General features: G+C 63.0%; 59 protein-coding genes (2 of these 59 running past the window's edge). 23 read left to right on the top strand and 36 right to left on the bottom strand.

Going from position 1 to position 54,990, the window contains the following annotated elements; translation table 11 throughout:
* The 3 genes from BN1143_RS12190 to BN1143_RS12180 all read right to left on the bottom strand — a co-directional run.
* Positions 1-255 carry the 5' portion of a DUF4354 family protein gene (locus tag BN1143_RS12190; RefSeq protein WP_042050821.1) on the bottom strand. 126 nt of this gene lie to the left of the window's left edge, so the window shows 255 of its 381 coding nt (coding positions 1-255); the start codon lies at positions 253-255; its stop codon lies beyond the left edge, outside the window.
* A 371-nt stretch (positions 256-626) separates the two neighbouring features.
* Positions 627-1,085 (bottom strand): GNAT family N-acetyltransferase, encoded by a 459-nt coding sequence (locus BN1143_RS12185; protein ID WP_026141311.1) that lies wholly within the window; start codon positions 1,083-1,085, stop codon positions 627-629.
* A 215-nt stretch (positions 1,086-1,300) separates the two neighbouring features.
* The gene (locus BN1143_RS12180; RefSeq protein ID WP_017766005.1) at positions 1,301-1,951 is read right to left on the bottom strand and encodes a tellurite resistance TerB family protein; all 651 of its coding nucleotides are present in this window, start codon (positions 1,949-1,951) and stop codon (positions 1,301-1,303) included.
* Between the two features lie 62 nt (positions 1,952-2,013).
* On the opposite strand from BN1143_RS12180, the gene BN1143_RS12175 reads away from it, so the two are divergent.
* From BN1143_RS12175 to BN1143_RS12155, 6 genes are all read left to right on the top strand, one after another.
* Positions 2,014-2,865: an EamA family transporter gene (locus BN1143_RS12175; RefSeq protein ID WP_042050820.1), complete on the top strand. Its 852-nt coding sequence runs from the start codon at positions 2,014-2,016 to the stop codon at positions 2,863-2,865.
* Positions 2,862-3,161 carry a hypothetical protein gene (locus BN1143_RS12170; protein WP_010634401.1) on the top strand — a complete coding sequence of 100 codons (300 nt, stop codon included), beginning with the start codon at positions 2,862-2,864 and terminating at the stop codon, positions 3,159-3,161. The genes BN1143_RS12175 and BN1143_RS12170 overlap by 4 nt, the downstream gene beginning before the upstream one ends.
* A 20-nt stretch (positions 3,162-3,181) precedes the next feature.
* Entirely contained in the window at positions 3,182-3,652 is a 471-nt protein-coding gene (locus tag BN1143_RS12165) for an acyl-CoA thioesterase (RefSeq protein ID WP_005299506.1), read from the top strand.
* Positions 3,653-3,734: 82 nt separating this feature from the next.
* Positions 3,735-3,890 (top strand): pleiotropic regulatory protein RsmS, encoded by a 156-nt coding sequence (gene rsmS / locus BN1143_RS22000; RefSeq protein ID WP_005299504.1) that lies wholly within the window; start codon positions 3,735-3,737, stop codon positions 3,888-3,890.
* A 39-nt stretch (positions 3,891-3,929) separates the two neighbouring features.
* A complete protein-coding gene (locus BN1143_RS12160; protein ID WP_042050819.1) occupies positions 3,930-4,397 on the top strand; it encodes a GyrI-like domain-containing protein in 468 nt (155 codons plus the stop codon).
* Positions 4,398-4,506: 109 nt separating this feature from the next.
* Positions 4,507-5,706, top strand: a complete 1,200-nt coding sequence (locus tag BN1143_RS12155; RefSeq protein ID WP_042050818.1) for an MFS transporter — start codon at positions 4,507-4,509, stop codon at positions 5,704-5,706.
* Positions 5,707-5,728: 22 nt separating this feature from the next.
* Here BN1143_RS12155 and BN1143_RS12150 read toward each other — a convergent pair whose 3' ends face one another.
* Positions 5,729-6,577 carry a LysR family transcriptional regulator gene (locus BN1143_RS12150; protein WP_042050817.1) on the bottom strand — a complete coding sequence of 283 codons (849 nt, stop codon included), beginning with the start codon at positions 6,575-6,577 and terminating at the stop codon, positions 5,729-5,731.
* Between the two features lie 110 nt (positions 6,578-6,687).
* On the opposite strand from BN1143_RS12150, the gene BN1143_RS12145 reads away from it, so the two are divergent.
* The 3 genes from BN1143_RS12145 to BN1143_RS12135 all read left to right on the top strand — a co-directional run bounded on the left by BN1143_RS12145 (position 6,688) and on the right by BN1143_RS12135 (position 10,629).
* The gene (locus BN1143_RS12145; RefSeq protein WP_042050816.1) at positions 6,688-7,191 is read left to right on the top strand and encodes a nucleoside deaminase; all 504 of its coding nucleotides are present in this window, start codon (positions 6,688-6,690) and stop codon (positions 7,189-7,191) included.
* Complete coding sequence (locus tag BN1143_RS12140; protein ID WP_042050985.1) at positions 7,184-8,404, top strand: cyanate transporter; 1,221 nt, start codon at positions 7,184-7,186, stop codon at positions 8,402-8,404. Before BN1143_RS12145 ends, BN1143_RS12140 begins: the two co-directional genes overlap by 8 nt.
* Positions 8,405-8,748: 344 nt before the next feature.
* Entirely contained in the window at positions 8,749-10,629 is a 1,881-nt protein-coding gene (locus BN1143_RS12135) for an exotoxin A binding domain-containing protein (protein ID WP_042050815.1), read from the top strand.
* Between the two features lie 76 nt (positions 10,630-10,705).
* Here BN1143_RS12135 and rluF read toward each other — a convergent pair whose 3' ends face one another.
* Complete coding sequence (gene rluF / locus BN1143_RS12130; RefSeq protein WP_042050814.1) at positions 10,706-11,740, bottom strand: 23S rRNA pseudouridine(2604) synthase RluF; 1,035 nt, start codon at positions 11,738-11,740, stop codon at positions 10,706-10,708.
* A gap of 470 nt (positions 11,741-12,210) precedes the next feature.
* Between rluF and BN1143_RS12125 the strand changes: the two genes are divergently transcribed.
* Positions 12,211-13,794, top strand: coding sequence for an alpha/beta hydrolase (locus tag BN1143_RS12125; RefSeq protein WP_042050813.1), 1,584 nt, complete (start codon positions 12,211-12,213; stop codon positions 13,792-13,794).
* Positions 13,795-13,907: 113 nt separating this feature from the next.
* Here BN1143_RS12125 and BN1143_RS12120 read toward each other — a convergent pair whose 3' ends face one another.
* Both BN1143_RS12120 and BN1143_RS12115 read right to left on the bottom strand, forming a co-directional pair.
* A complete protein-coding gene (locus BN1143_RS12120) occupies positions 13,908-14,276 on the bottom strand; it encodes a VOC family protein (RefSeq protein WP_010634411.1) in 369 nt (122 codons plus the stop codon).
* A 153-nt stretch (positions 14,277-14,429) separates the two neighbouring features.
* Positions 14,430-14,897: a hypothetical protein gene (locus tag BN1143_RS12115; RefSeq protein WP_017781761.1), complete on the bottom strand. Its 468-nt coding sequence runs from the start codon at positions 14,895-14,897 to the stop codon at positions 14,430-14,432.
* A gap of 257 nt (positions 14,898-15,154) precedes the next feature.
* On the opposite strand from BN1143_RS12115, the gene BN1143_RS12110 reads away from it, so the two are divergent.
* Positions 15,155-15,832 carry an HNH endonuclease gene (locus BN1143_RS12110; RefSeq protein ID WP_042050812.1) on the top strand — a complete coding sequence of 226 codons (678 nt, stop codon included), beginning with the start codon at positions 15,155-15,157 and terminating at the stop codon, positions 15,830-15,832.
* Between the two features lie 58 nt (positions 15,833-15,890).
* On the opposite strand, the gene BN1143_RS12105 is transcribed toward BN1143_RS12110, so the two are convergent.
* From BN1143_RS12105 to BN1143_RS12090, 4 genes are all read right to left on the bottom strand, one after another.
* Positions 15,891-16,478, bottom strand: coding sequence for a histidine phosphatase family protein (locus BN1143_RS12105; protein ID WP_042050811.1), 588 nt, complete (start codon positions 16,476-16,478; stop codon positions 15,891-15,893).
* A 142-nt stretch (positions 16,479-16,620) separates the two neighbouring features.
* Positions 16,621-17,274: a helix-turn-helix transcriptional regulator gene (locus BN1143_RS12100; protein ID WP_005299461.1), complete on the bottom strand. Its 654-nt coding sequence runs from the start codon at positions 17,272-17,274 to the stop codon at positions 16,621-16,623.
* Between the two features lie 58 nt (positions 17,275-17,332).
* Positions 17,333-18,622, bottom strand: a complete 1,290-nt coding sequence (locus BN1143_RS12095; protein WP_005299458.1) for an L-cysteine desulfidase family protein — start codon at positions 18,620-18,622, stop codon at positions 17,333-17,335.
* A 22-nt stretch (positions 18,623-18,644) separates the two neighbouring features.
* Entirely contained in the window at positions 18,645-19,028 is a 384-nt protein-coding gene (locus tag BN1143_RS12090; protein WP_005299455.1) for a Rid family detoxifying hydrolase, read from the bottom strand.
* A gap of 256 nt (positions 19,029-19,284) precedes the next feature.
* On the opposite strand from BN1143_RS12090, the gene BN1143_RS12085 reads away from it, so the two are divergent.
* The 3 genes from BN1143_RS12085 to BN1143_RS12075 all read left to right on the top strand — a co-directional run bounded on the left by BN1143_RS12085 (position 19,285) and on the right by BN1143_RS12075 (position 23,349).
* A complete protein-coding gene (locus BN1143_RS12085; protein WP_042050810.1) occupies positions 19,285-20,580 on the top strand; it encodes an SLC5/6 family protein in 1,296 nt (431 codons plus the stop codon).
* A gap of 193 nt (positions 20,581-20,773) precedes the next feature.
* Positions 20,774-22,780, top strand: coding sequence for a methyl-accepting chemotaxis protein (locus tag BN1143_RS12080; protein WP_042050809.1), 2,007 nt, complete (start codon positions 20,774-20,776; stop codon positions 22,778-22,780).
* Positions 22,781-23,058: 278 nt separating this feature from the next.
* Complete coding sequence (locus BN1143_RS12075; RefSeq protein WP_042050808.1) at positions 23,059-23,349, top strand: hypothetical protein; 291 nt, start codon at positions 23,059-23,061, stop codon at positions 23,347-23,349.
* A 64-nt stretch (positions 23,350-23,413) separates the two neighbouring features.
* Here the strand turns inward: BN1143_RS12075 and BN1143_RS12070 are convergent, their stop codons facing one another.
* On the bottom strand, positions 23,414-23,602 hold the full coding sequence (locus BN1143_RS12070) for a hypothetical protein (protein WP_010634417.1): 189 nt from the start codon (positions 23,600-23,602) through the stop codon (positions 23,414-23,416).
* A gap of 313 nt (positions 23,603-23,915) precedes the next feature.
* On the opposite strand from BN1143_RS12070, the gene BN1143_RS12065 reads away from it, so the two are divergent.
* The 3 genes from BN1143_RS12065 (at position 23,916) to BN1143_RS12055 (ending at position 27,590) form a co-directional block, all read left to right on the top strand.
* A complete protein-coding gene (locus BN1143_RS12065) occupies positions 23,916-24,824 on the top strand; it encodes a LysR substrate-binding domain-containing protein (RefSeq protein WP_042050807.1) in 909 nt (302 codons plus the stop codon).
* A 268-nt stretch (positions 24,825-25,092) separates the two neighbouring features.
* Positions 25,093-27,075, top strand: a complete 1,983-nt coding sequence (locus BN1143_RS12060) for an alkyl/aryl-sulfatase (protein WP_042050806.1) — start codon at positions 25,093-25,095, stop codon at positions 27,073-27,075.
* Positions 27,072-27,590 (top strand): hypothetical protein, encoded by a 519-nt coding sequence (locus BN1143_RS12055; protein WP_042050804.1) that lies wholly within the window; start codon positions 27,072-27,074, stop codon positions 27,588-27,590. The genes BN1143_RS12060 and BN1143_RS12055 overlap by 4 nt, the downstream gene beginning before the upstream one ends.
* A gap of 78 nt (positions 27,591-27,668) precedes the next feature.
* On the opposite strand, the gene speA is transcribed toward BN1143_RS12055, so the two are convergent.
* The gene (speA, locus tag BN1143_RS12050) at positions 27,669-29,570 is read right to left on the bottom strand and encodes a biosynthetic arginine decarboxylase (protein ID WP_017766029.1); all 1,902 of its coding nucleotides are present in this window, start codon (positions 29,568-29,570) and stop codon (positions 27,669-27,671) included.
* A gap of 735 nt (positions 29,571-30,305) precedes the next feature.
* The gene (locus BN1143_RS12040; protein ID WP_042050802.1) at positions 30,306-30,605 is read right to left on the bottom strand and encodes a hypothetical protein; all 300 of its coding nucleotides are present in this window, start codon (positions 30,603-30,605) and stop codon (positions 30,306-30,308) included.
* Between the two features lie 33 nt (positions 30,606-30,638).
* Here BN1143_RS12040 and pepT point away from each other — a divergent pair, with 33 nt between their 5' ends.
* Both pepT and olsF read left to right on the top strand, forming a co-directional pair.
* A complete protein-coding gene (gene pepT / locus BN1143_RS12035; RefSeq protein ID WP_042050801.1) occupies positions 30,639-31,862 on the top strand; it encodes a peptidase T in 1,224 nt (407 codons plus the stop codon).
* 152 nt (positions 31,863-32,014) lie between these two features.
* Positions 32,015-33,739, top strand: coding sequence for a bifunctional ornithine lipid synthase OlsF (gene olsF, locus BN1143_RS12030; protein ID WP_042050799.1), 1,725 nt, complete (start codon positions 32,015-32,017; stop codon positions 33,737-33,739).
* Positions 33,740-33,801: 62 nt separating this feature from the next.
* Here the strand turns inward: olsF and BN1143_RS12025 are convergent, their stop codons facing one another.
* From BN1143_RS12025 to BN1143_RS12010, 4 genes are all read right to left on the bottom strand, one after another.
* Positions 33,802-34,113 (bottom strand): Rdx family protein, encoded by a 312-nt coding sequence (locus tag BN1143_RS12025; protein ID WP_017781774.1) that lies wholly within the window; start codon positions 34,111-34,113, stop codon positions 33,802-33,804.
* 37 nt (positions 34,114-34,150) lie between these two features.
* A complete protein-coding gene (locus tag BN1143_RS12020) occupies positions 34,151-35,272 on the bottom strand; it encodes an adenosylhomocysteinase (protein WP_042050797.1) in 1,122 nt (373 codons plus the stop codon).
* A gap of 186 nt (positions 35,273-35,458) precedes the next feature.
* Positions 35,459-36,196: a hypothetical protein gene (locus tag BN1143_RS12015; protein WP_042050795.1), complete on the bottom strand. Its 738-nt coding sequence runs from the start codon at positions 36,194-36,196 to the stop codon at positions 35,459-35,461.
* Positions 36,196-36,756, bottom strand: a complete 561-nt coding sequence (locus BN1143_RS12010) for a YceI family protein (RefSeq protein WP_042050794.1) — start codon at positions 36,754-36,756, stop codon at positions 36,196-36,198. The genes BN1143_RS12015 and BN1143_RS12010 overlap by 1 nt, the downstream gene beginning before the upstream one ends.
* A gap of 111 nt (positions 36,757-36,867) precedes the next feature.
* On the opposite strand from BN1143_RS12010, the gene BN1143_RS12005 reads away from it, so the two are divergent.
* Entirely contained in the window at positions 36,868-37,770 is a 903-nt protein-coding gene (locus BN1143_RS12005) for a LysR family transcriptional regulator (RefSeq protein ID WP_017766036.1), read from the top strand.
* Between the two features lie 25 nt (positions 37,771-37,795).
* Here the strand turns inward: BN1143_RS12005 and BN1143_RS12000 are convergent, their stop codons facing one another.
* Positions 37,796-38,212: a hypothetical protein gene (locus BN1143_RS12000; protein ID WP_017779236.1), complete on the bottom strand. Its 417-nt coding sequence runs from the start codon at positions 38,210-38,212 to the stop codon at positions 37,796-37,798.
* A 66-nt stretch (positions 38,213-38,278) separates the two neighbouring features.
* Here BN1143_RS12000 and BN1143_RS11995 point away from each other — a divergent pair, with 66 nt between their 5' ends.
* Positions 38,279-40,009, top strand: a complete 1,731-nt coding sequence (locus BN1143_RS11995; RefSeq protein ID WP_042050793.1) for a formate--tetrahydrofolate ligase — start codon at positions 38,279-38,281, stop codon at positions 40,007-40,009.
* Positions 40,010-40,245: 236 nt separating this feature from the next.
* On the opposite strand, the gene BN1143_RS11990 is transcribed toward BN1143_RS11995, so the two are convergent.
* Both BN1143_RS11990 and folE read right to left on the bottom strand, forming a co-directional pair.
* On the bottom strand, positions 40,246-41,901 hold the full coding sequence (locus BN1143_RS11990) for a methyl-accepting chemotaxis protein (protein WP_042050790.1): 1,656 nt from the start codon (positions 41,899-41,901) through the stop codon (positions 40,246-40,248).
* Positions 41,902-42,295: 394 nt separating this feature from the next.
* Positions 42,296-42,952: a GTP cyclohydrolase I FolE gene (gene folE, locus BN1143_RS11985; RefSeq protein ID WP_005299391.1), complete on the bottom strand. Its 657-nt coding sequence runs from the start codon at positions 42,950-42,952 to the stop codon at positions 42,296-42,298.
* 304 nt (positions 42,953-43,256) lie between these two features.
* Between folE and moeA the strand changes: the two genes are divergently transcribed.
* Positions 43,257-44,483: a molybdopterin molybdotransferase MoeA gene (gene moeA / locus BN1143_RS11980; protein ID WP_042050789.1), complete on the top strand. Its 1,227-nt coding sequence runs from the start codon at positions 43,257-43,259 to the stop codon at positions 44,481-44,483.
* Positions 44,480-45,235 carry a molybdopterin-synthase adenylyltransferase MoeB gene (gene moeB, locus BN1143_RS11975; protein WP_042050788.1) on the top strand — a complete coding sequence of 252 codons (756 nt, stop codon included), beginning with the start codon at positions 44,480-44,482 and terminating at the stop codon, positions 45,233-45,235. The genes moeA and moeB overlap by 4 nt, the downstream gene beginning before the upstream one ends.
* A gap of 77 nt (positions 45,236-45,312) precedes the next feature.
* Here moeB and BN1143_RS11970 read toward each other — a convergent pair whose 3' ends face one another.
* The 15 genes from BN1143_RS11970 to napH all read right to left on the bottom strand — a co-directional run.
* On the bottom strand, positions 45,313-45,603 hold the full coding sequence (locus BN1143_RS11970) for a Bor family protein (protein WP_005299381.1): 291 nt from the start codon (positions 45,601-45,603) through the stop codon (positions 45,313-45,315).
* Positions 45,604-45,776: 173 nt separating this feature from the next.
* Positions 45,777-46,052: a Bor family protein gene (locus BN1143_RS11965; RefSeq protein ID WP_231570621.1), complete on the bottom strand. Its 276-nt coding sequence runs from the start codon at positions 46,050-46,052 to the stop codon at positions 45,777-45,779.
* Between the two features lie 51 nt (positions 46,053-46,103).
* Positions 46,104-46,922 carry a hypothetical protein gene (locus tag BN1143_RS11960; RefSeq protein WP_231570590.1) on the bottom strand — a complete coding sequence of 273 codons (819 nt, stop codon included), beginning with the start codon at positions 46,920-46,922 and terminating at the stop codon, positions 46,104-46,106.
* Entirely contained in the window at positions 46,915-47,940 is a 1,026-nt protein-coding gene (parM, locus tag BN1143_RS11955; RefSeq protein ID WP_017410447.1) for a plasmid segregation protein ParM domain-containing protein, read from the bottom strand. Before parM ends, BN1143_RS11960 begins: the two co-directional genes overlap by 8 nt.
* 121 nt (positions 47,941-48,061) lie before the next feature.
* Positions 48,062-48,838, bottom strand: coding sequence for an alpha/beta fold hydrolase (locus BN1143_RS11950; protein ID WP_017781785.1), 777 nt, complete (start codon positions 48,836-48,838; stop codon positions 48,062-48,064).
* A 64-nt stretch (positions 48,839-48,902) separates the two neighbouring features.
* A complete protein-coding gene (gene modC, locus BN1143_RS11945; RefSeq protein ID WP_042050782.1) occupies positions 48,903-49,979 on the bottom strand; it encodes a molybdenum ABC transporter ATP-binding protein in 1,077 nt (358 codons plus the stop codon).
* A complete protein-coding gene (modB, locus tag BN1143_RS11940) occupies positions 49,976-50,656 on the bottom strand; it encodes a molybdate ABC transporter permease subunit (protein WP_026140934.1) in 681 nt (226 codons plus the stop codon). The genes modC and modB overlap by 4 nt, the downstream gene beginning before the upstream one ends.
* A gap of 147 nt (positions 50,657-50,803) precedes the next feature.
* On the bottom strand, positions 50,804-51,532 hold the full coding sequence (gene modA / locus BN1143_RS11935) for a molybdate ABC transporter substrate-binding protein (RefSeq protein ID WP_042050781.1): 729 nt from the start codon (positions 51,530-51,532) through the stop codon (positions 50,804-50,806).
* Positions 51,533-51,635: 103 nt separating this feature from the next.
* Positions 51,636-52,109, bottom strand: a complete 474-nt coding sequence (gene moaE, locus BN1143_RS11930; protein ID WP_024942809.1) for a molybdopterin synthase catalytic subunit MoaE — start codon at positions 52,107-52,109, stop codon at positions 51,636-51,638.
* 2 nt (positions 52,110-52,111) lie between these two features.
* A complete protein-coding gene (moaD, locus tag BN1143_RS11925; protein ID WP_042050779.1) occupies positions 52,112-52,357 on the bottom strand; it encodes a molybdopterin synthase sulfur carrier subunit in 246 nt (81 codons plus the stop codon).
* Positions 52,354-52,878 (bottom strand): cyclic pyranopterin monophosphate synthase MoaC, encoded by a 525-nt coding sequence (gene moaC, locus BN1143_RS11920; RefSeq protein WP_010634440.1) that lies wholly within the window; start codon positions 52,876-52,878, stop codon positions 52,354-52,356. The genes moaD and moaC overlap by 4 nt, the downstream gene beginning before the upstream one ends.
* Before the next feature lie 9 nt (positions 52,879-52,887).
* Positions 52,888-53,394, bottom strand: a complete 507-nt coding sequence (moaB, locus tag BN1143_RS11915; protein WP_005299347.1) for a molybdenum cofactor biosynthesis protein B — start codon at positions 53,392-53,394, stop codon at positions 52,888-52,890.
* Between the two features lie 268 nt (positions 53,395-53,662).
* Positions 53,663-54,253, bottom strand: coding sequence for a cytochrome c3 family protein (locus tag BN1143_RS11910; RefSeq protein WP_005299345.1), 591 nt, complete (start codon positions 54,251-54,253; stop codon positions 53,663-53,665).
* A gap of 11 nt (positions 54,254-54,264) precedes the next feature.
* A complete protein-coding gene (locus BN1143_RS11905) occupies positions 54,265-54,720 on the bottom strand; it encodes a nitrate reductase cytochrome c-type subunit (RefSeq protein WP_005299342.1) in 456 nt (151 codons plus the stop codon).
* Positions 54,720-54,990, bottom strand: partial view of a quinol dehydrogenase ferredoxin subunit NapH gene (napH, locus tag BN1143_RS11900; protein WP_042050776.1) — the 3' end only. It continues 605 nt past the right edge of the window; 271 of the gene's 876 nt are visible here — the last part of the coding sequence; its start codon lies beyond the right edge, outside the window; its stop codon occupies positions 54,720-54,722. The genes BN1143_RS11905 and napH overlap by 1 nt, the downstream gene beginning before the upstream one ends.

Here is a 54,990-nt window from a genome sequence, read left to right as displayed (position 1 = left end):
AACCGTGTCAGCGTTGAACACCTGATTATTTCTGCCGTATGCTTTCAAACACATCTTTGATAAATCAATATCACCACCTGATAGTTTGGCCAAGGCAATATCAAAGGTTTTTGTGTAGGCGTTATTGGTTCCTATCGATATCGAACCGTGCGATTTTTCTGTGGCATACACGGCGATATCCCCAACCGTTGCTGCATTGGCGGCGAAACCGGAACCAGCCAGTACCAGAGCGGCCGCAACAATAGAGTTTCTCATCTCAATCTCCTGATAAAAAATGCAAATAGACCCGCCTTATAAAAAACAGAAAGGTCATCAGTAAATATTACTTGGCACCATGATTGACTTTATTAAATCGTGAACATGTCGGGTTAAGTACATTTTCAAAATATGATCTTCACCCACCCTGAGTAAAGGGTGTAATTACATTTACTTACAATTGCACAAGTTGTTGCGAAATATGACAAGCCTGACTTGCAACGTCATTTTCTATCAATGACAACGCAGCAAAATAATATTGTTTCACTCAATATTGGCAACCGATGGCCAAAGAGCGACAGAAAATAATGCGGCGCCAAGAGCAAACAACAGAGGCCCGTAACGGGCCTCTGTTTGGGAGATAACCTGGCTTATCTGGCCATGGTCTGTGACAGTATCTTGAACCCCAACCTCTCGTAGAGCGCCTTGGCGCGCTCGTTGAATGCCATCACCTCCAGCCGCAACTGGCTGGCGCCCTGCGCCTTGCCCCACTCATCGCAATGGGCGATCAGCGCCTTGCCGATCCCCCGGGAGCGCTGCCCCTCATCGACCACCAGGGTGCCGATGCGGCAGATGGGCTCCTTGCTCAGAAACGGGATGGTCTCGTTGATGTCGATGCGGGCGGTCAGAAAGCCCGCCACGGCTCCATCCTGCTCGGCTACGCAAAACAGGCGCCCTTCGGCGGCGATGGCTGCCAGCAAAAAGGCCCGCTCCTCGGGGGATGGCGGGCAGAATACCTGCGGCGCCTGCGCGAAGTGGATCTCCCCTATCTGCCGGTTCAGCTCGAGGATGGCGTCGATGTCCTGCTCACGTGCCTTGCGTATTTCCAATGAATGCTCCTTGCCTCAGTGTCCTGACGATGATGTGTCCTGGCGATGAGACGGTCTCATCTGCTCCCTTTGACCTGGGTTCCATCATAGTGGCTGCCGAGCCAGACAAGCCAGACAAGCCAGACAAGAAGTGCCGCAACAGCCTTTGGCAGGCATCTGAAAACAACAAGGCCCCGTCACGGGGCCTTATCGACAATCCATGTACTGAGCGGGGGTCAGGCGGGGGCATCCAGCTGGGCCACCTGGCGCTCAATGCTGCCTTTGAGGTTTTCATCGAGCTTAAGGGCGCGCGCCAGCTCGTCCAGATAACCGCGCTCCATGAAGTGATCCACGTCGATGGCAAGCAGGGAGGCGAGATAGACCTCGGTGGCCAGCTCCATGTCGGTCACTTCCCGCGCCAGAGCGTGGGGATCCAGGGGGCGGGCCAGCTCGGCATCAATCCAGCGGGCTGCATCGCTCTGGCCCTGCTCGGTCAGGTACTGCTGGATCTTCTGACGCTCGTCGTTGTCGATATGGCCGTCGGCCCGGGCCGCCGCCACCATGGCGCGCACCAGAAGCGCGGCTCTGGCATCCAGCGCATTGCCCTGCAGGGTATCGAGGGGTTGGGTCGGCTGGGCCGGGGCAGACTGCTGAGCCTGCCAGTCCTGATAGAGCTTGTAGGCCAGGCCGCCGAGGGCCGCCGCACCGCCCACCGCCGCCACCTTGCCGCCATATTTGCGCACCTTCTTGTTGCCAAGCAGCAGGGCCATGGCACCGGCGGCGAGGCCCCCTTGCGCCATCCCCTTCATCTGCGCCTTGCGGCTGTCGCCACCTTCGTTGAGCCAGCCCTTGCCAGCTCCCATCAATTGCTCCAGCATTTGTTTCATGGGACCTCCTCGTTGGATGGTGAACCATGCTGAACCTGCCCCACTGAACTCAAGGTGAATGGATGCCACTGCCCCGCCTGCTGTCGCTGACCCTGCTGACCCTGATGGCGTTCGCTGCCAACTCGGTGCTCTGCCGGCTCGCCCTGTTCGAAGAGCGGATGGATCCCGCCCTCTTCACCCTGCTGCGTCTGACCAGCGGCGCCCTGGTGCTGGTGTTGCTGTGCGGCGCGCGCCAAAAATCCCCCTGCCAGGGGGACTGGGGCGGCGCCCTGGCTCTCATCACCTATGGCGCGGCGTTCTCGTTCTCCTACCTCACCCTGACCGCGGGCACCGGCGCCCTGCTGCTGTTTGCCGCCGTCCAGCTCAGCATGCTGGCGCCGCCCCTGTTGCGCGGGGAGGCTCAGCCCCGCCGCCAGTGGCTCGGCCTGCTGCTCGCCATAGCTGGCCTGGTGGTGTTGCTGCTGCCCGGCCTCAGTGCGCCGGATCCGCTGGGGGCGGCCCTGATGATAGTGGCCGGCATCGCCTGGGCCGGCTATACCCTACGGGCCTCGCGCTTTGCCGACCCGGTCGCCGCCAACGCCGGCCACTTTCTGCGCGCCAGCCTGCCGGCCGCCCTGCTCTATCTGCTATTCGGGCAGCTGCAGACCAGCCCCGCCGCCATCGGCTATGCCCTGGCCTCGGGGGCGCTGGCCTCCGGCCTTGGCTATGCGCTCTGGTATCTGGTGCTGCCCCACCTTGGCCGCACCCTGGCCGCCAGCGTCCAGCTGCTGGTGCCCCTGCTCGCCGCCCTGGCCGGGCTCATCTGGTTGGATGAGTCCTGGTCGTTGCGCTTGGTATTGTCGACCCTGGGCATCCTGGGGGGGATTGCCCTGGTCATCGCCGGACGCCCCCCATCAGGAGAAAAATCATCATGAAGATGCTCGTATTGCTGCTCGGTTGTGCCCTCTCGCTCCCCCTGCTGGCCGCAGTGGAGGACAGAGATGCCAAACAGGCCAAGCTGGATGCCGCCTGCCAGCAGGCCCAGCAACAGCTGGTCGAACAGGGCAAGCAACAGCGGATCGACGCCTGCATCAAGGCGGGCGGCAAGGCCGCCAAGTGCCAGCAGGAGTTCGCCAGCTTCGGCCAGCGCGAGGGCAACAAACGGCCCGATCTCAACAACCTGCCCCCCTGCCAACAGGCTGACGCCTATCGCAAAAGCTACCGGCAATGACCCTCAATCAAGGAGACCCCATGACCCCACCCCGCGAGCTGACCCTGCAATTTCTGGCCGAGCCCGCCGATGTGAATTTCGGCGGCAAGGTGCACGGCGGCATGGTGATGAAATGGATCGATCAGGCGGGTTACGCCTGCGCCGCCGGCTGGTGCGGCGGCTACGCGGTGACCGTCTATGTGGGGGGGATCCGCTTTCTGCGCCCCATCCAGATAGGCCAGCTGGTGGAGGTGCACGCTCAGGTGATCCACACCGGCACCACCAGCATGCACCTGGCGGTGGATGTCTACAGCCGCCACCCGACCCAGCGGGAGCGTCACAAGACCACCCACTGCATCATCATCTTCGTGGCCATGGACGAGCACGGCAAACCGACCCCGGTGCCCCAGTGGCAACCGCAAAACGAGAGCGATCGGCAGCTGCAGCAGTACGCCCTCAAATTGATGGCCCTGCGCGAGCAGATCGATCAGGAGATGCGCCAGCACCTATAAGCCGGGTCGCCCGCGACAGCAGACAGGTCCCCATCCGGGAGCGGCCCTGTATAATGGCGTTTTCCCCGTTACGGAGTCTGTCATGTCATTGGAAACTGCCCCGCCCGAGGTCCAGCTCGCGGTGGATCTCATCGAACTGCTGGAGACCAACCGGATTGAGCCGGCCCTCGCCCTAGCGGCGCTGGCCATCGTCTCCGCGGACTATCAGCGCAAGCTCAACGAAGGCAAGGAGTGCTGAGCAAGGTTGCCTTGCCATCCATCGCGTACAGGAGGTGTCATGGCTGACCCCATCCGTTTTGAAACCGGCCGTCCCATGCAGCTTGCCGGCCTGCGCCGTCACCATGCCTTCGCCCACGCCGACTTCGGCGGCCAATGGCGCGATTTCAGCGCCCTGAGTCCGTTGCCGGGCCAGCTGGGCGAGCATGCCTACGGCGTCATCTGCGGCGTGACCGCCACCGAGTGCGAATACATGTGTGCGGTAGAGGTCGCCGCGCTGGAGGTGCTGCCCAAGACGCTGGGGCGGATGCGCATCGAGCCCCAGACCTATGCCGTCTTCCTGCATCAGGGGCATGTCTCGACCATGCCGCACACCTGGCAGCTGGCGCTGGAGTGGCTGGCGCAGTCCGCTTACCAGTCGGCCCACCAGCCCGATTTCGAGCGCTATGGCGCCGCCTTTGACCCGGACATCGGCAGCGGCGAGGTCGAACTCTGGCTCGCCGTGCTGCCGCGCCAGGCCATCGCCTGAGCATCCCGCGCTCTGCCCTGGTAAACCGGCCAGGTTTAACCCAGACGAGGGGCTGACTCGGTGCACGGGCGGTGCAAGGATATGGCTCCCCTACTGCCCGAGAGTTGTTATGGATAACCAGGAATGTCTCGACCAGGCTGGTCTTTGGAGTCGCTCCGCCCGCATCATGACGCTGGCCTGCCTCATCGTCTTCATGGCCCAGATGGCCACCACCGTTTACCTCCCCTCCCTGCCCGTGGTGATGACGGATCTCGCCATGACCCGGCAAGGGGCCGAAATCTCCATCTCGCTGTTCGTCATCGGCGCCGCCCTGCCGGTGCTGTTCTGGGGCGCCGCCGCCGATCGCTACGGTCGCCGGCTGCCCCTCGCCCTGTCACTCTTGCTGTTTGTCGGCCTCAGCCTGCTGCTGGCCACCACCAGCCAGGGGCCGCTGCTCTTGATCCTGCGCACCCTGCAAGGGGTGGCGGCCGGCGGGGCGGCCATCATCGCCCGCATCCTGGTACGGGATCACTGGCACGGCGATGAGCTGGCGCGCCGCCTCTCGGTGCTCTCCATCGCCTTCATCACCGCCCTTGGCGGCGGTCAATGGATAGGTGGCCTCATCAGCCGTTATGCCCATTGGCAGCTGGGATTCGTGCTGATGGCCGGGGTTGGCGTGCTGGCGCTGCTCTTGATGAGCAGCCTGCCGCTGCAGGGGCCCAATCCGGCGGCGGCGAGCGGCGGCATGTGGGCCCGTTACGCCAGCCTGCTGCGCCGCCCCGGCTTTTTCTGGCCGGCCTGCGCCGGTGGCATCGGCTTTGCCATCACGGTGACTCTGCAGGAGGTGAGCCCCTTCGTGCTGCAGCAGGGGTTTGCCCTCGAGGTCACCACCTTCGGCAGCCTGGGGTTGCTGATCGGGGTCGCCTACTTCGCCGGCGCCATGATGGTCAACTGGCGGGTCGCCCGGGTGGGAGGCCGCCAGCTGATGCGCCAGGGGGCCGCGCTCATTCTGCTGGCGGCCGGCGGCATGCTGCTGCTCTGGGCACTGGGCGCCCTGCAGGGCAGCGGTGGACTGGTGGCCATGATGACCTGCTACTGCCTCATCATCTTCGGGCAGGCGGTGCTCTTTCCCAACAGCATGGCGCTGGCGGTGAGCGATGGCCGCGAGCACGGCGCCTACGCCATGGCTCTGTGCGGCTTCCTGCAGCAGGGGGTGGCCGGGGTGGCCGCCGCCGGCGCCACTCTGGTGAGCCATCACGGCGCCTGGGCTCCGCTCGTCTTCACCCTGGCGCTCGTCACCCTGCTCATCGTGCGCACCAGGGTGCGCTAAGCAGGCACCTGCCTGCGTCCCCTCACCGCTCAGCGGGCCCCATCACCCGATCACACAGGCTGATGAGGGCCTCGCTAAGGCGCGTGAGCGGCTCGCCGCGCTCCGCCCCCAGGTGCAGCGCCAGCTCCACCGGCGCCACCGCCGGCCAGTGGGTCAGCTCCTGCTGATCCGGCTGCAGCAGGCGCCGGGGCAGCAGGCTGACCCCGATCCCGGCGCTCACCGCCCCCTGCAGGCTGGCCAGACTGGCGCTGACGTAGGCGATGCGCCAGCGCCGCCCCAGAGCGTCGAGTACCTCGGTCAGCTGCCGCCGATAGAGCCCTTCGCTCGGGAACACCACCAGCGGCAGGGGATCCCGCTCGCTGGCGGGCCAGGCACGGCTGTCGACCCAGGCCAGCGGTTCGCGCCAGCAGGCGCGCGGCATCCCCTGTCCCCGCGCCTGTTTGACCAGCGCCAAATCAAGCTCGCCGGCCTCGAAGCGCTGCCAGATCTCGTGGCTGAGGCCGCTGTGCACCTCCAGCCGCACCTGCGGGTAATCGCGGGCAAAGGCCGCCAGCACAGGGGCGATGGCGCCGGCGGCAAAATCCTCCGGTACCCCCAGACTCAGCTGCAGGCTGGCCTCGGCCACCTGCTCCTCGGCCCGGGCCAGCAGGGCCAGGATGCTGCGGGCCAGCCCCAGCAGCTTCTCCCCCTCTGCCGTGGTCACCACCTGGCGACCGGAGCGATCCAGCAGCGGGCAGCCGAGCTGTTGTTCGAGGCGCCGCATCTGCTGGCTGATGGTGGATTGGGTTAGGTGCACCCGCTCACCGGCGCGGGTAAAACTGCCGCTGTCGACGATGGCGACAAAGCTGCGCAGCAAGAGGGGATCCAGCATGGTGACTCCATTTACAAAACCACTGGATATCATTCTATCATTTAATTTCCCCATGGCTGGCTTCCCCGCTAGGCTGGTCTCCTCCCATTCCCTTGCCTCGAGGATCCGCCATGCCCCACTCCCTTGTCGAACCCGCCGGCTCACGCCTGATCGCCTCGCTCACCACCAACCCCACTCATCAGGAGTGGCTGGAGCAGGCGCTGCAACTGGCCCTCCATAACCGCCAGCAGGGGGGCAGACCCTTTGCCGCCTTGCTGGTGCAAGGCAACCAGCTGGTGACCAGCGCCGTCAACGGCATGCACCAGGATGGCGACCCGACCCGCCACGCCGAGCTGGAAGCCCTGCGCCAGGCCAGCCAGGTCGGGCCGCTGGCGGGCGCCATCGTCTACGCCAGCGGTCACCCCTGCCCCATGTGCCTGAGCGCCCTGGTGATGAACGGTATCGCCGCCGTCTATTACGCCTTCGATAACGAGGATGCGACCCCGTTCGGCTTTGACAGCACGGCCGCCTACCACAAGCTGGGCCTGCCCCTCGCGCCGCCCCCCCTGCCACTCATCAAGCTGCCGAGCCCGCTGGCCGCCGCCGAGCTCTATGGTGCACAAGACCATGCTTGAGGCCCGCATCGATACGCGCCAGCAGCAGGCCCTGCTGATACTGGTGATCCTGATCGGGCTCAACCTGCGGCCGTTTCTCACCGCCGTCGGCCCCCTGAGCCGCGACATTGCCGAGGCGCTCGGGCTCGGCATGGATACCCTGGCCTGGCTGACCCTGCTGCCGCTCTGGCTCATCGGCGGCGGCGTGCTGCTCACCCCGGCCCTGCGCAGTCGCAGCGGGCCGCGTCAGTTGCTGGGGGCGGCTCTGCTGCTGCTGGGAATGGGCAGCGCCATGCGCTTCGAGGCGGCCAACGGCGCCCTGCTCATCGCCAGCGCCGCCCTCTGCGGGCTAGGCTCGGCCCTGGTGCAGGGGGTACTGCCCGGCCTCATCAAGCAGGCATTTGCCCAGAAGGTACCGCTGGTGATGGGCATCTTCTCCGCCTGCATGATGGGGGGCGGGGCCCTGGGTGCCAGCCTCACCCCGCAGCTCGCCGCCCGGCTCGACTGGTCCCAGGCGCTGGCGCTGTGGAGCCTGCCGGTGCTGCTGGCCATGGGCTGGCTCGGCTGGCGGGTACGGCTGCCCGCGACGCCAGTGGCAATGTCCGGCGGCGGCGAGCAGCGCCTCATCAGCCTGCCCCGCAGCTGGCTGCTGATAAGCTGCTTTGGCATCATCAACAGCGGTTACGGCATCGTGGTGGCCTGGCTGGCGCCGGCCTACATGGCACAGGGCTGGAGCCCCCAACAGGGGGGCGAGCTGGTGGCCTGGCTGGCACTGGCCCAGACCGTGAGCGGCCTCGGCCTGCCGCTGCTGGCCGCCCGCCGGCTCGACCGGCGGCCCTGGATGGGATTGGCCATCGCCATGCAACTGGCGGGCTTTGGCGGCCTCTGGCTGGCGCCGACGGCCGCCCCCATCCTCTGGTGCATGCTGTGCGGCGCCGGGCTTGGCGGCAGCTTCTCCCTCATCATGGTCATCGCGCTCGATCACCTGCCAGATCCGCGCCGCGCCGGCACCCTCAGCGCCCTGATGCAGGGATTCGGCTTCATGCTGGCGGCCACCGGCCCCTGGGTGGCGGCCCGCCTGCATCACCTGAGCGGTGACTTCGCCGCCGCCTGGCAGTGGCAGCTGGCCGGCCTGGTGCTGATGAGCCTGCTGGTGTTGCGCCTCGACCCGCGCCGCTACCCGCGCGCCATGAAGCTGGCCACGGCCTCTCCTGCCCCCGCCCCCATCAACTGATCTGTGCTTGCCTCCTCTTTTCCAGATGAGGAGGCAAGCTCACCCCCCTGCTATGCCTTCCCATCCTTTGCTCGCTTTCCGGCATCGGGCCAGATGAGCAAATCATCAGCAAAGCACTTCATATCCATTTGATTTGTAACACATTAAATCTTCCCATATGGAGGGTTGTGCCGCCATATGAGCCCATTAAGGTAAGGCACTCAGACGAGAATTAATCTCGTTTCGTCTGACAGGGAAGAGGCTGTATTCATCAGGGAGGAGAGCGCCACGCGCCAGTGGCTTTGCTATCACACAAAGGAAATCACATGCAGACAAACACAAAATGGGCTTCTCTACTCGGTGGCTTGGCCATGCTAGGCGGTGCCATCTCACCTGTCATGGCCGACGAGTCATTCAACCTGTGGCAGGAGTGCGCCACCCGCTGCACCCTGGATCTGGCCCAGGGAGTGCGCGCCAGCCAGCTCGATGTCGCCAGCCTGCTGGGCGGACAGACCGATTCCGGGGTACTGCACTACTCCATGGTATTGGAAGAAGGTGGAGACAGCCTCAAGCTGGCCCTCGGCAATGCGCTGACCCTGCGTACGGATGGCACCACCATCACCCTGACCAGCGCCACCGCGGGCAAGGGCCCACGCACCTACAGCTATACCCGCCAGGGACGCGGCAACTGGTCGCTGCACTGGCTGGTTCCCGTCGGCGACGATGCGCCCGCCAGCATCAAGGTCTTCTTCCATGAGCTGGATGCAGGATCCGAGGTGAGCCATATCTCCCCCATCTACAGCATCGAAGTGAGCGACGACCTGCTGCGCACCATGGCCAGCAACTCGACACTCTTCGTCAGGCACGTGGAAAACAACGAGATCAATCGCAGCCTTACCCTCAGTGCGGCTGGTGTCGGCTTCGTGGCGGCGCCCACCCAGCACAGCCGTCAGAAGCGCTGGAGCGAGTGGCATACCGGCAAGGTGCTGTGCCTGCTGGATCCGCTGGATGCGGTCTACAACTATCTGTCGCAGCGCACCTGCAACCTGGGTGATACCTGGGAAGGCAAGGTCTACCGGGTATTGGCCGGGGCCCCCGCCTCTCACGACACCCATATCGTGCCGACCGCCATCAGTCATCGTCTGCACTTTGCCAAGGGAGACGGTCTGGCGGCCCTCACCACCCATCAGGTTTGCGCCATCCCCCTTGAATCCCTGGCCAGAAGCCGTCAACCCAGAGGCTGGGAAGAGCTCAGCCAGTGCGGCTATCCGGTCCACAATCTCGTCACCCTCTATCTGCTGACCCGCCTGCCATGGTCCCAGCTTGATACCGTGATCACCCAGGCGCTGGCCAACACTACGCCAGAGGATGGCTCAACGCCACGAGGGCAGCTGGCGCAAGCCATTCGGGAAAACCCGGCCCAGGCACGGCTGGCCCTGAGCATGGCGGCCGCCCAGAGCGATGCCTTCAGCCACCAGCAGGCGGGCAATAGCCAAGAGCAGGCCGCCAGCGCCGACGTGGTCAATCTCACCTGCCCCGCCGCCGATCTCAACTGCCTGGCGCCAGCCGACAGCGCCGATGCCCTGCAGGAGCGGGACTATCCGAATGGTGCCAGCTTCCTGGGTGACGGGGACGAGGTCAGCTTCAGCACGGCCGGTACTCGCAACTGGTCGGTGACCCGCCTGGAGCAGGCCCATCGCCAGCTGCTGGCGCGCGGTTATCTCTTCGTCGGTTATCACGGCACCTTCCTCGAAGCCGCCCACAGCATAGTGTTTGAGGGGGTGCATGAACGGGATCAATCCTCCATCGCCCCCTGGCAAGGCTTCTATGTCGCCGGCGATCCGGCCCTCGCCTACGGTTACGCCCAGGATCAGGAAGCGGATGCCCGTGGCCGCATCCGCAATGGCGTGCTGCTGCGGGTGTATGTGCCGCGCGCCGCACTGCCCCGCCTCTACGCGACCCAGCAGACTCTGGCCGATCCCGGCGCCGTCGATGGGGTCGGCCGCCTGATTGGTCACCCCCTGCCGCTGCAGCTGGAGGCCATCACAGGACCGGAAGAGGAGGGCGGACGCCTGGAAACCATTCTGGGTTGGCGGCTAGCGGAGCAGGCGGTGGTGATCCCCTCCACCATACCGACCGATCCACGCAATGTCGGCGGCGATCTTGACCCTGCCAGCGTGCCGCAGGAAGAGAGCGCCATCAGCAGCTTGCCTGATTACACCACTCAGCCCCGCGAAGACCTCTGAATCGCGGTTCATCGATACAAAAACACCGGCCTGTGGCCGGTGTTTTTTACTGTCAACGCGGGGAGTGAGAGGGCGCCTAGCGCCCCTTCTTCTGTCGCCCACCCTGACCGGCGCGCGGCTTGCCGGCGGCCGGTTTGGCCCCCTTGTTCGGGGCGCCTTTGCCTGCGCTCCCTTTAGCCGAGCCGCCTTTGCCCGCAGCCCCCTTGCCTGCCGGGGTCCGTTTCTCGAACGCCTCCGGGCCCGGCACGTTGGGGCGGCCACCAATCTCGTGATCGTCGTCGCGCCGTGGCTTCTTGCCCGGTGCCGGCTTGCTGCCTTGCACCGCAGGCACCTTGGGTTTGCCACCCTGGGCATTGGCCGGTTGCGCCCCCTTGGCCGGTTTCACCTCGGAGGAGGAGTCTTCAATCAGCTTGAACAGCTCGATCAGCTCGTCACCGTCGAGATCGCGCCACTCGCCTACCGGCAGCCCCTTGAGGCTGACGTTCATGATGCGGATACGCTCGAGCTTGGTCACCTCGAAGCCGAAGTGCTCGCACATGCGGCGGATCTGGCGGTTCAGCCCCTGCACCAGCGTGATGCGAAACACGAACGGCGCCTCTTTCTTCACCTTGCACTTCTTGGTGACGGTGCCGAGGATCGGCACCCCGGCCGCCATCCCTTTGATAAAGTCGTCGGTCACCGGCTTGTCGACGGTCACCAGATACTCTTTCTCGTGATCGTTGCCCGCCCGCAGGATCTTGTTGACCAGATCGCCGTGGTTGGTCAGGAAGATGAGCCCCTGGGAGTCCTTGTCAAGCCGGCCGATGGGGAAGATGCGGGTGCTATGGTTGACGAAGTCGACGATGTTGTCCTTCTCCCCCGCTTCCGTGGTGGAGACTATGCCCACCGGCTTGTTGAGGGCGATAAAGACCAGGCTGTCCGCCTCACGCGGCTCGATCACCTGGCCGTTGACCTTGACCAGATCCCCGGCAAACACCTGATCCCCCACCCCGGCCCGCTTGCCGTTGATGAAGACACTGCCCTGCTCGATGAAGCGATCGGCCTCGCGACGCGAGCAGATGCCGCTCTCGCTGATGTATTTGTTCAGACGCATGGATTCATCAGCCAGCATGGGTCACCTGCCAGCGGCCCACGGCCTGCTCATGTCTCATCAGAGCGCGGGATGGCCGGCTCACCAGGTCAAAATTGTGCATATCACTCCATCTTTAAAACCGGCCGAGGTCGGCCTTGTCAGCAAAAAACGCCGGCACATTAGCACATTGCTCTGCCGTACACGCAGGATAGTTGCAGCAGGCCGGCACAGCGCCCCGTAAAATGCGCGCCGCGTCACGCCAAAACGGTGCGCAATGCGTCCCCATATAACGGCGCCGCAGGCGGCAAGTGCCGCCATGAAAGCGCCTTATCCCCAGCCCGGACAATGCCCAAAGCCTCACCTCCTGGTGCCCCTCATCTACCTCATCCCGGCCTGCTGCCTGTACTTATCATCTTGTTTCCATTAGGCTTTAAGCCAGCTTTCGAGCTTTAGTACGGCCGCCGTGGATGCGGGGCCGCCCCTCTTTTATCAGTGCCAAGGACTCTCCCATGCTGGCTCGCACCCGCCGCCTCGTTCGCCGCCTTCTTCTCAGCCTGCTGGGTTTGCTGCTGCTCGGCTGGGCCCTGGTAGCCTACTTCGCCTGGCAGGCCGAACCGCTGCAACCCTGGCACACCCTGGTGCCGCCCGAGCTCAGCGCCGAACAGCTCGATGACAGCGACTGGCAGGCCTATCTGGCCCACGAGCAGCAGCTGTTCGAGCTGGTGACCAAGGAGGTAGTCGCCAGAACACCGCCGGAGCAGCAGCTCGACAGCAATCGCTACTATCAGGATGCCCCCATCAATCCGGCTCATTTTGAGACCGACTGGAACCGCTCCTATCTGCTGCGCCCGAGCGGCGAGGTGAAAGGGGTGGCGGTGTTCCTGCACGGTTTGACCGACTCCCCCTACAGCCTGCGCCACCTGGCCCAGCGCTACCGCGAGCAGGGCTTCATCGCCCTGGGGCTGCGCATTCCGGGTCATGGTACTGTGCCGGCAGGGTTGGTCGACATCGACTGGGAGACCTGGCTGGCCGCCACCCGGCTGGCGGTGCGCGAGGCCAGAGTGCTGGCGCCAAGCCCGCTGCCGCTGCATCTGGTGGGGTTTTCCAACGGCGGCGCACTGGCGGTGAAATATGCGCTCGATGCGGAAGGTGACAAGACCGGCACGCTGGCAAGGCCCGATCGGCTGGTGCTTATCTCCCCCATGATAGGGGTGACCCGCTTTGCCCGCTTCGCCGGCCTCAAGGCGGTGCCCGCCCTGCTGCCCGCCTTTGCCAGTGCCGCCTGGCTCGACACCATGCCGGAGTTCAACCCCTTCAAGTACAACTCGTTTCCGGTCAACGGCGCGCGCCAGTCCTACCGGCTGACCCACGCCATCCAGCAGCAGGTGCGTGAGCAGGCTGCCAGCGGCGCACTCGCGGCCTTCCCGCCCACCCTCACCTTCCAGTCGGTGATGGACTACACCGTCAGTACCCGCTCCATCATCGCCGATCTCTACCACTTCCTGCCTGCCAACGGCAGCGAGCTGGTGCTGTTCGACATCAACCGCGGCACCCTGTTCGGCCCGCTGCTGAGCAGCGCCTCCGAGCTGGCGCTGAGCCACCTGTTGCCGCGCCCGCCGCTCTCCTACCGGCTGACGGTGGTGGGTAACCAGGCCCCCGCCAGCACCCGCACCCAGGCCAGCAGTTTGCCGGCCGGCGGCGGGCCTGAGCAGATCCAGCCTCTCGACATCGACTACCCCAGGGAGATCTACTCCCTCTCCCACGTGGCCCTGCCCTTCCCGATGGATGACCCCCTCTACGGCATGGCGCCACGGCCCGAGCAGCACGAGCAATACGGCATCAATTTGGGGGGGTTGGCCCTGCGCGGTGAGCGCGGGGTGCTGATCGTCAACCCCGGCGCCCTCACCCGCACCTCCTCCAACCCCTTCTACCCCTATTTGCAGCAGAAGGTGATAGAGACGCTGACAGCGCCTGCCCAACCGCCGGCCGGCAAGCAGCCAGCCCCGGTCTGGGACAGCGAAGACGAGGCCGCCTATCAGGCGGAGCGGGAAGCGTTTCTAAACGATGGGCAGGAGAGCGAGGCTCCCTTCTAGGGCCCTTGCCAGGGCCCGTTGAGGCTGTGCGTCAGTATGGTGCTGACGTAGGCCCCCTCAGTACTTGCTCAGGCAGGGCGGCATCAATGGCCGTCACCCGATGCCAAGCACCATCAGGGATAACGACTGATCTCAATCAGGTTCTGGTCCGGATCCAGGCAGTAGACCGACTCGATAGGGCCGCAGGCACCGCTCTTAGTCACCGGCCCCTCTACTATCTCCACCCCGTGGCAATGGAGCTGGGCGATGACCTGTTCCAGCGGCCAGCGGGTGATGAGGCAGAGATCTCCCGAGCCCACCTGCGCCCGGTTGCGCGGCTCCTGCCCGAGCAGTTGCAGATTGATCTTCTGGTTGCCAAAGCGCAGGGCCCGGCGCCCCGCCCCGAAGGTGATGGCTTCCATGTTGAGCACTGAGCTGTAAAACGCGACGGCCCGCTCGATGTCACTGACCGTCAATACCAGATGGTCGATATGGCTGATCATGTCCCCTCCTGGCTGATGTGTGTCGATAGTGCTGGCCCGACAGACTGGCATGTGGGCCCCCTCATCATACCCAATTGCACACCCAGCATCTGTGCCGAATGGCGCAAAGATGGCCGAGCAAAGCCGCTAGCTGAGTGAAGGCGGCGTTGGCTTTCACTGTTGGGTACCACACGCCTGATCACGCTGGGCCAGCAGGGTTTCATCATCACTGTCCATCGCGGCCAGAATGGCCTGATTGCAGGCGCGCTCAGCCTGCCGGGCCGCATCCGGTTTGCTCTCGCGAATGTCGGCGATCATGGGGCGGTAGTTGACTGAAGCGGCACAGTACATAGCGCGATACTGGGGCTGCTGCGAGTGGCTGTCGTCCTGGCGGGACAACTGATCGCACAGCTTGCCAAATAGCGCCGCCGCCTTGACAGTGCATTGGCTGAAGCGCCGTGCATCCTGCTCGTAGCTGCGGCAGACGCTTTTCGGCTGCAGCTGCCAAAACTGAAAGGCAAAGGGGATTTGTTCCCCCTCATACTCCACCACCAGCGACTTAAGCTCAGTGCCATAAATATCCGATACCTGCTGCTGTACCAGATTGAGATAAGCCGAGAAAAGATAAGAAACCGGATCCATCACCACCTCCTTGTGGTTGACCTGGGTGAACTGACGTTTGTGACTCGTCCTGCGCTAAGCCCCTAATGAAAAGACCCGCTCTAGCCTACCGCTTACTATCAGCTAATGGCTTGATGATGAACACATTATTGTACCGACACAGCTGAAATAAGGTTTCAATTGGATTATGATTCGCGCCATATCAGGTAACTCGGATGGGGCCATCCCGATCATGTCGGGGCTCAGAGCGACCGAGAAACAGGGCTGAGGAGCCAGTTTTGCGCGAGTCATGGACAGAAGAGGAACTAAGGGCGACGGTCAGCGCCTATCTGGCGATGCGCACCATGGAGCAAAATGGCATCCCCTTCGTCAAAAAGCGCTATTACACCGAACTCGCTAACCAGTTTGGCCGCACCGAGAAGGCATTCGAATATCGAATGCAGAACATCTCCTATATCTGCGCTCTGCTAGGACGAACCTGGGTATCAGGTCTCAAGCCGGCTAAGAACGTGGGCCCCCACAATGCCCCCATCATAGAGCGCCTGCTCTGTGAACTCGATGGCCAACCCTATACCGGCAAGGCTACTTTTGAGCATCACGTGAGCCGCTACCAGGCCAAGCCAACACTCCCCATGCCCACAGGCATTCAAGAACCAGAGCGGCGTTATGGAGCCAGTCCTGGCTATGGTCGAGATCCAAAGGTGAAGGCTTGGGTATTGATGACGGCGGCAGGCCATTGCGAGAGCTGCGCACAACCGGCCCCTTTTCATGCCACCACGGGGGACGCCTTCTTAGAGGTGCATCATCTGCGCACACTCGCCGAAGGGGGCTCGGATACCATCAGCAACACGGTGGCGCTCTGCCCTAATTGCCACCGTGAGCTGCACTATGGCGTCAACCAGGCACAAAAGCGTGAGGCCCTTTATCAGGCGCTACCAAGGCTGGTGCGAGAATAACGCGCCTTCTTCGCTCATAAAAAAACGGCTCACCATTGGCGAGCCGTTTTGATTGGGGTCAGCAGGGGATCCGCTCGATGCGGCCACCGCTCAGTTTGAAGAAGGCATCCTGCGGCAGCTCCTGCAGCCAGGTGGTGGTGTAATCCAAGTCCGCATAGGCGCCGCGCAACATAGCGCCGAACAGGCCGTGAGAGACCACGATGGCGCGCTCGGCGATGCGCTCATCCTGCAACCAGCTCAGCGCCCTGCCCTGAATGCTCTGAAAACTCTCCCCCTCTGGGGCCTGCAGATACCAGTCTGGCTGTTCCAGATCGAGCTCGGGGTGGGCCGCCAGCAGCTCGGGTACCCGGCGACTCTCCCACTCTCCCATCCCCAACTCCACCAGCCGCTCGTCCCAGACGATACGCGCTTGGTCCAAGCCAAGCTGCTGGCACACCCGCTCCGCGGTCTGGCGCGCCCGGCCGAGGGGGCTGGCGTAAATGGTCCAGTCGGCGGGCTCGGCCAGCAGCTTGGCCAGACGGGCCCCCATGGCGAGGGCTTGGGCTTCGCCCTTGGCGGTCAGTTCGGAGTTGCAGCGCCCCTGCAGTCGCAGTTCGGCGTTGTAACGGGTCTGGCCGTGGCGCAGCAGATAGAGGGTACGGGACATGGTTTCTCCAGCAGGTTCAACGAGATAACAAAAACAAGAGAGGCATGGTAGCAGATGTGCCGGGGCAGCCAAGGCGCAGACGGGGGAAAGAAAAAAACAAAACGGGTCAATGGTGACCCGTTTATGCCGGCAGGCTCCGTGCTCAGCCCTTCTTGATCTCCCGCAGATAGCGGTAGATGGAGTGAACCGAGATGCCGAGCTGGCGAGCCGCTATCTGGGCGCTGTCCTTGAGTTCGAAGATGCCGAGCTCGTGCAGCTGGTTGACCATGACCCGGGTCTTCTGGGACGGGGGCACCGCCTCGTTGCCGCGCACCTCGGCACTGACGGTGTCGATGGTGCTGTTGAGGGCCTCGTCGATGTTGCGGGCAAACACCTCCGGGGTGGCGTGACCATCGTGGCCGTGCAGGCACTCCGGCATCATGGTGCGCAGCACGGATTGCAGCGGGGCGTCCATGTCGGTGTTGATGCAGAGCAGACCGATGGCCTGCCCCTCGCCATTGCGAATGACGGTGGTGAGCGAGCGCAGCGTCTTGCCGGTGGCGCACTTGGTCATGTAGGGGCTGGAGATATCCTGCCCGCTCTTGAGCTTCATCATCGCCAGGTTGGTGATGGGGGCTCCGACGCTGCGCCCGGTGATATGGCCGTTGGCAATCTTGATGATCGACGGATTGCGCGCATCCAGGCTGTGCAGCAGCACCTCGGTGTGCTGACCATACATGGCGGCGATGCCGTCCACGATGATCTCCATCGCCTTGAGGATCTCGAAATCGGTCTGACTCAGCTCTTGCAGCTTCACATTGAAACCTTATAAAAGGGCCGCCGACCCGGGCAAGGGCGGCAGCCGACAGGGACACTCAGGCGGACATGATATCAATAATGGTGCTGTCTGTGGCAGACATGCCGTCTTTGACCATCTGGCCCACGTTGCGAATGGTCTGCTCCACGTTGCCCGCCACTATCCCCTGCCCCGACACTGCATGGCTGTTGAGCGCCATCAGGAAGCCGCGCACCGCCGCCCCGGAGGAGGTGCTCACCTTCATGGCGCAGGAGGCCTTGGCGCCGTCGCACACCATGCCGGCGCTGTCGCTCAGCACGTTCTGGATGGCGTGGCAGGATTGTTCGAAACTGCCGCCCGCCAGATAGACCATGGCCATGGCGGCCGCCGCGCTGGTGACCGTGTTGCCGCAAAAGGCCGACAGCGGCGGATAGTGGGACTTGATGTAGATGGCCCCCAGGTGGCTCATGATGAGGGCGCGGGCCAGCTGCTCTTCGCTGGCGCCAAAGCGCTCGGCGATGACCACCACCGGGATGGTGGCGGCGATGCCCTGGTTGCCGCTGCCAAAGTTGCTCATGGCCGGCAGGCTGGCGCCCCCCATGCGGGCATCGGAGGCCGCCGCGGTGCGCATCACGATGCGGTTCATCACGTCCTCGCCGATGAGGCCGGCCTGGATGTTCTGCTGCATGGTGCGGCCAATTTCGAGGCCATAAGGGTTGTTCATCCCCTCGTCGGAGAGTTTGCCGTTGAGCTCGGAGGCCTGCAGGATAAAGCGGATCTGCTCGAACTCCACCTGGGTGGCGAATTCATGAATGGCGGCGATGCTGATGTCGACCCCGTCGCAGATGGCGCCGGTGGCGCCGCCCTGGCCCTGCTCGGCCGTGAAGGTCACTTCATCATTGCGGCGCTGCTCGACGATGCGGGTATGGCCGCCGCACAGGGTCACCTCGGCGCTGTGCTCGGTGCCCTCTGCATCAAGGCCCAGCAAGCGGACCCGGCAATAGATGAACTCGGGGGCCGAGGTGCGGCTCACCTGCACCTGGCCTGCATCGATCAGCGCCTGCGCCTCTGCGACCTGGGCCGGCGTGATGGCGGCCAGCACCTCCAGCCCGGCCTCGGCGTTGCCGCCGATGGCGCCGGCAGCCGCCGCGATGGCCAGCCCGATCTTGCCGGTGCCCGGCACATAGACCCCCATGGAGTTCTTGTAGAGGTTGTCCGACACCACCACCTCCAGCCGGACGGGCTTGCAGCCCAGTTGCCGGGCGGCGACGGCGGCGGCATAAGCGGCGGCGATGGGCTCGGTACAGCCCAGCGCCGGTTTGACAACCTGTTGAATAATCTGCAGATACTGCTGCCACGCTTGCTTCATCAGAACACCCTTTCTATCAACATTAACCAGCGATGTGAGCGATCGCTTCCACTTCCACCCTGACACCCATCGGCAGATCCTTCACGGCAAAGCAGCTGCGGGCCGGACAATCTTTCAGGAAATAGCGTTTATAAACCTCGTTGAACGCGGCAAAATCACTGATCTCGGCGAGATAGCAGGTGGTCTTGAGCACGGTATCCAGGTTGCCGCCGGCGGCCTCCAACACATGCTTGAGGTTCTCCAGCGCCTGACGGCTCTGGGCCTCGATGCCCCCTTCCACCACACCGCCCTGCTGTTTGCACACCGGCAGCTGGCCAGAGGTAAAGATGAGGTCGCCATAGGCTGTGCCATGGCTGTAGGGACCGATGGCATCGGGTGCGGCATCCGCCACTATGATCTTTTTCATATCGCCACTCCTTAAAATGCAATTATTTTTGCAATCATTTGTAATCAACAGTCTTGTCTCGTTCAACATTATTTGCTCATTAATCATTTCATTCAACAAAAACCTGCAAAAACAGCGATAAATTCGGTAATAGTGCAAATGGAAAGCGTGATCAGCCTCCCTTTTTGGGTACAAGAGCGATAAAAGGCATTGTTTTGCCACTTTTCATTCAACTATATTTGCACTTGATTTTACCCCTACAAAAACAAGGTATTTTATGGACGCGCACAGTACGACACTCACCCGGCCCGTGATGGGCACGCTGGAATGGAAAGAAGCGGTTCGTTTTGACAGCACCGACTGGGGCTGGGTCATCATGAGCATCGGCATGGCCATCGGGGCGGGGATCGTCTTCCTGCCGGTGCAGGTAGGATTGATGGGGCTGTGGGTGTTTCTGCTGTCGGCGGTGATCGGCTACCCGGCCATGTACATGTTCCAGCGCCTCTTCATCAATACCCTGGCCACCTCGCCCGAATGCAAGGACTACCCCAGCGTCATCAGCGGCTACCTCGGCAAGAACTGGGGCGTGCTGCTTGGCGCCCTCTACTTCGTGATGCTGGTGATCTGGGTATTCGTCTACTCCACCGCCATCACCAATGACAGCGCCTCCTTCCTGCAAAGCTTCGGGGTCACCCAGCAACTGCTCTCCGAGAATCCCTTCTACGGGCTGGTGCTGATCTGCGCCCTGGTGGCGCTGGCATCGCGCGGCGAGAACCTGCTGTTCAAGATCTCCACCTTCATGGTGCTGACCAAGATCAGCGTGGTGGCAGTGCTCGGCCTGATGATGGTGGGCAAATGGGATGTCGCCAACATCACCGCCATGCCGGCCAGCGGTGACTGGCTGAAGGATGCCATCGTCATGCTCCCCTTCACCCTCACCTCCATTCTCTTCATCCAGAGCCTGAGCCCCATGGTGATCTCCTACCGCTCGCGGGAAAAATCCCTGGAAGTGGCCCGTTTCAAGGCGATGCGCGCCATGAACATCGCCTTCGGCATCCTGTTCGTGGTGGTGTTCTTCTACGCCGTCTCCTTCACCCTGGCCATGGGCCACGAGCAGGCGGTCAAGGCTTCCGAGGAGAACATCTCGGCGCTGGCCATGGTGGCCCAGGGCATGCCGGGCCAGACCCTCAAGCTGCTCAGCCTCACTCTCAACATCTTCGCGGTGATGACCGCCTACTTCGGCGTCTATCTGGGCTTTCGCGAGGCCTGCCAGGGGCTGGCGATGAACCTGCTGCGCCGGGTGATGCCAGAAGATCGCATCAACAAGGGGCTGGTGGGCAAGGGCATCATGGTGTTCACCGTGCTGCTCTCCTGGGGAGCCATCGTGCTCAACGCCCCGGTGCTGAGCTTCACCTCCATCTGCAGCCCCATCTTCGGCATGGTGGGTTGCCTCATCCCGGCCTACCTGGTCTATCAGGTGCCGGCGCTGCACAAGTACAAGGGGGTCTCCCTCTACATCATCATCGTCACCGGTCTGCTGCTCTGCGTCTCGCCCTTCCTCGCCTTCAACTGATCTGCCGGCACCCTGTGTCATCGGCGACGGGCCACCCTGAGGGTGGCCCGTCTGTTTGACCCATTCAGCCCCCTTCCAGAGTGAAAAAGCCAAGAGGATCACAACTTCCACCGCCCTTCCAACCGAGCCTCCCCGGCGAGGAGTAATATCCAGCCATCCCGCTACATGCCCCCCTCGGGGCCCGAGGCTTCATATGAAATGGATATTCATGCCCGCCATCCGGCTCGGCAATCAGCTCTCCTTCAAGTACAAGTTTTTGCTCTGGTCATGCCTGATGCTGCTGCCGCTCGCCTACAGCATGACCAACCTGCTGGGCCGGCTGCAGGACGACAATGCCCAGGCCCGCAAGGAGCTGGCCGGCGTGGTCAAGCTGGCACCGCTGCCCGCCATCGAACAGGCCCTGCTGAGCCATCGCAACCTGGTTACCCGGCACGGCTATGAGCAGAACCCGGTCGGCGAGGAGGAGGTCAAGGCCGCGGCCCGGGCCGTCGATGCGAGCCTGGCCGCCTTTGCCGCCAGTGGACAGCAAAACCCCACCTTTGATGCCCTCGCCCAGGGCTGGGCCGGCCTGCAAAACGAGGCGCTGGGGCTCGAGGTGGATCAGAGCAACCTGCGCCACGACAAGCTGCTGACCGAGGTGCGCCACCTCTACAAGAGCATTACCGCCGCCAGCAGCCTGGTGCAGGATCCCGCGCTCGGCACCTACTACATGGTGGTGCTCGCCAGCGAGCGGTTGCCGCAGCTGCGCGATCTGCTGGCCCAGGTACGGGATCGCGCCGCCACCATCGCCGACTTCGGCCTGTTTCAGGCGCAAGGGTATAGCGCGCTGCGCTTTCGCCTCGACCTCATCAACGCCACCCTGCAGGAGTTGGAGGCCGACCTGACCCTGCTCTACGAGATGGCGCCCACCTATCGCAGCGAGCTGGGCCAGCAGACCGACACCCTGTTGCAGCAGGCCCATCAGGGGGTCGACACCCTGGAAAACAAGATGATGAAGGATCAGCAGGTGCAGCTCTCCAGCCAGGAGGTGCTGGCGCTGGGGGATGGGCTGGATGCCGCCATCACGGCGCTGGCGGGCCAGGTGCGCCAGCGGCTGGAGGCGGATCTGCACCAGCGCATGGCCGCCAACCAGCGCCACTTCTGGTGGGTGACCGGGCCGCTGACCGCTATCCTGCTGGTCTATCTCTACCTGATGATCGGCGCCTATCTCTCCTTGCGCGCCACCGTGGGCCGGGTGCGGGAGATCGCCGCCCGGGTCAACGCCCAGGATCTCGGCCAGCAGATCGAAATCGTCGGCCAGGATGAGCTGGCCGCCATCAGCCGGGATTACAACGTGACCCTGCAGACCCTGCGCACCCTGATGCTGCGGGTGCGGGAGAACGGCGTCAGCGTGGTGGAGAGCGCCACCGAAATCGAAGCGCGGACCTGCCGCTCCCAGGAGGTGATCGCCGATCAGCAAGGGGAGACCCATCAGGTGGCCACCGCCATCAAGGAGCTGGCCGCCACCTCCCACGACATGGCGGGCAACGCCCAGCAGGCCGCCCGCATGACCCAGGAGGCGCAGACCGTGGTGGGCCAGGGCGAGGCGGTGGTCGAGCGCACCATCATCGCCATCGACCACATCAACCGCGAGGTGCTGCGCACCGCCGAGGCCATCGGCCAGCTGGAGCAGCAGTGCAGCCAGATTGGTGGCGTCATCGGGGTGATCCGCGGCATCGCCGAGCAGACCAACCTGCTGGCCCTCAACGCCGCCATCGAGGCGGCCCGTGCCGGCGAGCAGGGGCGCGGCTTCGCGGTGGTGGCCGACGAGGTACGCTCCCTAGCCAGCCGGACCCAGGGGGCCACGGTCGAGATCCAGCAGATGATCGAGCAGCTGCAAACTGGCGCCCGCGCCTCGGTCAGCGCCATGTCCGCCGCCAGCCGCGAGGCGCAGGAGGGGGTCGGTCTGGCCCAGGAGGCCCAGCAGGCCTTTGGCGCCATCACCGAGCGGGTGGGCAGTATGGTCGACACCAACTCGGTCATTGCCAGCGCCATCGAGCAGCAGGGGGCCGTGGTCAACGAGATAGAGCGCAACGTGGTGCGCATCTCCGATGGCAGTGACGAGGCGCTGCAGGTAGCCAACGCCGCCCGCGACGCCGCCCGCCAGATCCACCAGCTCACCGAGCAGCTGCGTGCCATGGTGCAAAGCTTCGTGCTCTGAGCCGGCGCCCGTCACCCACGCCAGCCCCTTGCCGGGCTGGTTTTTTTGCAAATTCAGGCCGTCAGGCTGCATTGTTTTTCTTGGCGAAAAAAGTATCGACTACCCATTGTGCGATGAGATGAAAGCGGGGTAATCTGCAGCCACAACAAGATTCGAACGTTACCTTTATTGCCTGCAACAGGCCCGGGGATCAGTTCGACGCCCGAGAAACAGTTCGACGAAAGTTTGGCGAGAGGAAGCTCGCATCACGACACACAAGTTCAGGCGAGGTATCGCAAATGGCGAAGTACCAGTTTTTCTCTATCCCGGCCTCCAACCGGCAGCAGTACACCTTTATCGACATGGCCTCCCCCACCTTTCTGATTGAGAAAGCCGCGCTGCTGGCGCAGGGGTTCGAGATAGAAGAGGATTTCATCGACGCGGCCAACCCGCGCGAGGCGGTGGAGAAGTATGGCTCCAACTTCCTCTACGTGGCCGATGAGATGGGCAAGTCAGACGCCGGTTACGCCGCGGCCGTCGCCGTGCAGGCGCTCGGCAAGGCACTGCGGGGACAGCGCCAAGAAAGTTGAGTAAATTGAGCAGATAGACGAAATGCGGCCATCGGCAAGCTGCCGATGGCCGCAGCAATATGGTTCAACCGCAGGCGAGCTGGCGGAGCATCTCGATCAACTCCTCCTCGCTGCTGGGCTCATAAGCCAGCGTCATGCTCGGTGCCGCCCCTCCCATCAGCATGTAAACGTGCGTGCTGCAGTGGTCATAGTGATACCACTTACCGTCGATACAGACGTCGGTATAACATCTCGGGTCCCTTTCAAGTTCCATACATCCATCCTTCTGTTACCTACTACCCACATCCTTTTTCGACCGTAAAGTAACCAGAGCGTTACAAACTTGATGCAGATCAAGCCAGGTTGCCGACGCCACCATTTCTCGGTAAAAGAGCCCCGAAAGGCGCTTCTTCTGCCTCAGCGATGGTCATATGCTGCTCGTTAAGTTCTCAGTCAGCCACGCCCGCCACAATGTGAGCTGGGGCAGCGGATCCTGCGCAGCCCCTCAGGCGCCCTTCACCCCATGGCGGGGCCCGGCGACAGCCAGCGCCTGGCGCCACACGACCAGGCCCGCAGAGGAGGTATAGATGAGCCACTCCCACATAGATCTGAACCTGTTTCGCATCTTCGATCGCGTCATGACCGAGAAGGGGGTATCGGCCGCGGCCGCCAGCCTGGAGATGACCCCGGCCGCCATCAGTCAGGCCATTCGCAGGCTCAGCGACCTCATCGGCGAGCCCCTGTTTCGCCGCGATGGCCGCGGGATCATCCCCACCAGCCGTGCCCTCGCCCTGCACCGGGAGATCCGCACCGCCCTGCATACCATGGAACGCTCCCTGCTGCTCAATCAGGCGTTCGATCCCCTCACCAGCCAGCGTATCTTTCGCATCGCCAGCCACCCGGACCTCGATCTCCTGCTGTTGCCGGCGCTGCTCGCCCATCTGGCCAGGGTGGCGCCCCACTGTCGGGTGGAGTCGGTGCCCGGCATGTTTGAAGAGCACCTGCGTCAGCAGGCGCTGCGCCTTCGCAACATCGACCTGGTGCTGGCCAGCACGGCGCTGGAAGAGACCGGCTTTTGCAACGAATCCCTGCTGACCCTGGAGCTCAGGGTGGCCTGTCACGCCGATCATCCGCGCATCGGGGAGAGCCTCGACTTCGAGACCTTCTTTGCCGAGGAGCACGTGGTCTGGGATGTGCGCCGCAAGGACGACTGGGTCATCCGCAGCCTCAGTGACCAGGCCCTGCCTCCCCGCAAGATTGCCTATGAGAGCAACGCCCTGCTCACCGCCCTCTCCCTGGTCAGCCAGACCGAGTGGCTCTGCGTGGTCAGCCAGTGGCATGTCGCACAGGTGCGCGACACCCTGCGGCTCAAGGATTTTCCGCTGCCCTGGGCCTCCAGCCACTGTCCCGTCTACATCAGCTGGCACCAGGCGCAGGGCCGGGATCCCGCCCTCCAGTGGTTTATCCGCCAACTGCACCTGATTGCCGCAAGCTGACCCCCTCATTTAACCACCGCTTAACTGTCGTTTATTGCCGGCTGCCATGATTGTTGCGGCCGGCTTGACTACTCTGGTGCCGACCCCGTTGCCGTGCCCTCGGCGCAATGCCGCAACGCCCGACTAACAGAGCGATGCTGACCATGTTCATGGGATATGTCGTCAGGCGCTATCTCGGTTACCCGTCACTCACCCTGTTTATTACTGGGAGGCATCAGAGTCTGACTACACTTGGTCCGGCCTGCCCACCACAATCTGGAGAAAACAGATGAAGCTCAAGTTCTCGACGCACACCATTGTCACCCTATGGCTCTCCGGCTCCCTGCTGTTGCAGCCGGCCTGGGCCGTCATCAACCCCAAGCCCGCCAGCGAATTTACCATCCAGGCCAACCAGAATGTGCTGCACACCCTGCCATTCAACGACAAGCAGGATTTCGAGGACGCCCGGCGCGGCTTTATCGCCAAACCGGATACCCTCACTATCAAGGATGACAAGGGCAACGTGGTGTGGGATCTGGAGCAATACAAGACCTACATCGGCCTGGACAAGACGGCGCCGGATACCGTCAACCCGAGCCTGTGGCGCAATGCCCAGCTGAACATGGAGTACGGGCTGTTCAAGGTGACCGACAAGATTTACCAGATCCGCGGCTTCGATCTCTCCAACATCACCTTCATCCAGGGCGACAAGGGGTGGATCGTCTTCGACCCGCTGATCTCGCCGCAGACCGCCAAGGCGGCCCTCGCCTTCATCAACCAGACCCTGGGCGAGCGACCGGTCACTGCCGTGGTCTACAGCCACTCCCACGTGGATCACTACGGCGGGGCCGCCGGCCTCTTCAACTCGCCGGACGAGGTGAAAAAGAACGGGGTTCAGATCATCGCCCCCGAAGGGTTCACCGAACATGCTGTCTCGGAAAACGTCATCGCCGGCAACGCCATGGCCCGCCGCGCCGTCTACATGTATGGCGCCCTGCTGCCGCGCAATGCCCAGGGCAGCGTGAATGGCGGCCTGGGGCAGACCGTCTCCGCCGGCGTGCCCTCCCTGCTGCTGCCGACCCGCTTCATCACCAAGAGCGGGGAAGAGGTTACTCTGGACGGCGTACGGATGATCTTCCAGATGACCCCGGGCACCGAAGCACCGGCCGAGATGAACACCTGGTTCCCGGACAGCAAGGCGCTCTGGATGGCTGAGAACACCACCAACACCATGCACAACATCCTCACCCTGCGCGGCGCCCAGGTGCGCGATGCGCTCAAGTGGTCTAGCTACCTCAACGAGACCATCGAGACCTGGGGCGACCAGGCCCAGGTCAAGTTCCAGAGCCACCACTGGCCGCGCTGGGGCAATGCCAGCATCGTCGACTACTTCAAGAAGCAGCGGGATCTCTACAAGTACATCCACGACCAGTCGGTGCGGCTGATGAACATGGGCTACACGGGTGAGGAGATTTCGGAGAAGATTGCCCTGCCCCCCGAGCTCAACGACTTCTGGCCGAACCGCGGTTACTACGGCACCCTGCGCCACAACAGCCGGGCCGTCTATCAGCGCTACATGGGCTGGTACTCCGGCAACCCCTCCGATCTGGACAACCTGCCACCCGAGATGGTCGGCCCCAAATACGTCGAGTTCATGGGCGGTGAGCAGGCGCTCCTGAAGAAAGCCAAGGCGTCCTTCGACAAGGGGGAATATCGCTGGGTCGCGGAAGTGCTCAAGCACCTGGTGTTCGCCAACCCGAACAATCAGGAGGGCAAGCTGCTGCTGGCCGATGCGCTCGAGCAGCTGGGCTATCAGGCCGAGTCCGGCCCATGGCGCTCCGTCTATCTGCAGGGGGCCTATGAGCTGCGCAACGGCGTGCCCACCGCTGGCGGTACCGTCACCGCCTCGCCGGACACCATTCGCGCCATGAGTCCCAGCATGCTGTTCGACTATCTGGCGGTGCGGATCAATCCGGAGAAAGCGGCCGGTAAGAAGATGGTCATCAACATGAACTTCACCGACATCGGGGAGCAACACACCCTGAGCCTGGAGAACGCCGTACTCAATCACACCACCCACTATGCCGCCAAGCCGGATGTCACCCTCACCCTGAGCAAGCAGACCCTGGACGACATCCAGCTGGGCCAGGGCACGCTGGAGCAGAAGATCGCCAGCGGCGAGATCAAGGTTCAAGGGAACCAGCAGACCTTCAGCGACTTCGTCGGCCTGCTCGACAAGTTCAACTTCTGGTTCAACATAGTGACCCCATGATGCGACGCACCCTGCGCGTGTGCATGACCCTGCTCTGCCTCATCCCCGGGATGGGGCAGACCTGCGGTTATGACGCACTCTACCCCAATCCGTTTGAACAGAGCTGGCCCGGCGCACTCGACGTTGCCATGGCGACCGCGGCAGCGGTCAATGATGAGAGGGTGGCCCGTCTGCCTAGCCTCACCGGCGAGGCGGGGTTTGCCCGCAGCCAGGCCTGGCTGCAGACCCTGAAGAGCCGCTTCCAGCAGGCCGGAGTCAGGGGCGGCGTCTCCATCCTGCTGGTCGATTCCGGGCTCTGGTCGAGGCTGCGTGGCAAGGAGTCACTGCTGCTCCAGCTCCATACTGCCGGCCCGCACCCCAAGGATCGGATGATGCTGCTAAGCGAGGCGGCCCTCGACGCCCTGCTGGCCGGCACCCTCACCATAGAGGAGGCGCTGCAGCTGGGAGTGGTTGCCATGCCGGGCGAGGAGGGCCGGCAGTTGCAGCACGACTTGCACCTGGCCCTGGGCTCATGAGTGCCCAGACATGAAAAAAGGGAGGCATCTGCCTCCCTTTTCTTTGCTGCCATCGGGGCAACGAACCAGCGCGGGCGCTTATTCGTCTTCCAGGTAGGCGTAGCCTTGCAGACCCAGCTCCAGCTCTTCGAGCAGGGCCTTGCGAGCCGCGTCGTCCAGCGCCGGGTGGGAGACGATCCGCTGATAGTTCTCGCGAATGACGGACGGGTCGATGTTGACGTAACGCAGCAGCTGGTCGACGGTGTCGCCGCGCACCACGTTGCGAATGTCCATCTTGCCTTCCTCGTCCAGCCACACTTCCGCGCAGTGGGTGTCACCGAACAGGTTGTGCAGATCGCCGAGGATCTCCTGATAGGCACCCACCAGGAAGAAGCCGACGTGGCACTCTTCGTTCTCGCCATACACCGGCATCGGCAGGGTGCTTTCCACACCCAGACCGTCGACGTAGTGCTCGACCTGACCGTCGGAGTCACAGGTGATGTCCATCAGGATACCGCGGCGGGTGAGCGGGCGCTCGAGGCCGGAAAGCGGCATCACCGGGAACACCTGACCGATACCCCAGGCATCCGGCAGGGACTGGAACAGGGAGAAGTTGGCAAAGCACTTGTCAGCCAGTTTCTCGGAGAGCTCGTCAGCCAGCGCGCGGTGGTTGCGGTTGACCGGGTTGAGCATCTCTTTGAGCGCCAGACAGGTGTTCTGGTGCAGCATCTCGGCCCAGGCGCGTTGCTCGAGGTTGAGCAGACCCATGGTGTACTGGGTATTGACGTCACCGAGGTCAGCCACCGAGTCATGGAAGATCTCCAGCAGGGAGGGATCTTCGCCGCGCAGGTCCAGCCAGCCTTTCCACATGTTCTGCAGAATGGTGGGCGCATCTTCGTCCGGCGCGCTGATGTCGTTCATCTCCACCCCTTCGGCACCAATGATGTTGGTGACCAGCACGGCGTGGTGAGCGGTCAGGGCACGGCCGGACTCGCTGATGATGGTCGGGTGCGGCAGGTCGAACTCGCGGCAGACATCGCCGATGCCCCACACCACGTTGTTGGCGTACTCGGAGAGGCTGTAGTTGGCGGAGCAGTGGCTCTGGGAACGGGTCCCCTCGTAGTCCACCCCCAGGCCGCCACCCACGTCAACCACTTCGATGTTGGCACCGAGGCGACGCAGTTCGGCGTAGAAACGGCCGCACTCGCGGATACCGCCCTGGATGTCGCGGATGTTGGCGATCTGGGAACCCAGATGGAAGTGCAGCAGCTGCAGGCAGTCCAGCTTGCCCAGGCCACGCAGACGCTCGATCAGCGCCAGGATCTGGGAGGCGGACAGACCGAATTTGGACATGGAGCCGCCGCTCGATTCCCACATGCCGGATCCGGTGGAGGCAAGCTTGGCACGCACCCCGATGTTGGGCTTGATGTTGAGGCGAGCTGACTCGTCCAGCACCATTTCCAGCTCGGAGGGCTTCTCCACCACGATGTAGACCTTGTGGCCCATCAGGTTGCCCAAGAGGGCGTGGCGGATATATTCGCGGTCTTTGTAACCGTTGCAGACGATCACCGAGCCTTGCTCATGGTGATGGGACAGCACGGCCAGCAGTTCCGGTTTGGAACCAGCTTCCAGGCCAAGCCGGGGCTTGTCGCTGTAGGACTGGCTGATGGTCTCGATGACGCGACGCTGCTGGTTTACCTTGATCGGGTAAACGCACAGGTAGTCCCCTTCATAGCCTGACTTCTCGATGGCCTGACCGAAGGCGTTGAACAGCGCATCGACCCGGCTCTTGAGGATGTCGGGGAAACGCAGCAGTACCGGAGTGGTCAGCCCGGATTGACGCAGTTGTTCGATGGCATCGGAGAGCACGATCTGTGCGTCAGGGCGTGACTTGTCGGGAGCGACGGTCACATGACCGGCGTCATTGATGTTGAAAAAACCCGCACCCCAGTAGGGAACGTTGTAGACCTTCAAGGAGTCCTTGCTGGACCAGTTAGTCATGGGCTATGCCTCGCAAATGAGCGGCCGGTGGCCGCCTTCGTTACCCTCAATCACATCCAGACCATCGATGAGCAGGTGTGGCGCGCCGAAGCGGCCTGCGGGCGAGCAAGGCAAGACGTCCAGCACCGGGCGCTGACGCCGCGGGTTGACCTGAACGTTCACCTGTCGCCACCTCCCTGGTTCATCGCGGCAAGCCTAGGCTGCCTGGTGGATCTTGGGGAAGTAACGAGTCTTGATGTGGGGCTGGTGGCTTTACATCAAGCTCAACGGTATGCGGTGCTGCAACCAGCACCGCGGTACTTTGATGACAAACGACATCAGCCACGTCGTTCGTTCATCATTCGGCAGCCGTCACGACAGCAGGGGAGGGTTTCAAGGAAGAGATGCGAAGGCGTCAGCACGCAAGCGTGTTGATAGACGACAACAACCACAGCCAGCTCACCGCCAGTGACCGCCCATGACAAGGGAAGATGATGAGCCGATGGCTCACTCGGTCAGCCGGAAAATGAGAGTCCGTTGTTCTCCCTGATACCGGAGCCTAACCGGTATTAAAGAAACCATACCCTAGCAGTGTCTGTCGTTTCTGCGTGCCTCGCCCTATAGGCGTATGATCCTGCGGGAGTCTGGCGGCCTCTGCCTGCTCAGGGTTGCCCTTGGATCGGCGCGGAGTGTACACACTTACCGCCAGCGGTGACAATAAAAAATAGTGTTCAAAAACAGCTTTTCATAAGGCGATCAAATCTTGCTGCCAGCAGGCCTGGCAAGCGGGGGAAGAAGTCTCGCCACGCGCCCTTTTTCACCCTGAAAATAACCCCGTCTGGCCCGTCCTCGCCCCTCCCCCGCCACCAAGGGCATTGACGGAAAAATGAGTCCCATCACAAGCCGCTTAAAAATGCGGTTGATGGACCATTTTATGCTGTCATTGATATCAACAACCACAGCCTCAACCACCTTACACCTTTCCAACCCGATCTTCGCCAAAAAATGTGGCAAAAACTGAGCTGACGCAAAAAGCCCCGCCGCCAGATTGGCCACAATGACCCTCCACCACAGGTTTGAGGCTTGCCAATGGATACCTTGCTTGAGCGTTTTCTGCGTTACGTGACTTTTCATACCCGCTCCGATGCGACCAATCCCGTCTGTCCCAGCAGCGAGGGACAGCTGGTCTTCGCCCGCGCCCTCTGTGACGAAATGACGCAGATGGGGCTGAGCCGGGTCACCCTGGACGAGCACGGCTACCTCACCGCCTGCCTGCCGGGCAACCAGCCGGACGCGCCAGCCATCGGCCTCATCGCCCACATGGATACCGCTGACTACGAGGCCGAGCAGGTGGTGCCCCAGATCATCGAGAACTATCAGGGGGGTGACATCTGCCTGGGCAAGGGTGACGAGGTGCTGGCCATTCGCGACTACCGTTTCCTGAAAAACTACCTGGGCCAGGATCTCATCACCACCGACGGCACTACCCTGCTGGGGGCCGACGACAAGGCGGGCATCGCCGAGATCCTCACCGCCATCGACCACCTGCTGGCCCACCCCGAGATCCCCCGCGGTGATGTCTGGGTCGGCTTTACCCCGGACGAGGAGATAGGCCGCGGCGCCGACCGCTTCCCGCTGGACCGCTTCCCGGCCCGCTGGGCCTACACGGTGGACGGCGGCGAGCTCGGTGAGCTCGAATACGAGAACTTCAACGCCGCCAGCGCCACGGTACGCTTTATCGGCAACAACGTGCACCCTGGCACCGCCAAGGGCAGCATGATCAACAGCCAGACCCTGGCCGCCCGCTTCCACGCCGCCATGCCCACCGAGCAGACCCCGGAGACGACCGACGGCTATCAGGGCTTCTTCCACCTGGCCCAGATGAACGGCACAGTGGAGGAGACCTGCCTGCACTACATCATTCGCGACTTCGACGACGAGGGCTTCGCCGCCCGCAAGGCCCAGCTCAAGGAGCGGGTCGCCTCCTTGCAGTTGGAGGCGCCAAAAGCGCGCATCGAGCTCACCCTGACCGACAGCTATCGCAACATGCGCAGCCAGATCGAGCCGCACATGCACATAGTCGAGCTGGCCAAGGCCGCCATGCTGGCCGCCGACGTGGCGCCAAAGATAAAACCCATTCGCGGCGGCACCGACGGCGCGCGGCTCTCCTTCATGGGTCTGCCTTGTCCCAACATCTTTACCGGTGGCCACAACTTCCACGGTAAGCACGAGTTCATCCCGCTGCAATCCATGGAAAAAGCGGTCGCCACCCTGGTGGAGCTGGTGCGCCTGACTTCGGCCTGGCGCGACTAAACCGGCCATCGTCACCGCCATGACCAAAGCATGACCAAAGAGGGGAGCCGGTTAACCGGCTCCCCTCTTTGCCATCAAACTGTCATCCCGCTGCCATGGGGCGGGAACAAAAGGACGTCACGCTAGGGCAACGACTCATCGGAGCCCAGCCCATGTTCAGTGTCGATGCCCTGCTACAACAACACCTGCCCCGCCTGTCGGCCAACGACCTGCTGCGCCCCCTGCTTCGACAAGGGCTGCGCTGGCTGCTGCACGAGCAGGCGTTTCAACGCTTCGCCGCATGCCACCCCCATCTGCGCGGACTCGACTTCGTCGAGCAGGCACTGACCGAGCTCGACTTCGACTACCGGGTGAGCGAGGCCCAGCTCGAGCACATTCCGGCCAGCGGCCGGGTCATCATAGTCGCTAACCACCCCATCGGCTCCCTCGACGGGCTGGCCCTGCTGCGCCTGCTCGGCCACATCCGGCCGGACGTCAAGATAGTGGCCAACCAGTTGCTGGCCCAGCTGACGCCACTGCGACCCCTGCTGCTGCCGGTGGACAACCTGGGGGGCAAGACCGACAGGCGCGCCATCCTGGCGATGGGGGAACACCTGGCGGGAGAAGGGGCCTTGGTGATCTTTCCCGCCGGCGAGGTGTCGCGCCTCGGCCCCAAGGGGGTCAAGGACGGCCCCTGGCAATCAGGCTTCATCAAGCTGGCCCAACGCACCCGCACCCCGCTGGTGCCGATCCATCTGGACGGGCGCAACGGTCTCTCCTTCTATCTCGCCGCCTGGCTCAACAACGACTGGGCCGGGCTGTTGCTGGTCAAGCAGCTGTTTCGCCAGCAGGGGAAACGCATCGCCATCACCATAGGTGCCCGCATCCCGGCCAGCGGGGTGCAGGAGCTGCCCGCCAAGAGCGCGGCCCGGCTGGTGCGCAGCCACCTCTACCGGATCGGGCGTGGCAAGCGGGGCTTGCTGGCCACCGAAGCCCCCATCGCCTTGCCGGAGGAGCGCCGTCAGCTCAAGCAGGCCATCGAATCCTGCGAGGCCCTCGGCCACACCCCGGACGGCCAAGGTATCTATCTCTACCGACGCCACGAGCTGAGTCACTCGGTGATCCTGCGCGAGCTGGGGCGCCTGCGGGAAATTGCCTTTCGGGCGGTGGGGGAAGGCTCCGGCAGACGGCGGGATCTCGACACCTTCGACGATGACTATCACCACCTCATTCTCTGGGATCCGGCCCGGCTCGAGATCATCGGCGCCTACCGTTTCGCGCCGGTGGCCGAGTTGCTGGCCAGCAAGGGGCTCGACGGCCTCTACAGCCACACCCTGTTTGGCTTTGAAGAGAAATTGCTGCCCAGGCTGGAGCTTGCCATCGAGCTTGGTCGCAGCTTCATCCAGCCCGCCTACTGGGGCAAACGGGGGCTCGATTACCTCTGGTTTGGCATCGGCGCCTATCTGGCCCGCTATCCCGACTACCGCTACCTGTTCGGCCCGGTGTCGCTCTCCGGCAGCCTGCCGGCGGCGGCCAAGGATCTGCTGGTGAGCTTCTATCGCCAGCACTTTGCCCCCGAGCTCGCGCTCGCCCCCTCGCGCCGCCCCTACCCCGCCACGCCGCCGCTGTTTGCAGGGCTGGATTACGGCGCCGATCTCAAGGAGCTCAAGGCTCGCCTCGACAACCTGGGCTGCGCCATTCCCACCCTCTACAAGCAGTACTCCGAGCTGTGCGAGCCGGGCGGCGTGCAGTTCATGGATTTTGGCATCGACCCCGACTTCAACCACTGCATCGACGGCCTGGTGTGGGTGGATGTGAGCCGCCTCAAGCCCCACAAGCGGGCCCGCTATATCGGCCTCCCCGCCGAAGATAAGCCGGGCACAGCTGCCGACCGTTGAGCGGACGCAACAACGAGAGAGGGAGGCCTGTGCCTCCCTCTCTTTGTCATTGATGATGTGGCCTACTCGGCGGCCGGCTTGCGATCGGCATGACCTAGGTCACGCTCGGGGGCAATGACATCACGCACCCGCTGCTTGATCTCCTTGGCCTCGGGGAAGCCCTCGTCCGCCACCCGATCCCACACCAGCACCCCGTCCACCAGGATGCGAAATTCCCCCTTGCTGGCCGGCACCAGTGCCACCTCACCCAGATCGCTGTCGAAGGTGGAGAGCAGCTCCTGGGCCAGCCAGGCGGCGCGCAGCATCCAGCGGCAGAGAGTGCAGTAGCGGATCTCGATGCGAGGTTTGGGGGTGGGCAGCGTCGTGTCGCTCATGTGGTCACTCCATCAATGGCGGCTAAGAAAAAGGCACTCACTGGGCAACCCCGTGGAAGTCGGCCAGCCAGTGGCGGGCAATGGTGCACATGGTCGACTGCGGCAGGTCGAACAGACCGGGGGCCAGCGGCTGCAATGCCAGCTGGCGCACCCCTTCGATGATCTCCGCCAGTACCAGGTAGACATATTCGCCGATGACGGCGCCGTGGACGAAGTTGACCGCCTCGCCCCGGTTGAGCAGAAAGATGGTGCTGCCGTCGGGACGGGTCAGCGCCAGTACGTGGGGGCACACCTCTTCGCTCGGCCAGGGCAGTTGGGAGAGACAGAACGCAAACTCGTCGTCCGCCGAGGTGACCGAGGCAACCATGGTGCCGGGGCGCAACCGCTGCAGATCCGCCAAGTCCAGCGCGCCGTTGCCGGTGGAGCAGATCACCAGCTCGGCCCGGCTGAGGGCCTCGGCCTTGCCCACCAGCTTGAAGCCGTGGGAGAGCGCCTCCACCTGGCGCAGCACGTCGGTCTCCACCAGCTCCAGATGCAGGTTGCGGCACCTGAGCTCGCGGGCGATGCTGCGCCCCACCTTGCCGTAGCCGAACAGGGCGGCCTGGCAGACATTGAAGGTGCGGTTGAGGGTGCGGGCCAGGGATTCGGCGGAGTAGACCACGCTCAGGCCGATCTGGATATCCTCGGCCTGCTTGAGAGGGCTGCGCGCCACCGAGATGACCGGAGTGGACAGCACCTCCTGCTCATAGCGCTGATGGCCGTTCTCGGTCATCTCCACCACCCCGAGGAAACGCGGGCCGAAATACTCGCTGAGGGTGGCCTGGGTTCTGGCGAAATAACCGCCGATATCGAGAATGATCAGCCGTTCATGGGGCGCCACCAGCGGGGCTATGTGCTCGATCACCCCCTGCGGGGTATTGGTCCACTGGCGGTTGAGGGGCAGCACCGGATAGTGCTGTTGGGCCCAGGTCAGGGTCGGTCCGTGAACTGACTTGGGTTTGGGCAGGATGGCGCCGATCCGCCCGATCTGATCGAGGGCCTGGATAAACTGGGGGCGATCGGGAAGCAGATGGGTAACCAGCAGGATGCAGAGACCGTCGAGACGTCCCTGCTCGGTGAAATGGCGAAAAAACAGATGCTCAGATCCTTGACTGCGCAACTGTGGCCTCCTTAGCGCGCCGCAAACAAGCAGGCAAACAGAACCCGGTCAGACCGGGTTCTGTGTGTATCCAGATAATTGAAAAACCTTTTTATCTGAAACCACTATGGGGCTCAATCTTTATCTGTACAGACTATGACGAAGTCGGCAACTTTTGGGGTAATTGCCTGTTTTTTATGCTAAAAATCAGTAAAGAGAGGCCTCTGGCCACACCTTCCACAGACTCAGACCCGCCCCGACGCCCGCCAGCAGGATCAGCAGGGCCCAGCGCTGGAACCAGGGTTTGTTGCGCAGTGCCCACTCCAGCAGCGGCAGCAGCCAGACCGGTAGCAACACCAGCAACGGCACCTCCACGTATTGCCAGGCGAGCATCTGCATGAAGGCCAGCGCCAACCCGAGCGCCGCGGGCGCCACCTGGCTGCCGGCAAAGGCCCCGAGCAGGGCACGGAAACCGGCGAAGGCCGCCAGCGCACCGGCCAGCTGGGCAATCAGCAGGCTGCCGTCGATGCCGATCACCAGTGCCAGCCAGATGAAGCCGAGGGCAAAGCCGAGCCCCTCGCGGCTGTCACCGCGCAGTCCAGTCCACCCCTGCCAGCCAATGGAGGGCAACAGCGCCAGCCAGATGGCGGGCTCGCTTGCCAGCACAGAGGCCAGCCCCTGCCACCACACCAGTGCCCCGAGCGCAGCAAACAGCACAAGCGCGGCCCGCTGATCGGCCAGCTGCACCGCCAGGGCGGGCACCAGCAGGGTCAGCGGCAGCCATTGCCATGCCTTGACCGGCAGCCCGTAGGCTCCGCCCAGCAGGCAGCCCACCAGCCAGAGCGCCAGGGCGCCCCACAGGTACCCCAGCCGCGGCCAGCGCCACGACAGCAAAGCGGCCCCCAAAGGAGCCGCCAGGGTTTGAAGCAGGAGTGCCGCGCCCATTACTTGCGCACACCTTCAACGAACAGATTGATGGTCATCTCGTCCGGAATGTTCGGCACCATGTAGTTCACGCCAAAGTCGCTGCGCTTGATGGTGGTGGTGGCGTTGAAGCCGCTGCGGTAGCCGCCCCAGGGATCCTTGCCTTCACCGATGTGAACCAGATCGAAGGCCACTTCCTTGGACACGCCGTGCAGGGTCAGGGTGCCTTTCAGCACGCCCTTATCCTTGGTGCCCTCGTAGCCAGAGCTGACGAAAGTCATCTTGGGATACTGCTTCACATCCAGGAAATCGGGGCTGCGCAGGTGTTTGTCGCGTGGCTCGTGGTTGGAGTCCACGCTGGCGGCATCGATCTCGAAGCTCGCCTTGGCCGCTGCCGGGTTGGCATCGTCCATGCTGAAGGTGCCGCTGAAGGTGTTGAAACGACCCACCAGCTCGGAGAAGCCGAGGTGTCCCACCTTGAATTGCACCGTGGTATGCGCCACATCCACATCGTAATCGGCTGCCATCAGGGGCGCCGCCATAAACAGGCAGGAGGCCAGCAGGGCCTTGGTCATCTTCATCCGTTCGTTCCTTCATATTGGGGGTTCACAACAACAGCCAAGATGCTAACCTCCATACCGGACATAGATAATCAGCGATTTATTAAAATAATTATCAACTGAGAGTGAAAGATGGACCAGATTGCCGCCATGCGCACCTTCATCAAGGTGGTGGAGTGTCAGAGTTTTACCAAGGCCGCCAATCAGCTCGGCATCTCGGTCGCCATGACCTCCAAGCTGATGCAGCAGCTGGAGGAGTCCCTCTCCACCCGGCTGCTGTCGCGCACCACCCGCCAGGTCAACCCCACCGAGGCGGGCCAATTCTACTATCAGCGCTCCCAGGCACTGCTGGCGGAGCTCGAAGAGACCCACAGCCAGCTGACCCGCAACAACCAGCAGCCCCAGGGTACTCTCAAGCTGTCGGTGCCGATGGATTTTGGCTACCTGCACCTCTCCCCCGCCCTGCCGCTGTTTCGCGAACGCTACCCGGATCTGAAGCTGGAGATAGAGTACAGCGACCGGCGGGTGGCACTGGTGGAAGAGGGGTTCGATCTGGCGCTGCGCATCGGCAACCTGCCGGACTCCTCCCTGGTGGCCAAACCGCTGGCCATGATGCGGCTGGAGGTGTGCGCCAGCCCGGGCTACCTGGCCCGTCGGGGCACGCCGAGCAGCCCGGAGGATCTCAAGCAGCACGACTGCCTGCTCTATACCCTGACCCAGCCGGACTGGGTGTTCAAACGGGATGGCGAGCAGCTGAGCGTGCGCCCGCAGGGGCCGCTGCGGGCCAACAACGGGGTGGCCCTGACCCGGGCGGCCTGCGACGATCAGGGCATCATCTTGCAGCCCACCTTCATCGTCGGCGATGCGCTACGCTCCGGCGCCCTGGTGTCACTGCTGCCGGAGTGGGAGAAAGGGCAGGTGGGGCTCTATGCCCTCTATCCGCACCGCCGTTTCGTCTCGGCCAAGGTGCGCTGTTTCATCGAGTTCGTGCAGGAGCGCTATCTCGCCCCCCACTACTGGGATCGCAAGGCTTAACACCTTTGCAGCGGTGACGGGATGGCTATGAGGCGGCGGTATCGGCAGGCAGCGGCAACTCGGCCACCAGCAGTACGTCGTGCAGGTTCAGCTGCCAGCGCGGCAGGCGCTGGCGCAGGGTCGCCAGCTGCTCATCGCCGAGGGCATAGGGCAGCCTGATGTGCAGGCAGTGGCAATCGAGCATGCCGGCCAGTTGCAGGATCAGGATGAGGTTGGCCTCGTCGGTCTTGTGCTTGTTGATGCGCTTGGCCAGTTCGTGGCGAAAGTGGGTCTCCGGATCCTGGGTCATCGCCTGCCAGCCGTAGCCAAACAGCGGAATGAAGGCGCTCACGATGCCAAGGGCGGTGAGCGGCTGCTTGGGCGGGTGATAGAGGGCGTTGAGATCCAGCTCGATGGGCGTTAGATGCAGCTCACGATTGCCGGACAAAATATTATTACTCATTGGATAACCCTCTTGATTCCACTAGACTTCGCCGCATATTTGACCTGACATGCCAACGAGGTGCTGATGCTAAGCGATATCGAGATCTCCCGCCAGTCCCCCCGTCTCTCCATTCATGCGCTGGCCGAGCGCCTCGCCATCCCTTCGCACCAGCTGAGCCCATACGGCCACTACAAGGGCAAACTCAGCCTCGACCTGCTCAAGTCGCTCCCCAAACCGGCGGGCAAGCTGGTGCTGGTGAGCGCCATCACCCCCACCCCGCTTGGCGAGGGCAAGACGGTGACCACGCTAGGCCTCTCCATGGGACTCAACCACATCGGCCAGCCCAGCATCGCCACCATCCGCCAGCCGAGCCTCGGGCCCGTATTCGGGGTCAAGGGGGGCGCCGCCGGTGGTGGTCACGCCCAGGTGGTGCCGATGGAGGAGATGAACCTGCACCTCACCGGTGACTTTCACGCCCTCACCGCCGCCCACAATCTGGCGGCGGCGGCCCTCGATGCCCGCCTGTTCCATGAGCGCAAACTCGGTGACCAGTTCAGCGCCAGAACCGGCCTGCCTCGGCTCGATATCGATGCAGACAACATCCTCTGGCCGCGCACCCTCGACATGAACGACCGCGCCCTGCGCCACCTCACCATCGGCCAGGGGGGCGCCGCCGACGGGGTGGAGCGCAGCGATCGCTTCGTCATCACCGCCGCCTCCGAGCTGATGGCCATTCTGGCGCTGGCGAGCGATCTGAACGATCTTCGTGCGCGCATCGGCCGCATCCAGCTGGCCCGCGATCTGCACGGCAACCCCATCACCGCCGAGCAGCTGGAAGTGGCGGGCGCCATGACGGTGCTGCTGAAAGACGCCCTGCAGCCGACCCTGATGCAGACCACGGAGCAGACCCCGGTGCTGGTGCACGCCGGCCCCTTTGCCAACATCGCCCACGGCAACTCCTCGGTGATCGCCGATCGCATGGCCCTCGGCCTCACCGACTACGTGGTGACCGAGGCAGGCTTTGGCTCCGACATGGGGCTGGAGAAGTTCTTCAACATCAAGAGCCGCCAATCCGGCATCGTACCGGCCTGCGTGGTGCTGGTGGCGACGGTGCGCGGCCTCAAGGCCAACAGCGGCCTGCTCGACATCCGCCCGGGTCAGCCGCTGCCCCGAAGCCTGCTGGGCGAGGATCTGCCGACCCTGACGCAGGGCTGCGCCAACCTCGGCTGGCACATCGCCAATGCCCGCCGTTACGGCGTGCCGGTGGTGGTCGCCATCAACCGCTTCCCCACCGACAGCGAGGCGGAGCTGGCCTTGCTGGCCCGCGAAGCGGTGCAAGCCGGCGCCTCTGGCTGCGCCATCTCCCACGCCTTTACCCAGGGCGGAGCTGGCGCCAGCGAGCTGGCCCGGGCGGTGGTGGCCGCCTGTGAGCAACCGGGCAAGGTCAAACTGCTCTACCCGGACGAGGCGAGCCTGGACGCCAAGCTGGCGACCCTGGTGGAGTGCGGCTATGGCGGGCGTGGCGTACGACTCTCGGACAAGGCGCGCCGCCAGCTGGCGCAACTCTCTGCCGAGGGGTGGGGCCACTTGCCGGTCTGCGTGGCCAAGACGCCGCTCTCCATCAGCCATGATCCGGCCCTCAAGGGGGTGCCGACCGACTTCAAGGTGCCCATCGAGGAGGTGAAGCTCTGCGCCGGCGCCGGCTTCGTCTATGCCCTGGCGGGCCCCATCATGACCATGCCGGGCCTTGGCAGCCTGCCGGCCTACCGTCATATCGATATCGATGATAACGGCGAAATAGTCGGACTAAGCTGATGGTTGATGGTGAGTGCCAGCTGCAGGCAAAGCCACCGCCTCGACAGCCTGCCACCGGTTACCGTCATATCGATATCGACGAGCACGGCGATATCGTCGGCCTGAGCTAAATGGTCGGATAAAGGGTCTGGCGCCGGCCGATGACGCTGCGCTAATCGACCCTGCGATCAAAACGCCTGCCAGAAACAACAAGGCCCCGTCACTGGACGGGGCCTTTTGCTATCTGCCAAACGCTCTTAGAGGGTAAAGCGCTGGGTCATATGGTGCAGGGTATTGGCCAGCTTGCTCAGCTCGACACAGGCCTGGGCGGTCTGCTGGGCCCCCAGGGCGTTCTCGTCCGCCGCATTGTGGATATTGACGATGCTGCGATTTAGCTCCTCGGTCACCGCATTCTGCTCCTCGGTGGCGGTGGCGATCAGGGTGTTCATGTCGGTGATCTGGGTGACGGCACCGTTGATGGTGTCGATGCTGTTGCCCGCTTCCCGTGCCAGCCCCACGCTCTCCTGCATCTGCTGGCGGCTCAGCTGCATGGCGCTGCCCGCCTCGGCGGTGCGCTCCTGCAACACTTCGATCATCTTGCTGATCTCGGCGGTGGAGTTCTGGGTACGCTGGGCCAGGGAGCGCACTTCATCGGCCACGACCGCAAAGCCGCGGCCCTGTTCACCGGCGCGCGCCGCCTCGATGGCAGCGTTGAGGGCCAGCAGGTTGGTCTGCTCGGCAATGCCGCGAATCACGTCAAGCACCATGCTGATGTTGGTGCTGTCCTGCTCCAGCTGCTGCACCACGGCGCCCGCCTGCTCAATCTTGACCGACACCTCCTCGATGCTGCTGATGGCGCTGCGCACCACCTGATTGCCCTGGGTCGAGGTGCGGGAGGCATCCTTGGCGGCGCTCATGGCGTCCGTGGTGTTGCGAGCTACCTCATTGACGGTGGACTGCATCTCGTTCATGGCGGTGGCAACTTGGGAGACCTCGCTCTGCTGACGAGCCATGCCGGTGGCGGACTGCTCGGAGATGGCACTCACCTCCTCCACCGCGCTGCTGAGCTGGCTCACCGAGCCGGCGATCTCACTCACCAGATCAGCAAGCGAACCCTGCATGCGGTCGATGGCGGCGCCGAGCTGACCCAGCTCGTCACGCTTGAAGCGATTGCCGCGGATCCACTCCTGCAACTCGCTCTTGCCCAGATCACCGCTCGCGATGCGCTGGGCCTGGCGGGCCAGCATCACCAGCGGATCGCGGATCTGGCGGGTCAGCACGGTGGAGAGCACCCCCGCCAGCACCAGACCCAGTACCAGCGCCACTATGATGCTCAGCTTGGCGCTGTCAAATGCAGCCACCACCTGGGCACGGGAGCCCACTGAGTAGCCGTGGTTGATGCGGATCAGATCCCCCACCGACTTGGCCAGGTTGGTGTAGAGGGTGATCCCCTCGCTCATGAACAGCTGCTGGGCTTCGGCCAGCTGGCCGCCATCCTGCATCTGCCGGATGCGCTGGTGCAGGGCCACGTACTTGTCCCAGTCCTGCTTGACGATGTCGAAGGTGCGCCGCTCTTCCACGTCCTCCGCCCAGATGGTGGCATCGTGCGCCTTGACCTGCCGGGCGACCTCTTGCAGGGTCTGCTCGCCAAGGTCGCGATAGTGGGCTTTCTGCTGCGGATCGGCCGCCACCAGAAACACATCCAGTTCATAGCGGCGCAGGGTATTGATGGTCTCGCCCAGGGTGCTGGTGCGCACCACGGCGGGCAAGATGCTGTCGGTAAAGCCGATGGCGGCCCGGTTCATGTTGCCAAACTGCAGCAGCGAGAAGCCGCCGATGAAGGCCATCATCAGGCCGAGCATGGCAAAACCCGCGGTGAGTTTCTTGCCGATGGTCATGGTACTGGTATTCATGGCATGTCCTGGATATGAGTGAACAGATAACGCTCGTCTGAACCGTACGCATACGGCCCGCTGTCACCGCCTCCATGGCGGCTCATCCAGCCTTGATGAATATATGTCCTTGCATGAACGAGGCGACATTTTTTACAAGATGCCCGGCTGAGCGCAGGTCTCTTATCGACAGACCCACCCGGCCAAGAGAGCAGCCAAAGCCTGGCACCTTGAAGACTTGAACACACTCCCGAAAGATGCGCACAAGCCATAACGGGATATATCGACCGGGGATGTCCATCCCTTGAGGAAAATTGTCGGTGCGACCATCCGGCAGACAGCGGGCCGTCAAGGGAAGTGAAAAAGAGGGGAAAGCGAGGAGACATGCCGCAGTGGCGACACATCTCCTGGCAGATCAGCCTTTCAGACCGGCCAGAAACTCGGCACGGGTATCGGGCTGGGTCTTGAAGACGCCACCCAGGGAAGTCGTGGTGGTGTAGGAGGTGGAGTCCATCACGCCGCGAGCCTTCACGCAGAAGTGGGTCGCCTTGATGCTGATGGCCACGTCCTTGGTGCCGAGCAGGGTCTGCAGCGCCAGCAGGATCTGCTGGGTCAGGCGCTCCTGTACCTGGGGGCGGCGGGCAAAGAACTGCACGATGCGGTTGATCTTGGAGAGCCCGATCACCTTGCCGCGGGGGATATAGGCCACGTGGGCCAGCCCGTCGATGGTGACGAAGTGGTGCTCGCAGGTGCTGGTGAGGCTGATGTCCCGCACCATGATCATCTCGTCCACCTTCATCTTGTTCTCGATCACCGTCACCTTGGGGAAGGTGGCGTAATCGAGGCCGGAGAAGATTTCGTTCACGTACATCTTGGCGATGCGGTGCGGTGTCTCTGCCAGACTGTCATCGGCCAGATCCAGCCCCAGCGTCTCCATGATGGCGCGCATGTGGCCCTCGATCTTCTCCCGCTTCTGCTGGCCGTCCAGGGTATTGGCCACCAGAGGTGTTTCGAGGCCCTCGGCCTCGAGGGCGGCCCTGACCAACAGGGCTTCCCGACTTAAGCTCGTCATCTTGTTCCTCTCCCACGCTCAGGGACTATGATGGCCGCCTCGCTATGACGGCACTCGGTTGTGGCGCAATAGTAGACGGCGATTATTGTCATAATTCAAGCTAACTCAAGCCCGTTCCCTGACTTTATGCCAATCTGGCGGCTTTTACTTCGCCGGCGCTACCCATACGGGGGGAGGCGCGCTGCCCGGTCGCTGCCTATCTGTACAGCCAAACGGTTTTATCCTGCTGCAACCTGCCCATCGGCATGGATTTTTGGGATAATCCGCCCTTCACACCCCCTCCATCACACAATGAGGTCATGACATGGGATTTGATACCAGCGGACTACTCCCCCTGAGCGACGCCCTGCAGGGCATGCTGGCACAGCTTGACGGCTGCTGCGACAGCGAACAGTTGCCCTTGCCGCAGGCCCTTGGCCGGGTACTCGCCGCGGATATCGCCTCCCCCCTCAACGTGCCCCCGTTCGACAACTCCGCCATGGACGGTTATGCGGTGCGGCTGGCCGATCTCGCCAGCGGCGCGCCCCTCATCATGGCGGGCAAAGCCTTCGCCGGTCAGCCCTACCAGGGTGAGTGGCTCGCCGGCCACTGCGTGCGCATCATGACCGGCGCCCCGGTGCCGGCCGGGACGGATGCGGTGGTGATGCAGGAAGAAACGCAGGCCGACGGCGACAGGATCACCTTTCTGACCACGCCGGTGCCCGGCCAGAACATTCGCCGCCGCGGCGAAGACATCCGCGAGGGCGCCAGCGTGCTCGCTGCCGGTACTCGCCTCACCGCCCGGGAGATGCCGCTGCTGGCCTCCCTAGGCATTGCCACCGTGTCGGTGCACCGACCGCTGAAAGTGGCCATCTTCAGTACCGGCGATGAGCTCAAGCCGGTCGGCACTCCCCTCACCCACGGCGACATCTACGACTCCAACCGCTACGGCGTGCGGGCCATGCTGGATCGCATGGGCTGCGATTGCCTCGACCTTGGCATCATCCCAGACGATCCGGCCCAGCTGCGCGCCGCCTTCCTGAAAGCCGACCGCGAGGCCGACGCCCTCATCACCACCGGTGGCGTCTCGGTGGGGGAAGCAGACTTCACCAAGCAGTTGCTGGAGGAGCTTGGCGAAATCGGCTTCTGGAAGCTGGCCATCAAGCCAGGCAAGCCGTTTGCCTTCGGTCGCCTGCCCCACGCCTGGTTTTTCGGCCTGCCGGGCAACCCGGTCTCGGCCATGGTCACCTTCGATCAGCTGGTGCAACCGGCGCTGGCCAAGCTGGCGGGTCAGCGTTTCGAGCGCCCGCTCCAGCTGCACGCCATTGCCGCTGAGCCGCTCAAGAAGGCGCCGGGCCGGCTCGACTTCCAGCGCGGCATCCTGACTCAGGGGCCAAACGGCCTGGAGGTACGCAGCACCGGCTCGCAAGACTCCGCCGTGTTCAGCTCCCTGTCGCGGGCCAACTGCTACATCGTCCTGGAGCGCGAGCGGGGCCGGGTCGTCGCAGGGGAAACCGTTACCGTCGAACCGTTCGGGGGATTGCTGCTGTGAACGAGATCCTGAGCGACGCCGAGCTCTTGCGCTACAACCGCCAGATCATCCTCAAATCTTTCGATTTCGAGGGGCAGGAGGCGCTCAAGCAGGCTCACGTGCTGGTGATCGGCGCCGGCGGCCTTGGCTGCGCTGCCAGCCAGTATCTGGCGGTGGCCGGGGTCGGCCGGCTCACCCTGGTCGATTTCGACAAGGTGGAGCTCTCCAACCTGCAGCGCCAGGTGCTGCACACCGATGAGCGCATCGGCCACGACAAGGTGGACTCCGCCGCCCACTCCCTGCGCGCCCTCAACCCCTGGCTTGAGGTGGAGACCCATGCCGCCGTGGCCGACGAGGCGCTGCTCGATGCCCTGTTGCCACACCACCAGCTGGTATTGGATTGCACCGACAACCTGGCCATTCGCAACCTGCTCAACCAAAAGGCCCGCCAGCACGGCGTGCCGCTGGTCAGCGGCGCCGCCATCCGGCTGGAGGGACAAGTCTGCAGCTTCACCTGGCAGGAGGGGGAACCCTGCTACGCCTGCCTCAGCGCCCTGTTCGGCGAGCAGGCGCTCACCTGCGTCGAAGCTGGGGTGCTGGCACCTGTGGTGGGACTGGTGGGCAGCCTGCAGGCGCTCGAAGCCATCAAACTCTTGGCAGGGATGGGCCGCAGTTACAGCGGCCGCCTGCTGATGATCGACGGCCTTGGCGGCACCTTTCGCGAGATGAAGCTGCCCAAGCGCCCCGACTGCCCGGTCTGCTCGCACGGGTGAATCACCTCAACGAGCCTTTGCTCCAACAAAAAAGCCGACCCATGGGTCGGCTTTTTGCAGCATGCGTACGGCGGAAATTAACCGGCGCAGTAAACACGCGCCTCGCGCGGGGTGTAGACCCCAAAGGTCACAGCGCCCAGCAAACCATTGATGAAGGTATGCTGCGCTTCGACACGCACTACCTTGTCAGCACCGTTGCAAACGGCAGCAGCATCGATGGTTTTGCTCTGGCCCAGGCCGGAGATGAAGAAGTGGTGGGTCACTTCTTTGGTGGGTTTCACTGCATTACCGGAATGCACGGTAAAACCTTGCTGAGCACAGCCCGCCATCATCATTGCAACGGCTGCAGTCAATACCATTTTTTTCATTTTATTATCCCTGACAATATTATTTTTCCGGCTATGCCGGTGCCACGCAAAGAAGCATTCCCTTTAGTTATCAACAATATAAATAAAGGGGTGTTCCTAGGTGCGCGCACACTATCAAAATCCAGAGAGGGCAACAAGGCTTTATTTGAGACTTTATAATGTCAACCCAAAAATCACAGACTGCAATAAACCCGGGCCGTCCTCGGGGTATATATTCCCAACGTCAAGACGGTCATCAAGGTATCCTGCGGGCTCTGTTGCATTTCCAACCGCACCACTTTTTTCGAGTCACCATGGCAGGCCAGGGCAGCATCGACCATCTCACTCTGGCCAACCCCCGCCAGTACGAAATCATGGCTCACTTCTCGGGTTGGCTGACCCGGGTTACCTTCGTGTACGAAGAAGGTTTGCTGGGCACACCCTGACAACAGTAAAGCGCCGCACGCCATCCATACTATTTTTTTCATCTCTCTTACTCTGGCGATGGTCGGTAGAAAGCCTTAGAAGATCCCTTTGGCCTTGACCTTTTTCATGTTGGCCACCTGGTTGGAGAGATCTTCCACCAGCGGCTCGGCCTCCCCCGCTGCCGTCATTTGGCGACCAGGGGCACTGGCCAGACGCTGGATCAACCGATGCTGCTCACGAATAAGCCGCGACTGCTCTTCCAGTTGGCGAGAGAGCTGTTGAATGCTGCTCTGCAGCGGCGCCAGGTCCTGCTCACCAGTCGCTGATGGCAACTTGCCCGCGATCGCCTCGGCCAGCTGTTCATGATCAAGAGGAGCCGGCATTCCCTGCCGCAACTCATCCCACAGCTCGGTTGGTTGCTGCTCTCCAAGTCGGCTGATGATCTCTTCCACCAGACTGTCCGAAGAGGACACGGCGGCTTGCTGACCCAGACGCTGAACGATTTCATCCACCAGCCCGCCGGTATCACCCTGGCCAAGCCGGGGGGATAATCTGGCCACTATCTGCTCGATCATGAGATCGGCAGCAGGTTGCGCCGATGCACTCTCCTCTCCCAGGTTGAAGCCACAACTGGCAAAGGCATGACGCAAGGTGGTCATGCTTACCTGCTCGGGACCCAGCGCATTGGCAATGGCCTTGCAGAGGTTGGGCGCCAGCACATACATGAACATGCCGGAGAGATAGATATCCTTGTGGAAACGACTCTTGGAGAAGTCGAACTCCTCGCTGCCATCCTGGATCTTGCGGGCCCGTTGGTACCAGTTCTGCAATACCCCGACTGCGTAGCGATCAGACTCCAGCGCACCCGGATCCATATAGATGGAGAAGGTCATGCGCTTGAGTTGACTACTCATCGCCAACCTCGGCCATCACGGCTGCTTCGCGGTACACTTCCTCTTCTTCGGTGGTGTAGAGGCAGATCTCGCGAGCCAGGGCTGACTGGGCATCGTCCAGCAGTTCGACCCTGTCACCCAGAGTCGGGTAGGCGTTCTTGATTGCTTCGTGGATAAGCGACGCCCCGCCCCCGACCAGGTAAACACGGTTCGGGTTCTTGGCAAACTTCTTCGCTTCATGCGCTACCTGGGAGCCCAGTTCGTCGATCTTGTTCTGCATCTTCTCGAGGATCTTGGGGATCTGGCTCTCGTCGTTCACCACATCGCGCACGAAGCTCATGTCGTGGCGACGCTTGATGAACTCGTTGGCCACCAGATAACTGGAATCGCTGTCCGCCGCCGCCAGTGCCTTGCGCACGGCATCGGTCACCATGGAGACACCAATCTCGTTGTTGCCATAGACATCGGAGACATCGTCAAACTCGCCGACGATGATCCCCATATCGAGGGTGGTACCGCCACAATCGATCACCAGGGTCTTGGTAAACTCGTTGCAGCCCGAACCGATCAGACGGGAGAGCGCCGCAGGCAGGCTCTCCGGCATCACTTCCACGCTGACGATGTTGAACAGTTCCCCCTTGTTGAGGGAGATGGCCCGCATCAGGTTGCGGCGCTTCTTCTCGATCTTATCCTCGTTGCGCTGACAATCGTCCGGGTTGTAGAACTCGGTGATGGGCAGGGTCACGGTGATGGCCACATCACAGGGGGTCACGCCGGTCTGCAGCAGGGCGTGATGCACGGAGAGCAGGTTCAGATCATCGTACTGATACTCCACGTGGGTGGTCGCCAGCGACTTGTCGGACGTGGCGTCATAGGTGTACTTGGTGTTGCCTATCTCGTAGTTGTAGATCTTCTTGTCCTTGCGCAAGGCGGCGCTCTTCCAGTCCTTGCGAAAGGAGTTGGGAGAGATGATGGTCTTGAGCACCTTGTTCTCAATCCAGCTCACCTTGACGTTGGTTGAACCATCATCGATGGCCATTTTCATTACTTCAGACATGAGGAAATACCTGTTGATAGAGCAAAATGGGTCCGATTGCCTTGCCTTTTTGCGTGGCAAGGCGATCGGACCAATACATACACGGAATAAAAGGGCGACTAGTTTAATGAGTTTCTAAAATCCGGTGAAGCAAATGATTGAAGCCGGAGGGATCTTCCGCCGGCCAGGCGTGGTGGCCATTGGGGGTGTGGATGGTGGCGTTGGGCAGAGAGGCGAACTGCTCCACCCGTTTGGCGAGCGGCAGATAGTCGTGGCTGGTGGAGATGATGGCCACCGGCTGCCAGATGTTGCCAAGCCGGGCGCGCACCGACCAGCCGGGCAGCGCCTCCAGCAGCGCCTTGTAGGTTTTCTTCTTGTTGCGCACGAAACGCAGCCGGAAGGTGTGACGCACCTGGGCAAGGTCGGGGCCGGGAAAGAGCTCGCGGCCAAGCCACCAGGCGAGCGGCCGCAAGCCGAACCAGCGCAGCCACTTGAGGCGCTGGGCAAAGCGCTCCTGCTCTTTTGGCGTTTCCAACAGAAATTCGCTGAAGCCGTTGACCAGCACCAGCCCCTGCACCTTGTGCGGCAACTGCAACGCCAGCTCCAGCGCCACCATGGCCCCCAAGGAGAGCCCCACCACCCAGGCGGGCTCAGGCTGTTCGTCGAGCCAGTTCACCACGTCAGCCGCCAGGGTCGCCACATCGAACGGCCCCTCCTGCATGCTCTGGCCGTGGCCGCGCAGATCCAGCGCCACCACCCGGTAGTGTTCGGAAAAGCGTTCGATCTGCGCCTGCCAGTCGAGGCTGGAGGAGCCCAGCCCGTGCAGCAGCAACAGCAAGGGGCCCTCCCCCGCGCTGCGCAGGGCAAGACCGTTGGATTTCATCACCTGATTGCGGCGCATCAGTTCATTGCCTCTCGACTCATCCGCTGAACCATTCTGATTTTCTGCCTCTTCTGCAATCCGCTCAACCCTCGCTGACCAGACTCACCGCCTTGATGTAGGCGTAGATCTGCTGGTTCGGGGCGAGCGCCAGCCGTCTGGCGGAGCGGCTGGTGATCCGGGCCAGCAGTATCTGCTGACCCAGCGCCAACTGCAACAGGGTCTGGCCGGGGCGCACCTCGCGTTCGGCCAGCAATCGGGTGGTGAGGCAGTTGGATAGGCTGGAGTGCTCGATGGGGGCGGTGGCAATCACCACGTCCCGCCCGGCCACCTTGATCTGCAGGGGGCCGCCGTCGTCCGGCACCTGGGTCATGGTGACTCGCAACTGCTGCTCGCCGAGCTGCAGGGTCGCCATCTGCTCCTCTTCATCGTAGTGAGAGAGGCTCGCCGCCAGCATCACCCCGGCGTCGTCGCGACTGGCAAGCGAGAGATCGGTGCGTGCAAAGATATCGCTCGGCCGACCTTGTGCCTCCACCCGGCCATCCGCCAGCAGCACCAGCTGATCGCAGAGCAGGCTCACCTCCTCCATGGCGTGGCTGACGAAGATCATCGGGATACCGCTCTCCTGCTGCAAACCCTTGAGCACGTGGGCCTGATGGATGCGGCTGCGTCTGTCCAGCGCAGAGAAAGGTTCATCGAGCAGCAGCAGATCGGGCTCGGCCAACAAGGCCCGGGCCAGTGCCACCCGCTGGCGCTGGCCGCCGGAGAGGCCGTGGGCCGGCTGGGGCAGCAGTTCGGCAAAACCGAGCCGGGTCGCCAGCGCCTCGGGTTGCCAGCGCCCCCGCCCCTTGCGGGCAGCCAGTTGCAGGTTGCCGAGCACGCTCAGATGGGGGAAGAGACGCGAATCCTGAAACACCAGGCCGATGCGGCGCGCCTCGGGCAGCAGATCGCTCAGCCCCCTGCCCTGCCAGTTCAACGTGTCACCCGGCGCACGATCCAGCCCGGCGATGATGCGCAGCAGGCTGCTCTTACCGCAACCTGAGGGGCCGAACAGACCGAGGATCCCCCCAAGCTCCAGGGCCAGTTCACAATCGAGGCTAAAGGCGCCGAACGCCCGCCTCGCCTTGAGTTGCAGCGGTTTCACCTTGCCGGTGTCGTTCATCCGAACAGCCTCCGTTGCCGGCGCTGCAGCACCCCGTACACCAGCACCAGCATCACCAGCGAGAAGCCCATCAGGCCGCCCGCCAGCAGGTGGGCGTTTTGATAGTCCATCGTCTCCACGTGATCAAACAGGGCGATGGAGAGCACCTGGGTTTCGCCCGGGATGTTGCCGCCAATCATCAGCACCACCCCGAACTCCCCCAGGGTGTGGGCAAAGCCGAGCGCCGCCGCCATCACGAAGCTGGGCAGCGTCATCGGCAAGATGATGTGAAAGAAGCGCTCCAGCGGGCCAAACCCCAGGGTGGCGGCGGCCTCCAGCTCCTTGTTGCCCATGTTGACGAAGGCGGAGGTGAGCGGCTGCACCACGAAGGGGAGCGAATAGAGGATGGAGGCGAGCAGCAGGCCAGTAAAACTGAAGGCGAGCGGCGCCCCGAAGGTGTCGCGCCACCAGGCGCCCAGGCCATAGGAGGGGGAGAAGGCCAGCAGCAGATAGAAGCCGAGCACCGTGGGCGGCAGTACCAGCGGCAGCGCCACCAAGGCCTCCACCACGGGTCTGAGCCTGTGCTGGCTGCGCGACAGCCACCAGGCCAGCGGCGGCGAGAGCAGCAGCAGGATGGCGGTGGTGCTGGCTGCCAGCCTCAGGGTGAGCCAGACCGCCAGCAGATCCCCTTCACTCATCGGACGCACTCCCAACGCCAGAACCAGACACATCGATTGAGCCGCATTCCCAGATGAATTCAGGCAACGGCATGGTGTGCATCCTTATCGCAAGAGTGGGCCGACCCGAGGGCCGGCCACTCATCAGTCAGGTGTATGGTTGCGCCATCACTGGGGCAGCGCATAACCCGCCGCCTTGATCTCTGCCTGACCCGGCCCCTTGAGCCAGGCCACCAGCGCCTCGACCGCCGCCCCTTTCTTCAATACCAGCCCCTGCTGTTCAATGGGCGGATAGAAGTCGGCCGGCACGGCCCAGGCTTCACTGGTCTTGCCCGCCTCCACCAGGTTGGCCCAGGCGACGAAGCCCAGCTCGGCGTTGCCGGTGTCGACGAACTGCCAGGTCTGGCCGATGTTGGTGCCGGTCAGCAGACGGTACTGCTTGGGATCGATCTTGAGATGGTCGAGGGTCGCCATGGCGGCAGTGCCGTAGGGAGCGGTTTTCGGGTTGGCGATGGCGAGGTTGCCCTTCCAGCCGCGCAGGGTTGCCTCGTCAGGAGCCGGCCCCCCCTTCTGCCACAGACCCAGCTGGCCGATGGCGTAGGTGAAACGTTCGCTGCCCTTGCCCTCCTGCTCCAGCTTCTGCGGGGTTTTCACGTCGGCGGAGAGGAAGAGATCGAACGGGGCGCCGTGGCTTATCTGGGTGTAGAGCACCCCGGTCGCGGCAGAGGAGATGGCCAGGGTATGGCCGGTCTTGGCGGTGAACGCCTTGCCGATGCGCTCTATGGTGCCCTTGAAGTTGGCGGCCACGGCCACCTTGACCTCGTCGGCCTGCACGGCACCAGCCTGCAGCGCACTGGCGCAGACCCCGGCGATGACAACGGATAACAGCGGTTTCATTCCTTTACCTCCTGAGTGGGGCCGCTTCTATCGCTCCCCAGCCAAGGGGGCGGCCCCGAAAACAGGGGCCGCGGCTCCCGATGAGCCAGCCCCCTTGAACAGGTCAAGCTTGCCAGCGGGCGGCGGCAGTGTTGTCGCTCTCCTTGGCCTCGACCCAGCGTTGTACTCCTTCGGCGGTCAGCTCTTTTTTCCAGAACGGCGCCCGGGTTTTCAAGAAATCCATGATGAAGTGGCAGGCCTCGAAGGCGGCCTCGCGGTGGGCACTGCTCACCACCACCAGCACGATCTGATCGCCGAGCAGCAGCTCGCCGATGCGGTGGATCAGGGTGCACTCCTGCAGGGGCCAACGGCTGCGGGCCTCGGCCACTATGTCCGTCAGCGCCTTCTCTGTCATGCCGGGGTAGTGCTCGAGGGCCAGCCCCTTCACGTGCTCCCCCTGATTGAAGTCGCGCACCTTGCCGACAAAACTGACCACGGCGCCGGTGTCCTGCCGGGCGGCGAGACGGGCATATTCGTCAGCCAGCGAGAAGTCTTCCCGCTGTACCAGGATGCGATCGATCATGGTTGCCTCGCTCATCATCAACCTCCGGTCACCGGCGGGAAAAAGGCGACCTCATCGCCATCATGAAGGGGCGTATCCAGCGGCACCAGGGTCTGGTTGACCGCCACCAGCAGTTTGCCCGCTTCCAGCGCCAGCGCCCACTTGTCGCCGCGCTCGCACAAGGCGGCGCGAAGCGCCTCGGCACTGACGTAGTCACAGGGCAGGCTCAGCTCGTCGCAGGCCACCAGCTCTCTGACTTGCGCAAAAAAGAGTACCTTGATCATGCGTTTTCTCCTGCACCGGCATTCAACTGGAAGTGACCGGACTTGCCGCCCTTTTTCTCCACCAGCCGCACCTGCTCGATCACCATGTCCTTTTGCACCGCCTTGCACATGTCGTAGATGGTCAGTGCCGCCACCGACGCGGCGGTCAGCGCTTCCATTTCCACCCCTGTTTTGCCCGAGAGCTTGCAGAGGGTGCGAATATGGACCCTATTTTGCGCCGCCTGGGGTTCTATCTCTACCTCCACCCGGGTCAATGCCAGCGGATGGCAGAGGGGAATGAGATCCGAGGTCTTCTTGGCCGCCATGATGCCGGCGATGCGGGCGGTGGCGAACACATCCCCCTTGTGGTGCTGACCGCTCAGGATCAGGGCCAGGGTGTCGGGAGCCATGGCGACAAACGCCTCGGCGCGGGCTTCACGCTCGGTCACCTGCTTGTCGGTCACATCCACCATGTGGGCTTCGCCGCTCTGGTTGAGATGGGTCAGGCCGGGCTGAGGCTGCTTGGATTCGGTCGGGTTCATCAGAGGCCCTCAAAGATGGGAGACGAAGTTGCACGGCTTGGTGCGGGCATCGAGCTGATCGCGGATAAGCTTCTCCCACCCCAGCTGGCAAGCACCGGTAGAGCCCGGCAGGCAGCAGATCAGGGTGCGATTGGCGAGACCCGCCAGCGCGCGGCTCTGCATGGCGGCGCCCTTGATGTCGGCGAAGGAGAGCTGGCGAAACAGTTCGCCAAAGCCCTGCACGGTGCGCTCGAACAGTACCCCGACCGCCTCGGGCACCCGGTTCTGTTCGTTGAAGCCGGTGCCGCCGTTGATGAGCACCACCTGCACCCCCTCATCGGCGATCCAGTCGCTCACTTGGGCGCGAATACGAAACAGATTGTCGGGGCAGAGCGCCCGGTCGGCCAGCTGATGGCCCGATTCAGCGAGGGCGGAAACCAGATAGTCGCCCGAGCTGTCATCGGCAGCGGTGCGGCTGTCGGAGACCGTCAGCACGGCGATCTTGAGGGGAATGAATGCGTTGTGTTTCTGTCCCATGGGCAGCTCCTGATGGCAAAGGACCGTGAGCAAAGAGAAGAAGAAAAGCGGCCAAGATCCCGGCTGACAGCGCTCGCTGGTGGCACGGTTCATACCCACCCGGGCTGAACCTTTGACCTTGCTGTCATGCGCTGCGACTCACGGCGGGCCGATTCTATCAAAACTCCCGCCAGAGGGGGGATTTAAAGGAGGCACAGTGGTGCTTTTGCCCTGGCCGGGCGAAATATGAACGAGGCCGGGTGAACCCGGCCTCGTTGCTGGTGCAGGCTTAGAAGCCCTTCACCCCTGTCATGTCGGGCAGCTGGTGAGCAATGCCCTTGTGGCAGTCGATACAGGTGCTCTCGCCGCTGGCCAGGCTGGTGGAGTGCATCTGGGCACCCCGCTTGCCTTGCAGGGAGAAGTCCATATATTCGAAGTTGTGGCAGTTGCGACACTCCCTCGAATCCGTGTCCTTCATCCGCTTCCACTCCCGCTCGGCCATCTCCCGCCGGTGCGACTCGAACTTCTCGCGGGTGTCCACCTTGCCGGTGATCATGCCCCACAGCTCCTTGGAGGCCTGCACCTTACGGATGATCTTGTAGGTCCACTCGTGCGGCACGTGGCAATCCGGGCAGCTGGCCCGCACGCCGGAACGGTTGGCATAGTGGATGGTGTCGCGGTACTCCACGAACACGTTGTCCTTCATCTCGTGGCAGCTGGTGCAGAACTTTTCGGTGTTGGAGGCTTCCATGGCGGTGTTGAAACCGCCCCAGAAGATGACCCCGCCGAAGAAGCCCATCAGCAGCAGTACCCAGAGGGCTGCCTTCGAGGGGGACTTGAAGGTGGTCCACAGACGCTGGATAAAGCCGGGTAATTTCATCTATGGGTTCCTCAGTTCAAGGCTTCAACTGGTTTAAATGTATTTTCCACCAGCGGCTTGGCATCCGCTTGCGGCACGTGGCACTGCAGGCAGAAGTAGCGGCGGGGGGACACCTCTCCCAACGTCATGCCGTCACGGGTCTCGAAGTGAGTCGGGCTGATCTTGGGGGCCTTCATGGCGCTGGCGTTCTTGAAGCTGTGACAGGCCAGGCACTTGTTGACCTTGTTGTCCACTTCATAGTTGCGGGTGTCGTGGGGGATCAGCGGGGGCTGATGCATGTACTGGCGATCGTAGAGATCACCATCCTTGCGAAAGTTCTTCATGGGGGCCGCATCGGCATCCGTCACCAGATCCGTGCTTCCTCGCTCCGACTTGATGCCCCCCGTGCTGTTGGTGATCTCGGGGACTGCCGCCATCAAGGAACCTGCCATCAGACAGGCCAGCATTGCTCCAATCAGCTTCTTCATTATTTGTTCTCCGACGTTTTCTCTGCCTTGACGGCAAAACCTACAGTGATTTCAAAAACTTGCTCCGCGCAGACATCGATGCAACGGCCGCAGTTGGTACACTCCTGAGCCACAATCAAGGGCCCGTGACCACGCTTGGCACCGTGAACGGGGCCGCGCAGGATGGGGCGTTCCGGGCAGACCGCATAACAATCCATGCAGTTGCTGCACCGCTCGCGCCCCTTGGCAGAAATCTTGATGAACCCGACCCGGTTGACCAGGGCATAGAAG

This window comes from Aeromonas dhakensis, assembly GCF_000820305.1.
Lineage (GTDB): Bacteria > Pseudomonadota > Gammaproteobacteria > Enterobacterales > Aeromonadaceae > Aeromonas > Aeromonas dhakensis.
This window is presented reverse-complemented; position numbering and strand designations above follow the sequence as displayed.

What these genes read in the sequence shown, in the direction of transcription:
- BN1143_RS12060 (WP_042050806.1), top strand. Translation starts at nt 25,093, where the DNA reads ATGAAGCTCAAGTTCTCGACGCACACCATTGTCACCCTATGGCTCTCC.
- BN1143_RS12160 (WP_042050819.1), top strand. Translation starts at nt 3,930, where the DNA reads ATGGCTGACCCCATCCGTTTTGAAACCGGCCGTCCCATGCAGCTTGCC.
- pepT (WP_042050801.1), top strand. Translation starts at nt 30,639, where the DNA reads ATGGATACCTTGCTTGAGCGTTTTCTGCGTTACGTGACTTTTCATACC.
- BN1143_RS12115 (WP_017781761.1), bottom strand. Translation starts at nt 14,897, where the DNA reads ATGGATCCGGTTTCTTATCTTTTCTCGGCTTATCTCAATCTGGTACAG.
- BN1143_RS12070 (WP_010634417.1), bottom strand. Translation starts at nt 23,602, where the DNA reads ATGGAACTTGAAAGGGACCCGAGATGTTATACCGACGTCTGTATCGAC.
- BN1143_RS12025 (WP_017781774.1), bottom strand. Translation starts at nt 34,113, where the DNA reads ATGAGCGACACGACGCTGCCCACCCCCAAACCTCGCATCGAGATCCGC.
- BN1143_RS12010 (WP_042050794.1), bottom strand. Translation starts at nt 36,756, where the DNA reads ATGAAGATGACCAAGGCCCTGCTGGCCTCCTGCCTGTTTATGGCGGCG.
- modC (WP_042050782.1), bottom strand. Translation starts at nt 49,979, where the DNA reads ATGAACGACACCGGCAAGGTGAAACCGCTGCAACTCAAGGCGAGGCGG.
- BN1143_RS12140 (WP_042050985.1), top strand. Translation starts at nt 7,184, where the DNA reads ATGCTTGAGGCCCGCATCGATACGCGCCAGCAGCAGGCCCTGCTGATA.
- rluF (WP_042050814.1), bottom strand. Translation starts at nt 11,740, where the DNA reads ATGCTGGCTGATGAATCCATGCGTCTGAACAAATACATCAGCGAGAGC.
- BN1143_RS11965 (WP_231570621.1), bottom strand. Translation starts at nt 46,052, where the DNA reads ATGGCGTGCGGCGCTTTACTGTTGTCAGGGTGTGCCCAGCAAACCTTC.
- BN1143_RS12090 (WP_005299455.1), bottom strand. Translation starts at nt 19,028, where the DNA reads ATGAAAAAGATCATAGTGGCGGATGCCGCACCCGATGCCATCGGTCCC.
- BN1143_RS12165 (WP_005299506.1), top strand. Translation starts at nt 3,182, where the DNA reads ATGACCCCACCCCGCGAGCTGACCCTGCAATTTCTGGCCGAGCCCGCC.
- BN1143_RS11970 (WP_005299381.1), bottom strand. Translation starts at nt 45,603, where the DNA reads ATGAAAAAAATGGTATTGACTGCAGCCGTTGCAATGATGATGGCGGGC.
- BN1143_RS12105 (WP_042050811.1), bottom strand. Translation starts at nt 16,478, where the DNA reads ATGTCCCGTACCCTCTATCTGCTGCGCCACGGCCAGACCCGTTACAAC.
- BN1143_RS12065 (WP_042050807.1), top strand. Translation starts at nt 23,916, where the DNA reads ATGAGCCACTCCCACATAGATCTGAACCTGTTTCGCATCTTCGATCGC.
- BN1143_RS12075 (WP_042050808.1), top strand. Translation starts at nt 23,059, where the DNA reads ATGGCGAAGTACCAGTTTTTCTCTATCCCGGCCTCCAACCGGCAGCAG.
- modA (WP_042050781.1), bottom strand. Translation starts at nt 51,532, where the DNA reads ATGAAACCGCTGTTATCCGTTGTCATCGCCGGGGTCTGCGCCAGTGCG.
- moaB (WP_005299347.1), bottom strand. Translation starts at nt 53,394, where the DNA reads ATGGGACAGAAACACAACGCATTCATTCCCCTCAAGATCGCCGTGCTG.
- rsmS (WP_005299504.1), top strand. Translation starts at nt 3,735, where the DNA reads ATGTCATTGGAAACTGCCCCGCCCGAGGTCCAGCTCGCGGTGGATCTC.
- BN1143_RS12000 (WP_017779236.1), bottom strand. Translation starts at nt 38,212, where the DNA reads ATGAGTAATAATATTTTGTCCGGCAATCGTGAGCTGCATCTAACGCCC.
- BN1143_RS12145 (WP_042050816.1), top strand. Translation starts at nt 6,688, where the DNA reads ATGCCCCACTCCCTTGTCGAACCCGCCGGCTCACGCCTGATCGCCTCG.
- BN1143_RS12175 (WP_042050820.1), top strand. Translation starts at nt 2,014, where the DNA reads ATGCCACTGCCCCGCCTGCTGTCGCTGACCCTGCTGACCCTGATGGCG.
- BN1143_RS12015 (WP_042050795.1), bottom strand. Translation starts at nt 36,196, where the DNA reads ATGGGCGCGGCACTCCTGCTTCAAACCCTGGCGGCTCCTTTGGGGGCC.
- olsF (WP_042050799.1), top strand. Translation starts at nt 32,015, where the DNA reads ATGTTCAGTGTCGATGCCCTGCTACAACAACACCTGCCCCGCCTGTCG.
- parM (WP_017410447.1), bottom strand. Translation starts at nt 47,940, where the DNA reads ATGGCCATCGATGATGGTTCAACCAACGTCAAGGTGAGCTGGATTGAG.
- BN1143_RS12125 (WP_042050813.1), top strand. Translation starts at nt 12,211, where the DNA reads ATGCTGGCTCGCACCCGCCGCCTCGTTCGCCGCCTTCTTCTCAGCCTG.
- modB (WP_026140934.1), bottom strand. Translation starts at nt 50,656, where the DNA reads ATGAGTGAAGGGGATCTGCTGGCGGTCTGGCTCACCCTGAGGCTGGCA.
- BN1143_RS11905 (WP_005299342.1), bottom strand. Translation starts at nt 54,720, where the DNA reads ATGAAGAAGCTGATTGGAGCAATGCTGGCCTGTCTGATGGCAGGTTCC.
- moaD (WP_042050779.1), bottom strand. Translation starts at nt 52,357, where the DNA reads ATGATCAAGGTACTCTTTTTTGCGCAAGTCAGAGAGCTGGTGGCCTGC.
- moaE (WP_024942809.1), bottom strand. Translation starts at nt 52,109, where the DNA reads ATGAGCGAGGCAACCATGATCGATCGCATCCTGGTACAGCGGGAAGAC.
- BN1143_RS12150 (WP_042050817.1), bottom strand. Translation starts at nt 6,577, where the DNA reads ATGCTGGATCCCCTCTTGCTGCGCAGCTTTGTCGCCATCGTCGACAGC.
- BN1143_RS12005 (WP_017766036.1), top strand. Translation starts at nt 36,868, where the DNA reads ATGGACCAGATTGCCGCCATGCGCACCTTCATCAAGGTGGTGGAGTGT.
- BN1143_RS12180 (WP_017766005.1), bottom strand. Translation starts at nt 1,951, where the DNA reads ATGAAACAAATGCTGGAGCAATTGATGGGAGCTGGCAAGGGCTGGCTC.
- moeA (WP_042050789.1), top strand. Translation starts at nt 43,257, where the DNA reads ATGGGATTTGATACCAGCGGACTACTCCCCCTGAGCGACGCCCTGCAG.
- moaC (WP_010634440.1), bottom strand. Translation starts at nt 52,878, where the DNA reads ATGAACCCGACCGAATCCAAGCAGCCTCAGCCCGGCCTGACCCATCTC.
- BN1143_RS12055 (WP_042050804.1), top strand. Translation starts at nt 27,072, where the DNA reads ATGATGCGACGCACCCTGCGCGTGTGCATGACCCTGCTCTGCCTCATC.
- BN1143_RS11960 (WP_231570590.1), bottom strand. Translation starts at nt 46,922, where the DNA reads ATGAGTAGTCAACTCAAGCGCATGACCTTCTCCATCTATATGGATCCG.
- folE (WP_005299391.1), bottom strand. Translation starts at nt 42,952, where the DNA reads ATGACGAGCTTAAGTCGGGAAGCCCTGTTGGTCAGGGCCGCCCTCGAG.
- BN1143_RS12095 (WP_005299458.1), bottom strand. Translation starts at nt 18,622, where the DNA reads ATGAAGCAAGCGTGGCAGCAGTATCTGCAGATTATTCAACAGGTTGTC.
- BN1143_RS12080 (WP_042050809.1), top strand. Translation starts at nt 20,774, where the DNA reads ATGAAATGGATATTCATGCCCGCCATCCGGCTCGGCAATCAGCTCTCC.
- BN1143_RS11950 (WP_017781785.1), bottom strand. Translation starts at nt 48,838, where the DNA reads ATGCGCCGCAATCAGGTGATGAAATCCAACGGTCTTGCCCTGCGCAGC.
- BN1143_RS12170 (WP_010634401.1), top strand. Translation starts at nt 2,862, where the DNA reads ATGAAGATGCTCGTATTGCTGCTCGGTTGTGCCCTCTCGCTCCCCCTG.
- BN1143_RS12120 (WP_010634411.1), bottom strand. Translation starts at nt 14,276, where the DNA reads ATGATCAGCCATATCGACCATCTGGTATTGACGGTCAGTGACATCGAG.
- BN1143_RS11990 (WP_042050790.1), bottom strand. Translation starts at nt 41,901, where the DNA reads ATGAATACCAGTACCATGACCATCGGCAAGAAACTCACCGCGGGTTTT.
- BN1143_RS12155 (WP_042050818.1), top strand. Translation starts at nt 4,507, where the DNA reads ATGGATAACCAGGAATGTCTCGACCAGGCTGGTCTTTGGAGTCGCTCC.
- speA (WP_017766029.1), bottom strand. Translation starts at nt 29,570, where the DNA reads ATGACTAACTGGTCCAGCAAGGACTCCTTGAAGGTCTACAACGTTCCC.
- BN1143_RS11995 (WP_042050793.1), top strand. Translation starts at nt 38,279, where the DNA reads ATGCTAAGCGATATCGAGATCTCCCGCCAGTCCCCCCGTCTCTCCATT.
- BN1143_RS11910 (WP_005299345.1), bottom strand. Translation starts at nt 54,253, where the DNA reads ATGAAATTACCCGGCTTTATCCAGCGTCTGTGGACCACCTTCAAGTCC.
- BN1143_RS12085 (WP_042050810.1), top strand. Translation starts at nt 19,285, where the DNA reads ATGGACGCGCACAGTACGACACTCACCCGGCCCGTGATGGGCACGCTG.